Origin of the sequence: Aliagarivorans taiwanensis DSM 22990, from assembly GCF_000429505.1 — a bacterium.
In the GTDB taxonomy this organism is placed as follows: Bacteria; Pseudomonadota; Gammaproteobacteria; order Enterobacterales; family Celerinatantimonadaceae; genus Aliagarivorans; species Aliagarivorans taiwanensis.
In genome coordinates, this window is the sequence record NZ_AUBZ01000039.1 from 1 (window position 1) to 42,429 (window position 42,429).

The window sequence follows — 42,429 nt, forward strand, 5'->3', positions numbered from 1 at the left end:
TACACTGCCTCTTTCGGCGTGCATATGCGGGTTGCCCAAGAAGCGGTTCATACGCTTGATGCTGTGTTTTACTTTGGTGTTGTTACCGATGTGCCTGCCCAGCGAGGTGAGCGTCAGCGTGTCGCTGCTTTGCAGCGCCTTGACAGCGGTTATAAGGGTATCGAGGCGCTTTTTGTGCAGCTCAGGGCAGTTCTGATAAAGCGCTTGATATACAATTCGCAACTCGTGCATCCCGTGAAGTCCTTGTATCTGCTGGTTTGGTTGCACATACCATTAGATCACTTCGCGGGTTGCACTCCAAGCGCAACACTCTGATTTATCGGCTAATTATGTGGGGATTCGTCAGAGCATAATGGCCATGAGCAATGTATTCATCCAAACGAGAGTAAAGATCAATATCACCCATTAGTTCTTCAAGATTGCTCTCTCCACTTTCGAGTTTCTCGTTAGTCTCTGCTAGCAATTTATTGATGCTATCCAGCTTCTTCTCATGCCCGGCAATTGAGTTTTGCAGGGCTTCTTCTGTACCTACGAGCTTCTGAAGTTCATAAGTTTCAATGTTTACCTTTTCAAGCTCTCTTTTTGCTGACTCGAATGATGACTTAACACTGTCGTACTCATCATTGGCTTTGATTAATGCTTCATCCAGTGTCTTATACTTACCTGCCTTCTTGTCTGCAGATTTCTTCGTCAACACATAGGTTAGTAATACTGCTACTGAGGAAATTCCTATAACAACTAAAATATTGGTATCCATTGCTTACCTTAAAACTTGTTGTATAAATTGCTTTCTCAATTCTGCTCGCTCTTCACATCGCTCTAAGTACTCTTCGTTCGCAGCTGCCAAAGCGTTTTTTATAGCCTGCTTCTGCATAGAGTCACGCAAGCGAGCTTGGCGCTTTACCTCACGCTCTCTTTCTCTGAGCGAACGTTCATGCTCCCTTTGCGCTTGGGCGACAGCTCTTTGATGGGCTTTTTCTCGTCTTTGAGCTTCCCGAGCAGCCTGTTTGTTGGCTCTGTCTATAGCCTTAACGATCCTAACAGCGGTACCTAAGCCACTACCTCTCCTAGCCAAATTGCCCTCCATATACCAACCGAATAACTGATGACATTATCATAGTGCTTGGTAGGTGATTGATATGTATGTCTAATAAATTCAAGCGGGCAGAATCATTTTTAAACAACGGCGCCCAAGCAACCTTAAACCTCCACCAAATGACACACAAAAAAAAGCTACCAAGTCGCAAAACTTGATAGCTTTTAATGAATTCACTACCCCACCTAAGAGATGGGGAACACCAGCCTAAGGCTTAGTTACCTTGTGGGCGCATCGCTGGGAACAGGATTACGTCGCGGATGGTGTGGGTGTTGGTGAACAGCATTGCCAAGCGGTCGATACCGATACCTTGACCTGCGGTTGGTGGCAGGCCGTGCTCTAGTGCGGTGATGTAGTCGGCATCGTAGAACATGGCTTCGTCGTCGCCGGCGTCTTTGGCATCAACTTGGGCTTTAAAGCGCGCATCTTGGTCTTCGGCGTCGTTCAGCTCCGAGAAGCCGTTGGCTACTTCGCGGCCACCGATAAAGAACTCGAAGCGGTCGGTGATGAACGGGGTGTCATCATTGCGGCGCGCCAACGGGCTGATATCGGCTGGGTACTCGGTGATAAAGGTTGGCTGAATCAGCTTAGGCTCTGCAGTTTCACCGAAGATCTCTTCAAGTAGCTGGCCACAGTTCCAGAACTTCTCTACTTCAACACCTACCGACTTGGCAATCGCTACCATGTGGTCGCGATCTTGTACCTTGTCGTAGTCCAGCGCTTGGATGTCGGCGTGCTCTGGGTTGTACTGCTTGATGGCGTCCAGCATGCTCAGGCGTGGGTAGCTGCCACCGAACTCAACGGTTTCGTCGCCGTAAGGCATGGCCGAGCTGCCCAGCACCTCGATGGCTACAGTGCGCAGCATCTCTTCGGTCAGGTCCATCAGGTCGTTGTAGTCGGCGTAGGCCATGTAGAATTCCATCATGGTGAATTCTGGGTTATGGCGTGGCGACAGGCCTTCGTTACGGAAGTTACGGTTGATTTCGAATACGCGCTCAAAACCACCTACTACCAAACGCTTTAGGTATAGCTCGGGAGCGATACGCAGGAACATCTCTTGGTCCAGCGCGTTGTGGTGAGTGATAAACGGACGCGCTGACGCACCACCGGGAATCACCTGCATCATTGGGGTTTCCACTTCCATAAAGCCTTTCGACTCCATAAAGCGGCGAATGCCGGCAACCAGCTTAGAGCGGATTTGGAAGGCGGCACGCGACTCTTCGTTCACAATAAGGTCAACGTAGCGCTGGCGGTAGCGCTGCTCTTGGTCGGTCAGGCCGTGGAACTTCTCTGGCAGTGGGCGCAGTGCCTTGGTCAGCAGTTGGTACTGATCCATGTTCACGTACAGGTCGCCCTTGCCCGATTTGTGCAGGGCACCGCTTACACCGATGATGTCACCGATATCCAGACCACCAATGGCCTTCAGCTCTTTTTGCACGTCTTTCGGTGCGTAAGCCTGAATACGGCCGCTTACGTCTTGCAGTACCAGGAAGGGGCCACGCTTCGCCATAATACGGCCAGCGATAGACGCTTGGATGTTCAGCTCTTCCAGCTCAGCTTTTTCTTTTTCGCCGTGGGCGGCTTGCAGATCGGCAGCCAGGTTTTCACGACGGAAGTCATTGGGGTGGCCGTTAGCCTTACAGGTTTCGCGAATTTTATCCAGTTTAGCGCGACGCTCAGCAATCAGCTTGTTCTCTTCTTCTTGCGCTTGGGCTTGATTCTCTACTTGATCTGTCATTGTTTGGTCCTGGTTAAAATTAGCTTACAGCCCTGATTTGAGGCTGGCTTCGATAAACTTGTCTAGGTCGCCATCGAGTACCGCTTGGGTGTTGCGGTTTTCGATGCCGGTGCGCAGGTCTTTAATGCGCGCGTCGTCCAATACGTAGGAGCGGATCTGGCTGCCCCATCCGATGTCCGACTTGTTGTCTTCGGCGGCTTGCTTCTCGGCGTTCTGCTTTTGCAGCTCCAGCTCAAACAGCTTAGCTTTAAGCTGCTTCATCGCCTGATCTTTGTTCTTGTGTTGAGAACGGTCGTTCTGACACTGCACCACGGTGTTGGTCGGCAAGTGGGTAATCCGCACCGCTGACTCGGTGCGGTTTACGTGCTGACCACCGGCACCCGAGGCGCGGTATACGTCGATACGCAGATCGCTGGGGTCGATATCAACCTCGATGCTGTCGTCGATTTCCGGATAGATAAAGGCCGAGGCAAACGAGGTGTGACGACGCCCGCCCGAATCGAACGGCGATTTACGTACCAAGCGGTGTACTCCAGTTTCGGTGCGCAGCCAGCCATAGGCATACTCGCCGCTTACCCGCACGGTGGCACTCTTGATACCGGCCACATCGCCGTCGGAGACTTCAATCACTTCAGCTTTAAACTGGTGGGCTTCACACCAACGCAGGTACATGCGCAGCATCATGCTGGCCCAATCTTGGGCTTCGGTACCGCCCGAGCCCGATTGGATATCGATGTAGCAGTCGCTCTCGTCCATCTCACCAGAGAACATCCGGCGGAACTCCAGCCCTTCTAGCTGGGTGAGTAGCTCGGCGGCTTCCGCTTCGGCTTCCTCGAAGGTCTCTTCGTCTTCGGCTTCAACCGCCAGCTCGACTAGGCCAGCTACGTCTTCGCAGCCTTGTTCGAGTTTATCGACGGTGTCGACCACTGCTTCGAGGTTGGAGCGCTCTTTACCCAGCGCTTGGGCGCGCTCGGGCTCGTTCCAGATTTCGGGCTGCTCAAGCTCGCGACTAACTTCTTCTAAGCGCTCGCGCTTGGCATCGTAGTCAAAGATACCCCCGAAGCACGTCGGTACGCGCTTTAATATCGGCGATGGTGTTGTTGATGGCGTTGACTTCAAACATCTTCGCGTAAACCTATCCGGTAAATACTAAAAACGCGCAATTTTAACCAAAATAGTAACGAATAGACATAGCTATGGTGACGTAAGGGATGCAAAATAGCGGCTTTTTTTGGCAATCTCGAATTCCAGACTGTTCGTATACCAACTAAACTCCCAGATGTCTGGAATGCAAGGTATCTACATGCACAAAGATCCAAAACAACTCGATAAACGCGTGTTCGTGGTGATGGCCCTGTTTATCGGTCTGTTCAGCTATTTTACGCTCTCCCCCGATAGCCATTTCCGCAAGATCCGCAACCTCGACCCACACCACGACAACCCGGCCTTTGTCAGTGGCGAGCTGCAGCTTACCGCCAGCACCCGCAACGGGATGATTGCTCAGTTGCCCGATGTGGGCCAAAGCAAGATCCGGCTTATCAGCGAGCCGGTGGATTTTGAACCCGGCGCCATCTGGCAGGTGGAAGGCATGCTCGATTGGGGCAGCCAGGGCTTGGTGCTGACCGTCTCCGAGATAAACCAAGATTAATACAGCGCTTTTGTAATTAGTCCACTAGTTACAGCAAGCACTTCCTTGTCTTCAACGACTTTCCCTGCGCAATACCTGACCACTTACTTATCCGGATTGGTATAACACTTTCACCACCGGCTTGTGCCTGTGCGATGCGGGCTGTGCTAAGGTAGCGGGCAGTTCATCCAAGGCACTGATCTGAGTACCCTTATGCCTATCAAACACCTTATCCGTTGTGCGCTTGCGGGCGTACTGCTTTCCCCTTTGAGCAGCGCCGCCGCCGAGCTGCCCAACTCACTGCAAAGCTGGGCCAATTGCGCGGGCTACCTCAGCTACCTGTCGCTGCTGCAGCACGAAGAGCCAGAGCACCAAGGGCACGAGCAAACCGCTGCACTACTGGAGCAATATGGCGCGGCCAGCGATAGCTTTCAGCACCAAACCATCTATAGCGAGCAACTCAATCGCGAGCAGGTATTCACCTTGGCGCGTATCCATACCATTGCCTCATTACGCTTTCATCAGGTGGATGGCTTTGGCAACCGGGTAAAGGCGCCGCCGCGCTTTATTCGCGACGCGCAAAACATCGCTGGCACCTACTGTACCCAGTGGCAGCGCAGCCAACCATAAAACTTTCATACCCATATACCGCGTAAGCTGTTAAGTTTTATATTATTTTTAGTAAACGCTAAAGCTAAAAGGACTTACGATGCGCTTGGGCGATTTTATGCTGCGGCCAGTGTTAATGCTGTTGCTGGCCTGTATTCTGTTACTCACACTGATTGCCCAGCCCTTGTTGGGCTTCTCCCCTTGGCAGCTGCCCGCCGCCCTGCGTACCGCCACCGCCCTCTCGGCTAAACTGGCTTGCTCGGGTTACTTTATCTCTGCTCAAAGCCTTGAGCAGCTGGCCGACGATATCGCCAGCTACTCGCCAGCCACCCGCTTGGTCGAGCTAAGCCTGAGCGACGATACAGTCACCGCGACTCTGGGCTCGTCGCTGTACCCGGCACAGGCGCGCTTTAAAGACAATCAGGGCTGCACCTTGGTCAGCCAAAAACCCAATGCCCCGGCTCACCAACAACTTGTGCTTGCCGATATCCCCACCACCAGTTCGCTATGGCCAGCCGGGGAAACCACCCTTATCGACCCCTTCTGGCAAGAGCAGCTTGAGCAGGTTTTTACTGATGACAACCAACAGCAGCTTAATACCCGCGCGCTATTGTGGATCCAAGATGGCGAGCTGCAGGCCGAAGTCTACGCCGACAGCGTAACGCCGCAAACCCCACTGCTCGGCTGGTCGATGGCCAAAAGCTTGAGTGGGATCTGGGAAGGGCGGATAGAGGCCATGGGCTTGGCGAGCGCCCAAAACCATGCGTTGTTTCCTCAATGGCAGGACGACGCGCGGCAAGAGATCACCCTCTCCGATTTACTACAGATGACCAGCGGACTGGATTTTAATGAGGCCTACACGCCGGGCAGCGACGCCACCGAGATGCTGTTCTTTGCCCATCAGGCTGCCAGTGTTCCGCTCGCGCAAACGTCCGATCACCCTCGTGGCGAGCATTTTGCCTATTCGTCCGGCAGCAGCAACCTGCTGAGCTACTACTTGAGCGAGCTGTTGGGAGGCCCCCAGCAAGCCGCAGACTTTTTGCAGCGCGAACTGCTAGGCCCACTGGCCATGGCCAATACCGTGCTGGAGACCGACCCGGCTGGTTATCTGGTAGGTAGCTCCTATGTCTATGCCAGCGGTCGCGACTGGGCGCGCCTCGGCCAGCTGCTGCTCAATCAAGGCGAGCTTAACGGCCAGCGCTTGCTCAGCCAAGAGTGGGTGAAGCGAGCCACCACCGCGAATGACAGTGAAAACGATCCCCGCTATGGCTATCAGCTCTGGCTAAACGGTCCGGGCGAATTACGCTGGCCAGCCCTGCCCGCCGATGCCTTCGCTATGCGCGGCAACCGCAAGCAGCTGGTGATGGTGTTGCCCTCACACAACGCGGTGTTTGTGCGGCTTGGCTGGACCAAGGGCCATTACCCCTTCGAGCAACATATCGCGAACTTGCTCGCAAAAGCTGAACAAGACACTCAGTGATTAATTGTTAAGCAAAGTTTTAATGGCTAGTTGGGGCGCTATCAGTCACAATACTTGCCGATTTTTCAAAGACATATACCCGAGCAGCCTCAAGATGCTGGTTCAGCGAGATTTACCAGTCTCTCAGGCAAGGCGTAGCTCCGCCGATCTAGTGGTCTAAATCAAGGAGCAGTATGAGATTGTTTGGGTATAGAGCCAGCGCAGTATAGGATGGCCAACCACATGCAACACTACCCGATAGGAACCCCAGGCGAAGCCTGGCAACAGCGCGACAAGCAAACTTGGCTAAACCAGGCCAAGCTACAACGCAGTTACCAAAGCTTGGTGCTCGACCCGCTACAAGAACTTGGCTACGACATGAAGGTGCTGCAATACGGCGCACTTAGCTATCAAAGCGAGCGCTACCCGCTGTACCTACTGCAATCATCCAACTGGCACAGCGATAAGCCGGCAGTACTGATCACCGGCGGAGTGCATGGCTACGAAACCAGCGGCGTGCTCGGTGCTTTGCGCTTTGCCAAGCATCACTTGGGCCGTTATCTGGATGATTTCCGTTTTGTTATTGCCCCTTGCGTGAGCCCGTGGGCCTTTGAAACGGTGAACCGCTGGAACCCGCATGCCCAAGATCCAAACCGCAGCTTCTCTGCTCACTCAGACTGTGAAGAGTCGCAACTGCTGATGGGCCAACTGAGCGAGCTCTCTTGTAAGTTCCTGATGCATATTGATCTGCACGAGACCACCGACAGCGACGAAACTGAGTTTCGCCCAGCACTGGCGGCGCGCGATGGCAAAGAGTTTGAGCCTTGTTATATCCCCGATGGCTTTTACTTGGTGGGTAATCAGGCCCAGCCGCAGCCGGAGTTTCATCAGGCGATTATTCGCGAAGTGGCCAAGGTGACCCATATCGCTGAGCCCGACAATCAAGGCCGCCTCTACGACGCCCAGATGAAACAGCCCGGAGTGATCCACTACCCGGTGGAGAACCTGCACCTATGTACCGGGATCACCGGCGCGCCGTTTTCCACCACCACCGAGGTCTATCCTGACAGCGAGCGGGTGGATGCAGAGAACTGTATTCAGGCGCAAGTGACCGCTATCTGCGCGGCGCTGGATTTTTTGATCTAGTCGCTGGCAGCTAAGTCCTGCTCATCGATACAACACTCTTCTTGCAAGAAGCCAATCACGCCTAGCAAACAGGCGTAGTTGGCCACACAAAACAAGGTGCGCCCCTCGCGGCGCTGCTCCAGCAATCCCGCCTTGTTTAGCGCCGCAATATGGTGCGATAAGGTGGAATTAGGCACTTGTAGCTGCGCTTGAATATCCCCCACCGCAATCCCCTGATGCCCAGCACGCACCACTCGGCGAAACACCTGCAGGCGGGTGGGATGGCCCAGCTCTTTTAGGGCCTTAGCCACATCATCTAGTTCCATAAACGCTCTCTCTTATCGCTGTAGCTGTAGCTGTAGCTGTTAGCTGTTAGCTGTTAGCTGTTAGCTGTTAGCTGTTAGCTGTTAGCTGTTAGCTGTTAGCTGTTAGCTGTTAGCTAAAATATATTTCGATATTACTAGAAATATCTTGATCAATCCAATAACCGACCCTATATTTCGAACATTCTAGAAATATAATTTCTATGACAAAAAATATTGGAGACAAGCATGAATATTGATCCATCGCTCACCCACGCTGCGGGCATGTGGCTCTTTCTGGCTGCAGAACTCAGCCTGTTGTTTTTGGCGATTTCCTACTTGGTGGGGATACTGCAACACTACATTCCGCCCGCTAAGATCCGTCAGCTGCTGAGCAGTCAGGGCGGGCGCGGTTACTTGTTTGCGGCGGGGCTAGGGGCGATCACCCCGTTTTGCTCCTGCTCCACCACTCCCTTTCTCAAGGGCTTGCTGCGCGCACAAGCCAGCTTTGGCACCATGCTGGTGTTTCTGTTTGCCAGCCCACTGCTCAACCCGGTGATCATCGGATTGCTGGCGTTTAGCTTTGGCGTGCAAGTGACTGCGCTGTACTTCGCGGTTGCGTTGGGTGTGTCACTGGTCGCAGGCTGGTTGCTAGAGAAGCTTGGGTTTGAGCGCTTTGTGCGCGAACAGGCCTACGCCCCAGAAGAAGCCAGTACATGCGCTTCGGCAAGCGCTACATCGAGCTGTGCAGCTGGCAATCAAAATAGCAACCAAACCAGCTGTGGTGCTAGCAGCGCTGAGCGTCGCAAGCCTGATTGGCGCGGCCTGTGGCAAAGCACCTGGAAGGACTTTCGCCAGGCCCTGCCCTACCTGCTGATTGGTATCAGTGTTGGTTCGTTGATTTACGGCTTTGTGCCAACCGAGCTGATTGCCCGTTATGCGGGCACCGACAACCTGCTGGCGATCCCGTTTGCGGCGGTGGTGGGTATTCCCCTGTATGTGCGTGCAGAAGCGGTGATCCCACTGTCAGCCGCGCTGATCGCCAAAGGCGCCAGCACTGGCGCACTAATGGCGCTGATTATCGGCTCTGCCGGAGCCAGCCTGACCGAGGTCATCTTGCTCAAATCGCTGTTTAAGAACCCGCTGATTGCAGCCTTTGTTGGCGTGGTGCTGAGTATGGCGATAGCAGCTGGGGTGGCCTACACCCTGTTGTTTTAGCGAGGCTTGGAGAAACCTTTGGCGCCGGAGCACTGTTACTTCGGCGCCGCTGAGAAGGTCGGCCAAAAATCGATGAAATCTTGCTTGCTCATCTCCCTGAACATCAAAGCACTTCCTTTAAAGAGGCTACTGAGCGGGCTGTTTGTTCGGGTCGCAATGCAGCTTGCGCAGCCATTTTTGGTGGTAGGCGCTAAAGCGGCGACTCAGTAGCGGCGCGGTAAAGCGGGTTAAACCGCCGCGCTGGGTAATCTCAGTGACAATATCGCAGCCCTCGTCGGTTGGATAGAGCAGCCAGGCGTGGTACAAATCTACCCGGCCACACTTGCCGCGCCAGGCTAGGCGGTCGTCGGGAATAAACTCCACCACCGTGCACTCGTACTCCAACCCTCGGGTCTTCCAACGGAACACGCTGCCCTTGCTTAAGTGCTCACCATCGCCAGTAAGAAACTGCACCGAGGTACGCCGTCTGCCAAACGATGGCCACGAGTGGGCACGGATCAGCTGCATCCAGATATCCGAGACCTTATGTTCCGTCACAATACTGTTCTTGATATGGAAGCTGGCATGCTTGGGGTGATAGTAGGCAGGCCAATTAACAACTTTCGAATAGTTCACACGGCATCCTGGCAAGTGGTATCACGGAAGATAATGTAATTATGAGGGTTTTAGCGATGATTGAAAACTCACTCTTACTTATTCGATGCTACTCACACACCGTTTTATTGCGCCCGGCCTGTTTGGCTTGATAGAGGCACTTGTCCGCTCTGGACAGCAGCTCCGCCAATTGAAGCGCCTCACCTTCAGCGAGTACCACCATGCCCGAGCTTACGGTCATGGGGATCTGCTCGCCCTTGTAATCTAAGGGCGAACTCTCCAGCGCGTCGCGCATCCTCTCGGCCACTTGCCAGCCTTGCTGTTTATCCGCCCCCGGTAGCAGGCAAGCGAACTCCTCGCCGCCGATACGAGCAATCAGGTCGCTGTCGCGAAATACCGACTGCACGATCTCGACAAAGTGGACCAGGGCCGCATCGCCAGCATCATGCCCCCATTGGTCGTTGACCCGCTTAAAGTGGTCGAGATCTGACAGCAGCACACAGCCGCGATGATGGTGACTGGCGAAGGCGGCGTCCGCTAGCTGCTCTAAGCGCCGCCGGTTAAGCACGCCAGTAAGCGGATCTGAATAGGCCATCTCCTCCAGCTTGGAAGACTGCGCCTCCAATAGCTGCTTGGCTTGCTCCAGCTCGCGGTTGGTTTCGGTGACATCGGTAATGTCGTGCATCACCCCCACCAAAAAGTCCATATCCCCCATGCTTAGCCGGCTTTTTCGGGTAATGGTGATACACGGAGTTACGCCATCTTTGAGTACCGTTTCGTAGGCCTCGTCGACCTTGCCACTAGATAGCACCCGCAGGTCGCCGCCATTGCACTGGGCGGCTTGACGGTCGGGGAATATATCCACATCGAGCTGGCCAATGACCTGCTCACGCTGCACCGCAAACAACTCTTCAAAGGCTTTGTTGACCCACACATAGCGAAGGTCGCTGCCCTTGACCAGCACCGGGTTAGGAAGGATATCGAGAATCGCCAGTGGCAGGGAAGACCCCAGCGGATGGTCCATACGAGGCTCCTGCAGTTACTCCGAGTAAAGACTTCTTAGGATAGGGGGCGCTGGCAAGACCTGCCAACTTGCTGCTGAATCTTTGCGACCCTAGATCTAAAGAGGGCTGACAAACGCCAGCCCTTGTAAACACCTTGGCGGAACCGCCTAAGGCAGGTCGGTGGGGATTAAGCCTTCAATCAACGCTGTGCGCCACTGATCGGCTTGCGGATCAAAAGCACCAAAGCCTGAACTGTACTCCCAATAGTGCCAGCTAAAGTTACGCTTTTCGGACTCACGGGCGATAAAGGCGGTCCATGCGCGCTGGTCTTGCGGGGACGAGTGCTGGCTATATACACCAAACTCGCCAATATTCACTTCAAAGCCCCGCCCCGGCTGATCATTCCAGCTTGATACCGCATCCAGATAATCAAACAGCACTTGCTGCTGGCTGGCAGTGCCCAGCCAACGGGTTCCTATCCAGCTATTGGCACCTGGGACCCACTCCGCCCCTTGATGAGTAAACTCAAAGGGCTCGTAGAAATGCACGGTAATAATGGTGTTGTCGGCATTCGCTGCTGCAGGTAGTTCTAAATCAGGTAGCTTGAACGGCCCGCCCCAGTCAGCGGTGCCAATCATCACCTTGCGCTGGCCTAAGTCGTTATTTTGGGTGGCGGCATTGTCCACCCACAGCTGCTCAATCAAATCGGCCACCATGGCGTTCCACTCATTGATGCCCACCGCCGCATGGGGCTCGTTAAGAAACTCAAATACCAGTTGGTCTTCTGGGTAGTTGGCCAAGGTAAAGCGCGCTGCTAACTGATCCCAGATGCCAAGCAAGCGAGCGGTGTGATGGTCTAGCTCATCCGCTTCATCGAACAGGTCGTTATAGTGGTGGGTGTTGATAATCACCCGCAGGCCTTGCTGGATGGCCTCGTCCACAACCTCCTGTACCCGATTCAAAAAGGTGGCATCAATGGTATAGGGGGCGGCATCGTCGGCGTGGGCGTTCCAGCGAACTGGAATGCGCACGCTAGCAAAGCCGGCCTCATAAATGTTCTCGAAGTCGCTGGCTTGGATGGTTAGGCCGCCATTCCACTCGCCCTCTTCGGTGGGCGACTCAAAATAGTTACCCATATTAATACCGCGCCCCAAGAAGCTCTGATCCAAACCGCGGCTAGCGTTCCAGCTATAGACATCGCTGTAGTAGGCCTCGTCCAGCACCACTTCAGCGCCATCTTCACCACCGCTGTCACCACTGGATGAACCACAGGCGACAATAATACCGAGTGTTGCGAAAACCGCCGTCAGCGGAAGTAAGCGTGTTAATTCCATTTAATTCTTCCCTCAAAATATATTATCACTAGTGGAGCACAGCCGCTCCTTGGTGCTCAACGACGCTTGTCACATGCTTGCGACTATTTGCTTAAAATCGGCGGCGGCTCTGGTTTTGATGAAACCAAGACCTGTCACGGGAAGATAAAAAAAGGGCGAAGTCTACTTCGCCCTCTAGATGCGGTAGCTCTATTCGATAGCTGCGAGCTTACTGCTGGGGAATCAGCCCTTCAATCAGGGCGCTACGCCACTTCTTGGCGTAGGGGTCGTAGGCACCAAATCCTGAGCTGTATTCCCAGTAGTGCCAGCTGAAGTCACGCTTCTCTGACTCGCGGGCAATAAAGGCGGTCCAGGCGCGCTGGTCTTCCGGGCGCGACACCTTGCTGTAGACACCGAACTCGCCAATGTTTATCTCAAAGCCGCGGCCCGGCTTTTCGTTCCAACGTGATACAGCATTAAGGTAGTTAAACAGGGTTTGCTGCTCACGCTTGCTGCCAAGCCAACGGGTGCCGACCCAATCCATGGCACCGGGGGTCCACTCAGCGCCTTGATGGGTAAAGGGCATCGGCTCATAGAAATGCACGGTGATAATGGTGTTGTCGGCGTTACAAGCCTCTGGCAGGCGCAGGTCGGGCAGCTTAAAGGGACCGCCCCAATCGGCCGTGCCGATCATTATTTTGCGTTGCCCCAGCTCGTTGTTCTGGGTGGTCGCTTTGTCTTGCCAAATCAGCTCAACCAGATCGTCCACCATGGTGTTCCACTCGCGCACGCCCACCGCCTCGTGGGGCTCGTTGAGAAACTCAAACACCAGTTGGTCTTCCGGGTAGTCCGCTAAGGTAAAGTGATCCGCCAGCTGATCCCAAATGCCGTTCAGACGCGCCATATGGTGTTTCAGCTCGCGGCGATTGTAGAACAGCTCGTTGTAGTGATGGGTGTTGATGATTACCCGTAGGTCGTGGGCGAGCGCTTGGTCCACTACCTCTTGCACCCGCTCAAGAAACTGCGGGTCGATGGTATAGGGCGCATCGTTCAAGGCATGGGCATTCCAGCGCACCGGGATCCGCACACTGGCAAAACCGGCGGCGCGGATATTGGCAAAATCGCTGTCCTTGATGGTTAGATTGCCGTTCCACTCCCCTTCATAGCTGGGCGACTCGAAGAAGTTACCCATATTGATGCCACGCCCTAAAAAGGTTTGCTCCAGGCCACGGCTGTCATTCCAGTTGTAGATATCGCTGTAGTAGCTTGGATCCAGCACCACTTCTGCATCTTGTTTGGCCCCGGTAGAACCACAACCCAGCAGCATGGTAACGCCTGCAAACAAACCGGCCCACGCGGCCACATTACCTAATTTCACTTGTATCACTCCATAAAGCATCTCTGGCCTTAGTGGAGCACAGCGCCTGTTACAGCGCTGCGATACCGGTCACAAGCGATTGATATTATGAGCATAATTGGTTTCAGCGCATGCTTTGATGAAACTATACCCGAACAGTTACGCTAGTTGCTTAGGCTATCCAGAAACTGCTCCAGTGCCTGCCACTGCTGCTGATAGTAGGGGTTGAACATCAACCGCGCCATCGGCTGGTAGCGCTGCAGGTTCTGCTCGGTCTTCTCGGCAAACACGATCGGGGTGGTGCTCTTACAGGCCTGATAGCGTGGCCAATCCCCCAGATAGTGGCCGCAGTTGCGATAGGCGCCCTGCTCGCCATACAGTGGGTTCTCAGGTGACAGCACCAAGGCATGGGAGGCGCCCACTACCCGGTGACAAGCATGGGCCTGATCCTCGCTGGGGCAGCTTGAAAGAACAGTGGTAAGCCCATTCTCGACGGTGCTCACTTGTCCCTCGGGGGCGACTAAGAACAGCTTATCGCGCTGGGCTGTAGTGCGCCCCGGTGTGTTGTGCCAGCTCTCCAGCATGGCGATGCCCTCGCCCACCACAGTGGTCTCATCCACCTCGCTAAGCGCCACAAACATCGGCAGATCTGCGCCATGTTGGCCACGGCTTAAACGCCCACGTAGGCTGCGCATCAGCTTCTCAACCTCGGCGGCTTCTTTTAGGGTGAAGGACTCATACTTGGCCACGTCGGTATCGGCATCTTGCTCCAGCCACTGCTTAAGCCGAGTCGGGGTAAACAGCGGGTTCACCCACGGGGAGATCCAGGCAAAGCGATTGGTGGATTGTACCGCGGGCGACCACAGCATCACGCCTTTGAGCTGCTCGGGGAGCGAGTCGGCATGATCCATCAAGGTTTCCACCAGCAAGGTAGCTCCGGTGGAATAGCCACCGAGCACCACGTGGGAGTAATCGGCTACTGCTTGCTCCAGCGCATAGTCCACCGCTGCGCGCCAGTCACCCACTCTCACCCCAAGCATCGCGGCAGGTGCTTCGCCATGGCCGGGGATCAGCAGGGTGCGCACGGTATAGCCCTGTGACCACAAATCAAAGGCCATATCGTGGTAGCTAAACGGTGAGTCGGTCAGGCCATGTACCAGTAACGCCAGCTTATTATCGTCTGCGGATTTAAGCTCATAGGGGGCAACAAAATCGAGCACCTTGGGCGGATGCTGCCAGCCATATTGCTCGGCTAAAGCCTCACGCAGGGGTGAGTTGAGTGGGCACGCCCAATCGGCGCGCGGGTTCACCTCGGCAAGGTAGCGACGGGTGTGGGCCAGATAGTCTTGATAGCTGGCTGCGCTTTGCTTGGCGAAATCAAAGCGTTTGAGCTCGCTCTCAAGCGGGTGGCGGTAGTAGCCTTCAGACTGGGCACGCTGCATCCAATCGGTATCGGCATTGATGGTGACACAATCAAACTGCGCCGCCGCGGCCTGCCCACTCCCTACAAGCCCACTCCATATCAAGCAAATCGCTGAGAAAATCCGTCTGCTGCACAACAAAGGCCACTCCCTAAGGTATTGAAAGAAAACCGTCATACTTTACTCTGATACTGTAAGGCCGAGCAAATGGAAGCCCCTTATCATGTCGAGACCAGCACACACACTCGCAGTATTTGATCTAGATGAAACCCTGCTCAGCGGGGACAGTTCGATGCTGTGGCATCGCTTCATCGTTGACCAAGGCTTGGTTGAGCAAGCCGATTTTATCGAGCGCGACCAAGCGCTGATGGCGTTATATGCCGATGGCCAGTTGGATATGCGCGAATATATCCGCTTCAGTATGCAGGCGGTGCAGCACCACTCCATCGCAGCGCTCACTCCCTTGGTTGAGGCCTTCTGCCAACAGCGGATCCGGCCACGCCTCTACCCCGATGGGCGGCTATTGCTCAAGCAACTGCGTGAGGCGGGCAGCGAGCTATTGATCATCTCCGCCAGCGCCAGCTTCTTGGTCGAACCGATTGCCCGTTTATTAGATGTAGAGCATGCCTTGGGTATCGACCTGCATGAAGACAATGGTTATTACAGCACCAAGGTCAAAGGCACCATGAGCTTTCGCGAAGGCAAGGTGACCCGCTTGCAAGCGTGGCTGGCAGAGCGCCAGCAACACTATCAGCAGCTACGGTTTTACACCGACTCCATCAACGACCTGCCAATGTGTGAGCAGGCCGATTATGTGGAGGTGATTAACCCCTGCCCACGCCTGCACGCCTTGGCTAAGCAGCGTGACTGGCCGATTCACGACTGGTTAGTGGCATCGGCAAATTGAGATGATTGCAATCTTTAGGGGGCAAGCTTATGCTGGCGGCGCTGATGTGAGAGGCACCGCTCCAGGGCGGGCAACTCGCCCTTAAAGCAAGTGCTCACTCGCGCTTCATCTCACTAATGTTGTACCCAAAGGCTTAACTATGGCTTCCAAGCAAATTGCATTTATCGCCGCCGATATGGACGGCACCCTGCTCAATCCAGATGGTCAACTCGACCCTGAGTTTTTTGATGTCTACCAGCAGCTTAGCGACAAAGGGATCCACTTTGCTGCCGCCTCTGGTCGCCAGTATTACAGCCTCAAGCAAACCTTCGCCCCCATCGCCGAGCAGATGCTGTTTATTGCCGAGAACGGCACCTTAGTGATGCATCAAGATCAGGAGCTGTATAGCTGCACCATTGCCAAAGCAGAGATTGAGCAGGTAATCACTGAGGCGCGCGCCATCGACGGCGCGCATATTGTGCTGTGCGGCAAACGCTCAGCCTATATCGAGACCCAAGACCCCAAAGCGATTGCCGAGATCAGCAAGTACTACCACCGTCGCGAGAGCGTGGCAGATCTGCTGGCGGTGGACGATGAGTTTATCAAGGTGGCGATTTGTCACTTCGATGGCACCGAGGCATTGGTCTATCCGAGCATCAATCAGCACTTTGGCCAATCTCACCAAGTGGTAGTGAGTGCCGCCATCTGGCTGGATGTGATGAATGCCGAGGCCTCTAAGGGCAGCGCAATTAAGCATCTGCAGCAAACCCTAGGCTTTAGCTTCGAGCAAACCATGAGCTTTGGCGACTACTTTAACGATGTGGAGATGCTGGCCGCCAGCTACCACTCTTACGCTATGGCCAATGCCCATCCCGAGGTGAAAAAGCTGGCCCGCTTCGAAGCGCCTAGCAATGCCGAATCTGGGGTGCTGCAGGTGTTAAAACGCCTGATCTAAGGCTGCCCGCTCCTCCATGTTCAGGCCAGCCTTGCTGGCCTGTTTTGCATTATGCGCTCTGATACTTTGCCGGTAACTCCGCGCGACGCAACACCTGCACCAACAACGCCAAACTCAGCATGGCGGTGAGCGCTTCAGCAAATAAGATACTGCTCCAGATACCGTTGACCGGGAACCAGCGGGGCAGCAGCAACACCCCAATCACCACCAACACAAAGCCCCGACACAGCGACAGCATGCTCGCCGCCTTTGGCTGTGCAGTGGCCTGAAACAGCGTCGCAGTCACCAGGTTCAGCCCCATCAGCGGCGCGGCCAAAAAGTAAAAACGCATCGCCGTCGCCGCCAGCTCGGCTTGATCGCGTTGAGCGCCCAAGTAGATACCCGCAAGGCTATCGGCAAAGACCCATACCAGCGCAGCAAAGCCCACACCCGCGCCCATCGCCGAGAGCAGCCCCAAGCGATAGGTGGCCCAGACTCGTGCAGACTGCTTTGCCCCATGGTTAAAGCTGATAATCGGCTGACAGGCCTGTCCCACGCCCAGCATACTGAACAAGGCAAAGGTGCCCACCTTGCCGGTGAGTCCATAGGCCACCAAGTGTGCGTTGCCGTAGTGATGCAGCAGCACAAAGTTAAACAGCACAATGGTCATGGCAGCGGTCACTTCGATAAAGAAGGTCGGCATGCCGATACTGATGATCTCTTTGCTGCGCCCCAGCCCTCGCGCTTGTTGGAAGATTTTTTTAACATCCAAGCGAAGCTGCCCTTTGGCGCGCACAAAGTGGCTCAGCAGCATGCCAGCCATCAGCACCTGAGCCAGCCCGGTAGCCAAGGCCGCCCCGCTAACTCCCCAGCCCCAGCGGATCACAAACAGGTAATCCAAGGCCAGGTTGAAGATGGCGCCGGCAGACATCGCCAGCATCGCCAAGCGCGGATTGCCGTCGTTGCGCACAAAGCACGACAGCACCCACGTTAGGGCATACACCACGTTGAACTTAAGCAGCACCCGTAGGTAATCGGCTGCCAGCACGGCGATATTGCCGCTGGCACCTTGCCACGCCAGCAGGTCTTCCAGCCAGATCAGTCCAGCTACCACCACCACACTGACCACAGCGGCAGTCAGCAAGAGTGATTGGCTAAACAGCGCCTGCCCCTGGGCAACCCGCCCACGGCCAAACTCCATCGACATTAGTGCAGCGCCGCCAATCCCCACCATCATGGCCAGCGCGGTAAACAACGAAAACCCCGGCATCGCCAGCGCAATGGCGCCAAGGCCATCGGCGCCCACGCCAATACCGATAAAGAAGGCATCGCCAAGGATAAATACCGACTTAATCAACATGCCCGACAGTGCGGGAAGCAAGTAGTGTAGAAAGGCGCGCGGAATGGGGCTTGCACGCAGGTCGATAGACGCAGTAGACATGGGCTCTCCAGAAGACAAACAACACTACTAAGGCAATTGCCCTAATCAGCGAACGGAATTATCCGGAACAGCAAGCAGGATGGAAAGGGATTAAATGGCCATTTGTCGGCACTATTTGAACATTTGGTGGATTCACCAAGCAAACGAACAGTTGCATGGCTGTTTGAGATGGAGACCAGCCGGGAGGTCTATCCCGGCTGTAATGCAATTTAAGCAAAGACTATTATCAGGCCGCTGCACCATTACGCGACGACCAGGTCTCGAGAAACGACTGCAATTTGGGCGAGCTAGGTGCGTTAAACAGTTTCGACGGTGGCCCCTGCTCCTCAATCTTCCCTTCGGCGAGAAACACCACCTGATCGCTAACCTGAGCGGCAAAGCCCATCTCGTGGGTTACCACCACCATGGTCATCCCTTCTTGGGCCAGCTCCTGCATCACCTTGAGCACCTCGCCGACCAGCTCAGGGTCGAGCGCAGAGGTGGGCTCATCGAACAGCATGATCTTCGGGTCCTTGGCCAAGGAGCGGGCTATCGCCACCCGCTGCTGCTGACCGCCGGAGAGCGACAGCGGATAGACCTCAGCCTTGTGCTCCATGCCCACCTTGGTCAGTAGCTCCAGCGCCCGTTGCTTGGCCTGGGCCAAGGGCACGCCTTTGACCCAACGCAGTGGTGCCATCACATTCTCAAGCACGCTTAGGTGGGGCCACAGGTTAAATTGCTGGAACACCATGCATACCTCGGAGAGCTCCTGCTGCACCAAGGACTTTGGCAGCAGCTCGCGGTTCCCCTGCTCGTCCATGCCATAGCCAATGGTTTTGCCGAACACGTTAACCTCGCCTTCCTGATACACCTCGAGGAAGTTAATACAGCGCAGCAGGGTGCTTTTGCCGGAGCCGGAGCCACCGATAATGCAGGTTACCTGCCCTTCTAATATGTTCAGGTCGATGCCCTTGAGCACTTCGTTGTCGTCGTAGCGCTTGCGTAGCTTAACCAACTCTACGGCGGTGCGCGGAGTGTTGTCGGCGTGGGTTTGCTGGGTCATCATCAGCTCCTCAAGTAATGGGTTGCGCGCAGCTCGCAGTAGTTGGCGACCTTGGCAATGGCGAAGTTCAGGCACCAGTAGGCCAGCGCTAAAAACAGATAGGGTTCAACCACGGTAAAAGTTTGGGTGGCCATGCGCACCGCGGCAGTGGTCATCTCTGGCACCGTGATCACCGACAAGATGGCCGACTCCTTCACCATGATGATGGTTTGGTTCAAACAAGGCGGAATAATCAGCGCCAGCATCTGCGGTAGCTGGATCTTCACCAAGGTGGTGATCCGGCTCATCCCCAGATCCTGCGCCGCCTCTAACTGCCCCTTAGCCAGACTCTCGAAGCCGCTGCGGTAGATCTCGGCAAAATAGGCCGCCACATACAGCGCCAAACACAGTACCCCAACAAACTCGGCACTCAGCGACAGGCCGATAAACGGGCCGCCATAAAACAGCAGATAGACCTGCACCAGTAGTGGCGTGCCGCGAAACGTAGCCAGATAGCCGCGATAAAACCAGCGCCATAGTGCGCCCGGGCGCAGTGAAATCAAATACAGCACCAAGCCCCAAGCCAGCCCTAGCAACAGCCCTAAACTGCACACGTAAACGGTGTAGGTGAAGCCCTTGAGCAGCGCCGGACCAAATTCCAGATAAAGTGAAAAATCCATGCCTGCTCCTAGTAACTCATGCGCCGTTCAACCCAGCGACCCACCACTGCGACCGCCGAGGTCATCAGCAGATACATCAGCCCTGCGGTGATAAAGAACTCCAGCGGACGATAGGTGGTCGACGAATAGGTTTGGGCAATTCGCATCAAGTCAGTCACTGCAATGGTAGAGATCAGTGCCGAGTTCTTGATGATGTCGATGGTTTCATTGACCAGCGATGGCAAGGTTTTGCGCACCACTTGCGGCATTTGGATGTAACGCAGAGTCTTCCACCAACCAAGGCCGATGGTCCAAGCGGCCTCATTTTGGCCGCGCGCTAGGGTCTGAAAACCGCCGCGTAAGATCTCCGCCTGAAACGCGGAGGTATTCATGGCCAAGGTGATAATTGCTGCACTCACAGGCTCCAAACTCAGCCCCAATAAGGGCAGAAAGTAAAACACTATCGCCAGCTGAACCAGCAAAGGCGTGCCACGCAGCGCACTGATGTATACTCGGGCGATCCCCACCAGCCAAGGCTTAGCGGAAATACGTGCTAGACACAGTAAGCCGCCACCAATAAAACCCAGCGCGATGGAGAACAGCGAGATGCCCAAAGTCATCATCGCCCCCTCCAATAGCGCAGGGGCATTCTTTAAAACGACGGAAAAATCCAACATTGCCGATCCTTGGCCCGGCGCGCACGCCGGGCAGTATTACTTGTGTAACGCGGCCTTAGTTAACCGGTGCAGGCGCTTTAGTTTACCGGTGCAGGCGCTTTAGTTTACGGGTGCAGGCACCATGCCTTGCGGTACTTCCATGGTGAAGCCGAACCACTTCATTTGCAGCTCATCGAGCTTGCCGCTTTGCTGTAGCTTCTCGATGCCCTCACTGAAAAACGCAACCAGCGACTCAGATTCAGCATCGTCACGCCCCGCCCAGGCGTAGTAGGTCGCCGGGCCAAAGGCAGGCTGCACAATCTCAAACAGGTCACCACGTTCTTTCACGATGGGGGCCAGATTCGACAGTGCCTGTGGCACCGCATCCACTCGACGTGACGCCAACGCTGAATAGGCCTCGTTGTAATCGGTAAACAGCTTGATGTCTTTGTAGCCTTCGCCTTTCTCAGGGATCACCACCGACTGCTCGTATTCTTTGGCCACCTCAACCTGTGGAGCACCGGCCTGAATACCGAGAACCTTGCCAGCCATATCCTGTGGCTGGACGATACGCTCATCGCCCTTGCGTTTGAGCACCGCTACCGATGCAGTCGAGGTGGGGTAGGTGAAGTTGTACTTGGCGGCGCGCGCCTTGGTGATGGTGAGCGAGGTCACCACAAAGTCGTAGCGCTTCGCGGTAAGCCCGGCCATGATGCCTTGAAAAGGCAGGTCCAGCTGCTTGAGCTTCACGCCCGGCAAATCGGCCAGGATCTCCACCAGCATGTCTTGGTGGTAGCCGGTGATCTTGCCATCTTCTAATAGCTCGAAGGGGGCATAGCGGGCTTCGGTGGCGATCACAATCTCGCCGCGCTGTTTAATCTCTTCCAGCAAGTCGGCGTTAGCCGCGCTGCTCAATCCCAAGCTGGCCACTAGCGTACTGGCCGCTAGGCAGAGTTGTTTGATGGATAAACCTTTCATAAATCTTCTCCCGTGAAGCATTGCTTTCCGTTGCGTTAATTGCTTTCTATGTTGCGAGGGAGAGCCAAGTGCAACAAACGGTATCTGCTAATCGAGTGCATTAGCATGGGTTATGAACCAGCTTGGCGCAGAGGGCTTTAGTTGCACCAAATTGGCTCAAAATTCGAGCAGCACAGCCGCTCAGACAACACCGCTAAGTCCCGCGAACTGTTGGTAAATCACGCTATAAATCAATTCCTTACTCTTGGCATGGGCTTTGCGTTTCCGCTGAAGAGCTATCAATGCGAACTATCAATACGAAATATCCCTACACCGGAATGTGGAGAGCACACGATGTTAAAGCTGCCCCCCTTAGAGGCCCTGCGCTACTTTGAAGCCGCAGCCCGCCATTTAAGCTTTACTGCCGCCGCCGATGAGCTTTGTATTTCACAAAGTGCGGTGAGCCAAAAGGTGATTCAGTTGGAGGAACGACTGGGCTATAAGCTGTTTGAACGAAAGCCCCGTCAGCTGCTGCTTACCCAGCGTGGCGCCACCCTCTACCCGGCGGTGAACGCCGCCTTATTGCAGATCCACGACACCCTGAACGACCTCAACCAGAGCCATCAACTCAGTCCGGTGGAGCTGTTCTGCATGCCTTCGTTCGCCTCGCGCTGGCTACTTCCGCGCCTGAGTGACTTTAACCAGCGCTATCCCGAGGTGGTGCTGCACCTCAACGCCCAAGTCAGTGAGCCGAACTTCTACCAGCAACAGGTGGATATTGGGATCTGCCATGGCGTGGGCGATCACCCTGCGCTGGAGCAAGTAAGGCTATTTCGTGACTACATTTACCCAGTCGCCAGTCCGGAGTATTTGGAAAGCCATCCGGTGAACACCCCCGGCGATCTGCAGCGCTGCACCTTGCTGCACGACGCCCTGCCGCAAGCGCGCCTCGCCACCTCCTGGCAAAGCTGGCTTAACGCTATCGGTATGAGTGAGATAGATTGCTCACGCGGTTATCGCTTTAATCAGGCCGACCATATCGTGCGCGCAGCCCTCTCAGGCCAAGGCGTGGCGCTGGCCCGGCATGCGCTGGTGGCCCGTGAAGTGGCCAAGGGCCGCTTAGTGCCCTTGCTCGATCATGTGATTGAAGATGGCGCGGTATATCTGGTGTGCCTACGCAAGCTGCTGGCACGCCCGCAGATCCAAGCGTTTATCAGCTGGATCCGCTCACAAGCAGAAGAGTTCGAGAACCACCATAGCCTACAGCCTTCGTCTAGGGCGTGTTGATCTTTGGGGTTCGGTTTTTGCTGTGAGTTATAGGCTAGTCAGTCCATAAGAGAGGGGGAAATGCGGCTGCAGGAGTGAACGCATCCTAGCTAGTATAAGCATCGATTATGCGAACATAAGCAATCACCGTTTGTCCTGATTCACCGCTTTGCTCAGTATTTTCTCAACAAACGCCTCCGACTGAGGCCTGCCTAAAAGGAGTACTGAGCATGAAAGACTTATTGGAGATCCGTAACGGCGAACGGGTCAAAGGCACCTTTTCCGACCGCGAAATGCAACAGCGACTGGCCACCCTGCGCACCCTGATGGCCGAGCAAAACCTCGATGCCGTGGTGTTCACCTCCATCCAAAACGTGAACTACTACAGCGACTTTTTCTACTGTTCCTTCGGTCGCCCCTTCGGCCTGCTGGTTACCCAGCAGCGCTCGGTCACCATCAGTGCTAACATCGATGGCGGGCTGGCCTCACGGCGCGCCTTTGGCGAACACCTGATCTACACCGACTGGCAGCGCGACAACTTCTACCGTGCCATCAGCTCAGTACTGGGCAAGGTAAAACGGGTGGGGGTTGAAGACGACCACCTCACCTTACAAGGGCAAAGCAAGCTGGCTTTAGCGCTGCCAGAGGCGACCCTGAGCGATGTCAGCGAAGCGGTGATGCGCCTGCGTATGGTGAAATCGAGCGAGGAGATCGCCCTGATTAAACACGGCGCGCGTATTGCCGATATCGGCGGTGCAGCCTGTGTTGAGGCGATTGCCGAGAATGTGCCTGAATACGAAGTCGCGCTGGCGGCCAACACGGCGATGACCCGAGAGATCGCCAAGACCTATCCGCATATGGAGCTGCGCGATACCTGGACCTGGTTCCAGTCGGGGATTAACACCGACGGCGCGCATAATGCGGTCACCAGCCGCCGCCTGCAAAAAGGCGATGTGCTTAGCCTTAACTGCTTCCCGATGATGGCCGGCTACTACACCGCACTAGAGCGTACCTTGTTCCTCGATCACTGTAGCGATGAGCAGCTACGGATCTGGGAGATCAACTGTGAGGTCTATCGCCGCGGTCTGGAGCTGCTGGTACCGGGTAACCGCTGCTGTGATATAGCCGCAGAGTTGAACGAGATCTACGCCAAGCACGGCTTGCTCGAATATCGCACCTTCGGGTATGGTCACTCCTTTGGCGTACTCAGCTATTACTACGGACGGGAAGCTGGCCTGGAACTGCGTGAAGACATCGACACCGTGCTCAAGCCGGGCATGGTGGTATCGATGGAGCCGATGCTAATGCTACCTGAGCACTTAGCAGGCGCCGGCGGTTACCGCGAGCACGACATTGTGGTGATCACCGAAGACGGTGGTGACAACATTACCGGCTTCCCGGTGGGTCCAGAACATAACATCATCAAGGCCAGCTAATGAACAAAGCCAACCTCATCTACGTGCTTACCATCGCCATGTGGTCGTCACTGGCGGTACTGAGCATCAGTGTCAGCCATCTCGACCCGCTGCTGAGCGTTGGCTTGGTGTTACTGATTGCCTCCCTGCCCAGCTGGCCCAAGTGGCGCTGCTGGCGACTCAGTCCCGGCCATTGGCTGGCCGGGCTGATTGGTATGTTTGGCTACCACGTGTTGCTGTTCGATGCCTTTGGCCGCTCACCCGCAGTCAATGTGAATCTGGTGCAGTATCTGTGGCCGCTATTTATCGTGGTAGCCAGCCCGCTGTTCTCTGGCAAACGCCTTAACTGGGGGCATAGCACCGGTGCCTTGCTGGGCTTCTCTGCCGTGGTGTTATGCCTGGGCGGCCAGCAAGTCGATTGGCACCCTTCTCATCTGTTTGGCTATGTCGAGGCGGTGATCGCGGCCAGTTTCTGGGCTTACTACAGCCTGTACAACAGCAGCAAGGCGGATATGCCGGTAGCGGCCGTGGGCGGATTTTGCTTGGTGGCAGGCCTGATGGCATTAGGTAGCTATGGCCTCACCCAGCCACAGCTGGCACTTCCTCAGCTAAGCGGCAGTGAGTGGTTATCGATTCTTGGTTTGGGTTTAGGTCCGATGGGACTGGCCTTCTACACTTGGGATTACTGCATGCGCCATGGCGACCCACGGGTACTGGGCGCGGCCAGCTATCTCACCCCAGTGCTGTCGATGCTATTGATCGTTGCGGTGTTCCCGGAACACGAGCTGAGTCTCGGTCAGATGGTGGCATTAGCGCTGGTGATTCTCGGTGCTAGCCTTGGCCCTTGGGTGGCCAAGCGACAGAGCGCAAAACCGCAATCAACTACCTTGGAAGTTAGTCCCAGCAGTGGTGGACGCTAGGCCTCACAATATTAATAAAAATGTTGATTAACTGAATAAAAACGTGAGTGATCGGCAGCTTACTCACCAGCCCAATGACGCCGCGTTTATTGGCAGTCAGCGGTTGTTCTAAAGGTTTGCAAAATGCAGTCGATAACTAAATTAGTTCAGCAATATCGAGCTAAGACCTTGTAAAAAAGCTTGTTTTTTGCGATTCTCCTCAGGCCATTATTAAATTAGCATAAAATAAAATAGCGGAAAGGCGGCATCTAAAATGGCGATGCTGATCTCAAGCAACGGTAAATTAGGAAATATCCATGTCTAACAAACTAAGCACGCTCTCTGCGTTGCTTTGCCTAGGGCTCGCCAGTGGCGTAGCACAAGCAAGCGACCAGGTTTACATGTGTAAACATGGGAGTGCCGAGCGTATCATCAGCGTGGTTTACCACGGCGAAAACCAAGGACTTCCCTGCGAAGTAACTTACCAAAAGGACGGCTCATTCGAGACCCTGTGGCGTGCACAAAACACCGAAGGCTACTGTGAAGAAAAAGCCATCGATTTCGTGCAAAAGCAGATTGGTTGGGGCTGGGACTGTGAAGCGCAGCAACCAGCGGTTCCGACTCAGTTGCCTGAGCTAAGCGACGAAAGCGCCAGCTAACGTCCACTCTTTCCTTGCTAAGTGTAAGAAAAGCCACTTGATCCTAAGTGGCTTTAATGACGTTAGTCACTCAGTGATTTATCCCATCTAGCCCACATTCCACCGCCTGCTTCCTGTCTTATCGGCTCGCAAACTGTTGATGTTATAGCGACGACAAATCAATTAATTGATAGAAATATCATGATTAATTAAATATTCACTCACTAAGCGCCTGAGCCTATTCTATAAATCAAAGAGTACTCTCGTTTGATAACAAGGAGCTCAGTATGGCAACAGCGAAAAAACCTAAGGTCTGTTTAGTGCTGCAAGGCGGCGGTGCACTCGGGGCCTATCACATTGGTGCCTATCAGGCATTGGAGGAAGCAGGCTACACCCCAGATTGGCTTGCGGGGATTTCCATCGGGGCGCTTAACGCGACCATTCTAGCGGGCAACCCACCCGAGCAACGCTTGGCCAAACTGGAAGCGTTTTGGGATGCTATCTCACGCCCTGGCACCGATGTGCAACTCCCGGCTGAGATGGAGCCCAATGCGGCGACCCTGTTTAATACCGCCAGTGCCACTAGCGCTCTGATGTTCGGTCAGCCCAACTTCTTTTTCCCCCGGCCGATCAACCCCTACTTTGCGTTTCCCGGTCAGGCGGCCACCAGCTTCTATGACACCGGCCCGATCTTTAAAACCCTGCAAAAGTTGGCCGACTTCGATCTGATTAATAGCAGCAAAACTCGACTCACGGTGGGCGCAACCCGCGTTACCGACGGCGAACTGGTGTTCTTCGATAGCGAAAGCGACACCATGCAACCGGCCCATTCGGTTGCCAGTGGTTCGCTGCCACCGGGCTTCCCGGCCACCCAAGTGGGGGAAGACTTCTATTGGGATGGCGGTGTGGTATCGAACACCCCGCTAAACGGTATTCTCGATCTGGCCAAGGACGAAGAGCTGCTGATCTTTATGGTGGATCTGTGGAATGCCCGCGGCGAGATGCCCCGCACCATGAACGAGGTGCTATGGCGGCAAAAAGAGATCCAGTACGCCAGCCGCACCAGCCACCATATCGAGCAAGTAGTTGCCAAGCACAACCTTAAGGCCTTGGTGGATGATTCCGGAGAGCTGATCGCCAGTGAGGCGGTCTCCGATGCCGACCGCCTCAAGGCCGGTAACAAGATCAACATCGTGCACATCACCTATGATGCCATCGCCGGGCATATCCCACTCAGCGACACCGAGTTCTCGCGCCGCTCGATTCGACTGCGCCGTGAGTGTGGCTATCAGGATATGCAACGCGCCTTGGCAGACTCGCCATGGCAGCAGGACAACCAAGTGCTGCCAGTGCGCTGCCATATGCTGCGCAGCTCCGATCCGGTTACCAAGGCGATCACCAAGGCCGCAGCAGCCAGTAAACCTGCAGCGAAGGCCCCGGCCAAGAAAGCCCCTGCGGCCAAAACAGCCACAGCTAAGCCGGCAACAGCTCAAGCAGCAAACGATGAAGTGAAAGTAGAAGCGGTCACAAAAGAGGAGAAAACAGCAGTTAAAGCACCAGCTACTATAGCTGCGGCCACTAAACCTGCAACAAAAGCGGCTGCCAAAAAGACCACAGCCAGAGCCCCAAGAAAAACTGCAAAGGCACCGGCGAAATCGAAGTAAATCGTTAAGCTAGAGTCAGCCCGGAGTAAGGCCTTGCGCTTTACTCCGCGCTTTCCAGCACGGCATCTTCGCCTTGTTCTACCGATTCGCAGTACTCTTCCCAAATCAGTGACATTTCTTGACGGCTATCCATGTTGATACTCCTTAGCTCTAATCCTTGATGATCGGCAATCATGCGCAAACGTTCATGCTAAGCACCTGATGCACAACAATATTAAACAGCCGACAAGGCCATGAGCAAGATTTTCTTATGCAAAATCGAGGGTAAAATTAGTTTTTCTAATGGGAGTAAAAGGCGGTTGGAAGCAAGTACGCAGGGCGTCGGGGAATTAGCCATAATATGTATCATGTAACGGCGAGCAATGAAATGAAGATTTTGCCTAATAAGCACACTAACGGCTCGAACCACTGAACATGAGCCAATATTGCGATATAAAATATGGCAAAACGCCGCTATCTCTAGCGGCGTTTTGCTCTTCTCTATTCGAGCTAGCAAGCAATGCGAGAGTTACTTAAGGAACTCAAACCAGTGAACGTTACCTGGCGAACCGCCACTGCCACCGGTTAGGAACTCAACCTTCATGGTGTACTCGCCTGCTGGCAGCTCAACCGAGCCTGCATCCACAGTGGTGTACACACTCCAGTCGTAAGTCGGCTCCATCTCAACGTTATCCAGAATCACTTCTTGGTCTAGCCATACTCGTAGGGTACCAGCAGTACCACCACCGTGGCCTACATGGAACTTGGCTTGATAGGTGCCCGCTTCCTGAATGTTTACGCTGTAGTTCAGCCACTCGCCAGGCTCAGTCCAGCCCACCACAAAACCGCCGGGAGCAGTACCAATGCCTACCGCTTCGTCGGTACGGTATTCAATCTTCCACTCTTTCCAACCTTGGTTTTCGCTACTGTTGTCGCTATAGCCCACACCTTGACCACCCAAGTCGTAGTCTTCAGCAGCGATGCGACCGGGGATAGCAAAGGCTTCACCACGGTAAGGAGTCGACTTGCCAGTTTCAGCAGGGAACACTGCAGCCGGGCCGGCTTCGACGGCGGCTTCAGCGGTTTCTTGCTTGTCATATTGCGCACATGCGCCCAGTAAAGTGGCACACAGCCCTGCCAAGAGGCTGTATTGATATACGTTGGCGTGTTTTTCCATTTGGCTACATTCCTTTTTGCCTGAATTTCGAGTTTTATTTTATGTTTAAAAATTATTCAAACAGTGAGGTTGCGCCCAAAAACTGAAACCGGTTTCAGAAAATCTCTTTTTGTCTACTCAATAAGAGATAGCCATTCACTCTCAGTCAGTGACTAGTCTCTTCTATACTCACCATTAGCTTGCTGCGCGGAGATGCCCATGGAACGTCAGCTCACCCTTGCCCAGATAGAGTCTCGGCTACTCAGCCAAGACTTCACCCAACTGCCCTTTTCTGATTTGCTGCAAAACATTAGCGACGATCCTCAGCTGCAGCAATTTGCCCCAGACGGGGTCTGCCAGATAGACCCACGCAATGGCACCTTAGTCATCTACAACTCGGCCCGAGCCAAGCGAATACATACCACCGCCAGCCCTAACCCCAACAATCTGGTGGATTGCGCCTGTCCAATCTGCGACGGTCACGTTGGCGATATTCTCGACTATGCCGAGCACAGCGAAGGCTTCACCTTCGTGAACAAAAACCTTTATCCGATCTTCTTACCCATCGATGAGCTACCCTGCGAGTCGGCCGACTACTTTGAACATCAAGACCCCGAACACCGAGGCCGCAGCTCCTATGGCTTTCACCTGTTGCAGTGGACCTCTTCTATCCATACCCGCGACTGGCACAATATGCCGTTTGACGATGCGTTGATTAGCTTCCAACGCCTGGCTGCGATTGAGCACAGCCTGCTACATCAGCCCAGTGAGTTTATGTCGCGCTCGATGATTCAGATGGCCCAGCAGAGCGTCAGTGGCTATGTGTCAGTGATCAAAAACTATGGCGCTGCGGCGGGGGCATCGCTTACCCACGGCCATCAGCAGATCGGCTATAGCAACATCCTGCCCCAGCAGTTCTTTAACAACCTGCGCTTTCGCAAGCGCAACGACAAACCATTCAGCCAGTTTATCTTGGAAGAGAACCCCAAGGAGTTGCAGGTCTGGGACTTTGGCGAGGTACTGTTGGTGGTGCCCTACTTTATGAAGCGCCCCTTCGATATGTTACTGTTGGTTAAAGATACTGAGGTGCGCTATCTGCACCAGCTTAGCGACAAGCAACAGCAGCAAGTCGTTAAGGCGATTCAGGCGGTATGCGCCAGCCTGATCGCTCTGATGCAGCAAATGGGCAAGGTCCCGGCTTTTAATTTCATGGTCAACAACGGCCCCGGCTGTGGCTTGTACATCGAGTTTCTGGCCAAAACCCAGCTGATGGGTGGCTTCGAGCAGATCGGTCTGTACGTCTGCCAAGCCAACCCAAAAGCCTGCGCCGAGGAACTGCGCACACAGATAGCGCAACAGCTCAAATCAGGCTAGGGCCTGTTAGCACAAGGAACTGCAATGCCACTCTCACAACGTCTGCCACTGGGGCAACTGCCCACGCCGGTGCAGCCACTGCCCCGCCTATCCCAAGCCTTAGGTGGCCCACAGCTATTGATTAAGCGTGACGACTTAACTGGTTTGGCGTTAGGTGGCAACAAAGTGCGTAAACTCGCTTACTTGCTCTCGGATGCCCTCGCCAAGGGCCATGATTGCATCGTCACCGCCGGCGCAGCTCAGTCGAACCACTGTCGTCAAACGGCAGCCGCCTGCGCTCAGCTTGGACTGCCGTGTCACCTGCTGTTAGGCGGCGAGCCACCAAAAGAGGTGAGCGGAAACCTGCTGCTCGATCACCTGTTTGGCGCGACGGTCCACTGGTGTGGCGAGCAGCGCAAGGGCGAGGATGCCGCCGCCTTGCTGGCACAACTTAAATCCCAAGGGCTGAACCCTTACCTGGTCCCCTATGGCGGCTCCAGCCCGATTGGCGCACTCGGCTTTGTGGATGCCATCCATGAGCTGGATAAGCAGATGGCAGAAGCGTTGCCCAGCCATATCGTGTTCGCCTCCAGCTCGGCGGGCACCCATGCCGGTATGTTGGTTGGCCGCGCTCAGCTCGGGCATGACTATCAGCTGCTAGGCATCAATATCGACAAGCAGCCCGGTGAGCAGCCCTTCGTTGAGCGTATCTATCAACTCGCCCAGCAGACCTCAAAGTTATTCGCTACAACAACTGCCGTACAACGCGCCGATCTGCATCTGTTGGATGACTACTTAGGCGAAGGCTACGGCGTGGTGGGCGATGCTGAACGAGAGGCGATTTCGCTGTGCGCGCGCTATGAAGGAATACTGCTAGATCCGGTCTATACCGGGCGCGCCATGGCAGGGCTTATCGATCTGATACGTCAAGGCAGGCTGAACCAGCAACACCGGGTACTGTTTTGGCACACCGGCGGCGCCCCTGCGCTGTTTGCCTACGCAGACCAACTGCAACTGACGTAGCGGCCATTACCACGCTAAAAACCGCACCCCGTTCAAATTTTCGCCACAATCTTATTGATTAAACATTAAGTTGCGAAGGCCCTCACCTTAACTAGTTCTGTTTATCTACATAATTAGAGGTGAATAACCAATGTATACCCGAACTACCTCAAGATGCAGGATTCAGAGGAACTCAATGTCTGTAGGGCGAGGCGGAAGCATGAAGGAATGATGAATCATTTCAAGTACTTCCAACGAAGAACTATAGACATTGAGCTCCTCCCAAAGGGCGAGTTTTCCAAACCCTCATTCTGCGTTACTGCTCCTTGATTTAGACCACTAGATCGGCGGAACAGTGCCTTGCTTGAGGGCTTGAAAAATCTCGCTGAACAAGCATCTTGAGGTGGTTCGGGTATAAGTAATAACGTTGGAAAGGAGGGGCATATGACACATCCCGCTATCAGTGTGTTCACCGCTACCTTACTCAGCTCAGGCGTAGCATGGGCTGAGCCTCAGCAGCAGCTTGGCCTGCAAACCTTGTGGCTGCACGCCGCAACATGGGCCATCTTAATCGGCCTACTGTGCTCAAAGGTGTCTGCTTGCTGGCTCATTGGGGTGCTGGTTACCGGAACGCTGTTTCATGTGGCATCAGATAACTTCAGCAAAGGCCTGGGAGAGTCTCACGGTTCGCTATACATACTCTCCACCTACATGTCTGCGCTGCTACCCTTGGCTGGTGCTATCGCAGGACTGTGTTACCACCACTACCATCAACGCGTTGTCTCTTGAGCCCATAGCTACAAGCTTGAACCATAGCTACAAGCGTGAGCCTTAGCTAGCAGACAGAGCGCGTATCTAGCCCCGCTTTCCACTCGGCGGGGATAAGCCCTGTGTATTGCCTAAAAACTTCATTGATTCCCTGCTGCGGCTTGCGCTGTAACAACTAAGCTGTGATTAGCACTTGCCAACTCTCGCTTACTGCGCAAGGATCGGCGCGAATTTATCAGGAGCTAACTATGAGCCAAACTACCCTTGAAGCCTTTGCCGCTGAAGTCATTGAGACTGGCGTGCTTTGGTTGCTGAGCAGCGACGAAGACTATCTGGTGATCGACTCTATCGACTTTGAAGACACCGACGTACTGCCGGTATTCTCAAGCGAAAGTGCCGCCAAAGCCTTGTGCACCGAAGACTGGGCTGAGTACTCAGCGCAAAAGGTCGATCTCAATGACTTCTTTGAAGAGTGGCTGCCGAGCCTGGATGAAGATGGGGTGATGGTCGGTGTAGATTTCGACGAGATGCTCAAAGGCGATGAGGTGGAAGCCTTTACCTTGGGCAAGGCCTTGGCTGACCAAGAAGCCAGCTAAAAACCTCTTTATAGGAGCTACATAAGAGCTACTTAAGAGCTATCTATAAGAGAGTGCTATCAGAAGGCACGATCAGCCAGCGTAATCGGGGCGAACAGGCACAGGCTTGTTCGCCCTAACTTAACTATTTCTTCTCAAAGCGGATATCGGTAAAGCCCATCCGTTTAAACTCCGCATCGCGAAACTGCCTTAGTGCAGCTCCACCACGGGTGGTTTGTTCAACCTGCCGTTCCATCGCCAGATACTGGGTCAAATCGACGCCTTCAGCCGCTGCTACTGCCTGATGCAGGTCATGGAAGCGATCGTTGGCAAAGCTGATGGTTTTTTCCTGACCTTTGAAGCGGTAATGAATGAGTCTGGCCATGTTGGTCTCCCGGTAAATTGCGGCGCAAGCATAGCATGAACGGCAACTTAGGGAAGGCGTTTTGCCACGCGCTGACTGTGGTCCAGTTCGACCGAAACCTTCTGAGCCGACCAACCGTGTTGCTTATCGTGGGCTTCGATATACACCACCCGCAGATGACGTGGGATGATGACGCCGCGCAGACTACGGGTAAAGGGCTGCTCGTCTACATGGGGGTGGTGCAAAATCCGCTCACCGAGCACGGTGCCTTGGGCATCCACCACGCGCCAGCGATCGGCATAGTGCTGCCAACCACTGTCTTAGTGACTCAAGGTTACCGCCACATTCCAGCTGCGGCTAGCCCCCGGGGTGACCACTACGTCTTCAATGGTGACCTGTCCGGCCAGCAGCGGAAAGCTAGTTAAGCACAGCAACATCCAGTTTCGCATCGACCTTCCTTCGATAAGTGGTGATAGCAGAATCAATAGTATACCCGAACAACCTCAAGATGCTTGTTCAGCGAGATTTACCAGTCCCTCAGGCAAGGCACTGCTCCGCCGATCTAGTGGTCTAAATCAAGGAGCGGTAACGCAGTATGAGGGACTGGTAAACTCGCCCTTCGGGAGGCGCTCAATGTCCATAGCTCTTTGTTGAAAACACTCGAAATGAGTCGTCATTCCTTCGTATTTTCTCCTCGCCCTATGGACATTGAGCACCTCTGAATCCTGCATCTTGAGGTTGTTCGGGTATAACTGATGGATGCGACAGGCTTCAAACCGATACGCACAAACGCGTTGGCTCAGGGCGGTATACCACCACGCTACTTTGACCTGCCGATTTGGCCTGCTTCTTCGCTGCCGATAGCTGCAGGGCGTAGTCGTCGACCCGCTTCAATGCTGGATGGGCAGGCACCAGGCCAATCGACAGTGAGACCAGCGGAAACTCGCGTTTCTCACCGCTGCGGTCCAGTGCCGAGACCGTACCGTGGTTGTAGTCTTTGTCGTTATACAACTCGCGTTGGGAGTGAACGAAGTCTTTGCAGATTTGCTGACAGATCTCCTCGCCACTCTCGCTGTTAAACACCGTGACAAAGTCATCGCCGCCGACATGGCCGACAAAGTGCCCGCGCGATTCACAGTGGCGACGCAGCAGCTTGCCCACCAGCTGGATCACCTCGTCACCGCGTTGATAGCCGTACAGATCGTTGTAAGGCTTAAAGTGGTTAATGTCGACGTAGGCGACGGTGAAGTCAGCCTCTGCGTCAATCTGCTGCTGGATATGTTGGTTGATCGGCACATTGCCCGGTAACAGGGTCAGCGGGTTGGCATGGCGGGCGTGCATCAGGCGCACCTCGGTGATCCGCCGCAGCAAATCACGGGTGTTGCCCATGCCCACATAGCGGCCTTGGTCGACAATCACAAAGTGCTGGCGCACGTACATATCGTCTTCGTCGGTGACCATCTGCGAGACCTCTCCAAGGCTGGCCATCTTCTCCACCACAATCGCATTGTCGGTGACCAGCTCAGAGGCGCGCTTCTTGGCATACAGCGCACGGCCATAGGGGCCAGATAGCATCTCCAGCACCAAGGCGCGATGAATCAGGCCGATCAATCGCCCGTTGTGCACCACCGGTAAGGAGGAGTACTGCTCACGGTTTTTAAAGCGGTCCCACACCTTGGCCAGCGTCACGTTGATCGGCAGCGGCTCCACATAGCTACACAGCACCTGCACCGTTTCGCTGTACTTGATCGGCAATGCGTTGACCGCGCTTAGCTTGTCGTCGTCCAGCTCGCAGCTAAGCTTGGGCATGGTGCTGGGACGCCCCAGATAGAAGCCCTGACATAGGTTAATCCCCAACTGATTGACCGTTTGCAGCTCGGCGCGGGTTTCCACCCCCTCGGCGATAATGCCGCAGCCTAAACGCTGGGAGAGCTCGACGATGCCGCGCATAAACTCGTGCTTAACTGGATCTTTGTCGATGTCTTTGATGAAGTGACGATCGATTTTGACGTACTCGGGGTGTAGCTCTGACCACAGTCGCAAGCCCGAATAGCCCGCGCCCAAATCATCGATGGCAAACACGAAGCCATGTTCGCGGCAACGCTCTAGCTGCTTGGCCAGGGCCTGAATATCGCCAATCACGTAACTTTCGGAGAGCTCCATCACCAAGTCGCCACTGCGCAGCTGGTAGCGCTCAACCATGTTCTCCAGCCATTCAAGGGTTGAGTGATCCCCTAGCACCACCGGCGAGAAGTTGAGAAACAGCCGCCCCGGTTTCCCTAGCAGCACATAACAAGCAATCGCCTGTTCACTGACCGCGCGCTCAACCGCAAATAGCAGGTCATACTGTTGGGCGGTGGCGAAGATGCGTTCTGGAGAGAATAAACTGCTGCCTTCGGGGCCACGCACCAAGGCCTCCAAACCCAGTAATTGACCACTTTTACAGTCAATAATTGGCTGGAATAAGGTGGTGAACAGCCGCTCAGTTAAAATCCGTTTTAACTCGTGTAGATCGTGTTCCATTTCCGTGGTTCCCTAGAAAACGGCTAAAGTAACTGATTTATATGATGAATTAGATGTATGACATTATCTTTACAGGCTTACCAGATGAGTAAGTATGTACTACGCCTTACTGTTACGTTGGATTGACAGGCTGTTGGGGGCTAGAAGAAGCAGTGGTTTGTGCTGGGTTTGGCGACATAAACTGCCGATAGTACGTGGCATGTGGGTACAGATAGGACAAAGCATCTAATACTGAGTAGGCTGCAATTTACTGCTTATTTGGATGTGCGCTACTGGCTAGTTGTGCAGTTTTTGCCACGGTAGCCACGATAAGCCTAGCTCCAATGACTGACGCATCGCCGCAGCCCGCTGCTGATGAAAGCCATACACCCGCAAGCCAAAGATATGCATCATCAAACTACTGGCATAGGCCGCGGCCTGCTCAGCAGAGAAGGCCTGAGTCAAGTATGTCACATAGCGCTGTTCGATCTCGCTCAGTAACTGTCCCGCTAACTGATGTAGCTCAGAATCTGCCTCCAACTCCAACCAGCTGCGCACCAAAAAACAGCTGAAGTAGTCGCTGCAACGCGACTCATCCACCAGCTTTAGCAGCAACTGACAGAGCGCCAATGGCACATCGGCGGCACCCGATAACTGGCTATCGATCATCTGCTTGCTGTGCTCGGCATAGCGTTTTAAGCAAGCGCCGTATAGCCCCTCTTTGCTGTCAAAGGCTAAGTAGATACTGCCGGGCTTGAGCCCAGTTGCCTGAACAATTTGCTGCATTGAGCCCCCAGCAAAGCCGCGCTGCCAAAACAACTGCATGGCATTGTCGATCACTTGGTCTCGGTCAAACTGCGCTCTGGCCATTGGCTCTCCTGCATCTGCACTAAGGACGTTTCTGCGACGTTTCTGCGTGGGGTGGTTAAGCTAAGTTTAATGAATTTTGAATGAATGTTCAAAATCAACTTGAATGATTGCTCAAGCTCTGCTTGAATAAATTTGAACGAGCATTCAAGTTAACTAACTGCGTTAAGCGCTCAAAGACCTTTTCCATTACTGACATCACTGAAAGGACGCTACCATGACATTGCAACAAGCTATCGCTGACTACCGCGCCGGATTCAAAACCAAGGTGCCCGAAGATATCCAGCAAACCATGGCCAACGCCACCCAAGCACTGCTTGATTCAGGCATTAGCGATGCCGCCCCCAAGCAAGGCGAGGCCCTAGCCAGCTTTACCCTGAGCAACCAGCTAGGCGAAACCCGCAGCCTTGAGCAACTGCTCGAGCAAGGGCCACTGGTGATCACCTTCTATCGCGGCGGTTGGTGCCCCTACTGCAATCTGGAGCTCAAGGCCTATCAAGATGTTCTGCCCGAGCTGAAACAAGCTGGCGCGAACTTGGTGGCAATCACCCCTGAGCTACCCGACCAGTCGCTGTCGACCGCCGAGAAGAACGCCTTGCAGTTTGAGGTGCTGAGCGATCCACAATCGCGTTATGCCAAGGAGTTAGGCTTGGTGTTCTCACTACCCGAAGAGCTGCGCCCCATCTACCTGAGCTTTGGTATCGATGTGGAAGCGCATAACGGTGAAGGCCAGTTTGACCTGCCACTGGCGGCCACCTTTGTGGTAGCGCAAGATAAAACCATCATCAGCGCCTTTGTGGATGCCGACTACACCAAGCGCCAAGAGCCGAGCGAGATTGTGGCCCTGCTAAGCAAGTAAGATGCGAGTCACAACGAGGGCCTTACCAGGCCCTCGTTGTGACTAAGACTGCTGAGCCAGCCACTGCTTCGGCGAGCAGGCAAAACGGCCACGAAAAGCCCGATTCAAGCCCGACAAACTGGCGTAGCCCACCTCTTCGGCAACAATCGCCAGCGGCCTGCCCGCTAACAACAGCTGCTGAGCCTCGGCCAAACGCAACTCACTCAGATACTCCCCCGGCGAACATTGCATCACCTCAGAGAAGGTCTGGGCAAAGCTGCTGCGCGACATGCCCGCCTGCTCGCTAAGGCTCTGTAGGCTGTGCACTTGGCTGAGATCCTCATGGATAGCGTTTAGAGCCTTCACCAACTTGGGATGACACAACCCCGCCAACACCCCTTGTTGAAACTTGCCGCGACTTAAAAGTTCGCGAAGCAGCAGAGTAATCAACACCTCACTTAGCCGGTCGCTGATTAGCTGCCGGCCCGGCTCGCTGGCAAAGGCCTCGGCGAACAACATCTCCAAGCAGCGCTGCAGCTGTGGGAACTCGAATAGCGGCAGCAATAAGTACTCCGGCAGGGCTTGCTCAATCAAGCGGCCACTGCCGCTGCCAAAACTCAAATCAGCGCACACCAGGCTGGCCGACTCATCGGGGCTAAACAGCCGATGGCTTTTAGCGCGCGGGAAAAACAGTAGGTGTGGCTGGTCAATCTTCTGCACTGCGTGTCCGCTGATTTGCAGCTCCAAGCGGCCGCTCTGTAGCAGATGCAAATGCCCACCTTGGGCCTTATCGAATTGACTCAAGCCGCAGAGCGGGCCGGAGTGAAACACGCCCGCTTTAATCGCGAGGCGCTGTAATAGGCTAGAAAGTTCGTCCATGAATCCCGTTTGTACGATTGGCACACTTTTGCGGATGATAGTCCTCTTTTCCCCTTGCGAGCCAGCGTAAATTTACTTGTGTAACGAGGTTGACCTCAACGCATCACAAGGAGAAGTTTATGAACGCACTAACCAAAACCCTTCGTCGCTCATTCGTTTTCGGCGCGCTCGCCCTGTCCTCATCGGTGTTTGCTGCCGACCCGGGTATGAGTGTCGATGGCAACGATCTGGCCATTCAAGGCTATGACCCGGTTGCCTATTTCACCGACAGCCAGGCTACCCAAGGCAGCAGCGAGTATAGCGCGACCTACAACAACGCCATCTACCACTTCAGCAGCGCCGAGAATCGCGATGCCTTTCGCGCCGATCCGGTGAAATACGCCCCGCAATATGGTGGCTATTGCGCCTTTGGCGTGGCCATGGAGAAGAAGTTCGACACCGACCCACAAGCATGGCGGATCGTCGATGGTAAGCTCTACCTGAATCTGGATGAGAAGGTTCAGAAGCGTTGGCTGGAGAATACTGCCGAGTTTATCGATGATGCCGATAGCAACTGGCTGGAGATTAAAACGGTATCGCCTGCCAAGCTGTAAACACTTGCTGTTCCCTCCCTGTATAAAAAACGCCAAGCATCGTGCTTGGCGTTTTGCATTTGGACAGCTTGGGTAAGGCTGTTAGGCGACGCGATCAACCTCAAAGCGGCCGACAACTTTACTCAAGCGCACGATGGCGTTTTTCACCAAGGTGGTTCGGCGAGTTAGCTGACCTGAAGAGACCTCCAGCGACGAGGTTGTATGCTTGGCTTCGGTAGCCGTGGAGTTGTGCTGCTCACTCTGGCCCGCCAGTTGAGCGATGGCGCCATGCATATCGCTCACCGCTTGTTGTAGCTGCTGGTTGCCCGCACCGCTTTCCACCAAGTTGGCATTGCGGTCCACGTTGGTCACGCCCTGCTCCATCTGGCGCACCGCTTCTTGCGATTTCGCGCGCAGCTTGCTCATGGTCTCACCGATATGGTTGGCCGCCTGCGCAGTCTTGCTGGCCAGGCTGCGTACCTCGTCGGCCACCACCGAGAAGCCACGGCCATGCTCACCAGCACGGGCCGCTTCAATGGCGGCGTTCAGTGCCAGCAGGTTGGTTTGGTCGGTGATCTCGCTAATCAGGCTGACGATATCGCCAATCTGTTTCATATCGGCGTTAACATCATTCACGCTGGCCGCCGATGCCTCAACAATATTGCGGATCGCTTCATTGCTCTCCACCGCGACCTGATACTCTTGGGCGGCCTTGCTTACCACATCATTCATCGCCTGTTGCAACTCTTCCACGGTATGCGAGGCTTGGTTGATCTCCTGCAGCTGATGTTGGGTCAGCCCCAGCAAAGACTCAATCGAGTCGGCGGTTTGCCGGCTGCAATCGTCCACCATGTTACAGCGACGCAGCATCGAACTACTCACCTGCTCCAGCTCGCCGGTGGCATAAATAATGTCACGCACCACCGTCTCCAGATTGTCGATAAAGCTGTTGATCCAACGCCCCAGATCGCCCACTTCGTCGGCGCGGAACTGGCTGCTATCGAGGCGGCGATTCAAGTTACCGCCCCCCTCGGAGACATCTTGCAGCATCTGGCTCATCTGGGCGATGGACGCCGCTAGTGGCTTGGCCTTCACGAAATAGAAGCCAGCAAAACACAGCAGCGCAATCACCGCCGCCATACCAAGTTGGCTGATGTGCGACAGGTCGAACACCACCCCAAGCACTTGTGGCAACATCGCCGCTGCCATTAGTCCCCAGAAATAACCACCTGCTAAGCGCTGCCCCAAGGAGCGATAGCGATGCACTTCTTCCAGATCGGCCTCGCACATCATCCCCCAGCGGTCTTCAGAGCCTTGTAGCTGGAAGGTGACCCCTTTACCGATCACTGGAATATGTCGGTAATCCGAGTAACCGGGGTAGTCCACATACAGGTTGCTGCCGTTTTTAATGGTCTCGCGCACCCCGGGATGCAACTCACCGGTGGCGGGATCGGTAAAGCGGATCTCAAACTCGGTGTGCTTTTGCACCTTCACGGTGCCCCAGCGGGTGTGCACGCCAGATTTAAGGTTCTCGCCGTGGGAGAAGGTGGAGTCTTCAAAGCGTGAGCGCGATAAGGCGGTGCCCGGGCGAGTGGTTGGGTCAACTTGCGAATCGACCATAAACAGGTAGTTATCGCCGGATTCATTAAAGATATGACCGGCTTCGCGCTGGATCAGATCGCCCAGCACATCGTTGGGCACCCGCCCACACAGGCAGCCCACCACTTCGCCTTGCTGCACAAAGGGCTGGAAGAACATCAGGGTCACTTCGTCATGGAAGCTAGAGCTGGATGCCCCCACGGCCAAGGAGCGTTTATCGATATAGGGGCCGTGCAGAAACGGTTTATCCAGACCGCGCGCGACCTTATCCGGGTCGACAATCTGCTCGTTTAAGTGGCCGCTAAAGCTGGATGCCAGTACCCGGCCACGCGGGTCAACTACCGCAAGCTCTGAGAAATCGGCATTGCGCGCCAATAGTTGGGTAAGCACCGTAGTGCGCTCATCGGCCGACTTGGTTGATAGGTACATCTCAGCGTCTTGCAAGAACTCCCACTGGGTATTGGCCCAGCTCTGCATCAGCTTCACCCGAGTCTGGGCAATGCCCTCAAAGGTCTGTTTGATTTGCCCAATTCGATGACGATTCGCCCGGCAGGCAAAGCGCATCGCCAGTTTTCCTGTCTTGCCCCACAGGGGTAACCAACGACGCTCGCGCTCGCTAAGATTCATAGCCTTTCCTTAGTTCATGATTCCCAATCTGTCCAAGATAAATAATTTACTTATAAATTAACTACTTATCCAGCATGGTGTTCATGTTTTTGTCATCCGCTCAAAAGAGAGACCTAAACTAAGTCACTATGCTCGCGGGGCTGCCAGCAAGGTTGGCTGCTCGGCGCAGGGGCGCTGTGGTACCAGCAAAGAGCACAGCAGTGAGAGTGCTGCAAGCATACTGCCAATGGCAAATACCCACGCAGGCGAGTAAAGCCACAGTACGCCTAGCACCACGGGCAGCACTACCGCCGCAATATGGTTGATGGTAAAGCTCACCCCAGCGGTGCTGGCCATATCCTGGGGATCGGCAATCTTCTGTAGGTAGCTCTTAATCGCTATCGCCAGCGCGAAAAAGAAGTGATCGACCACATACAGGCCCGCCGCTGCCCACGGGTGTTCCACCACCGCATAACCGGCAAACACCAAAATCAGGCCGCTGTACTCGAGGATCAATGCTTTGCGCTCACCGACCCGGCCGATCCAGGCGCCGATCTTAGCGGCAAACAACAGGTTAAAGCTTTGGTTAATCAGGTACAACGCGGCAATGTCGGCCACATCGTAGCCGAACTTCTCCACCATCAGAAAGCCGGCAAATTATAATGAACCTCTATTTTGTAAAGTAATATATTCACTATAAGATCATAATCCAATTGGGTAATTGACACCCTTTATTTACAAACATGTCATTTAAAGAGAAAATGAGAGGCACATCTATGAGGTAAGCTATTGTGTGAAGGATCATGGGCGAGTTTGATCAAGTCAAAGTAAAGGAATACAAATATCAAGGGCGATCTTTTGTAACGTTGATCAATCAACATTGCTGCCCTCCATGTCCTTACGTGGCCAACTATATCAATATTGGGCTTAGTGGTAAGGCCCATAACACCAAAGCGCGCTACGTTCGAGAGTTGCTCTTTGTCTTAACGCATTTCAGTTGCCTCAACCCCAAAATCAACCTCGTAAAACGGGTTAATGAGGGAAAATTCCTAACCCTAGGTGAAATCAACAAATTTACTGCCAACGCTAAGTTTATGAGCGACAGCGAGCTTAGTAATGTTGTGACCATTAATCGTTACTCTCAAAAATCCCTTGAAAATGCGATTCATGCTTCGCGAGTCTCTGGAGCTCGTGTCAAAGCAGATACAGCAAGAGGACGAATAAAGCGATTAGCAGACTATCTGAGATTTCTTTACCAGGAAGCCCATTCTGACTGCGATGTCCCAGAGATTGTTGCAGAGCGACACCGGCAAGTTCAGTTTATGCTTGGGGACGAAGCAAAGACGTTAAGAGACTTTGAGGACATTTGCATTGGGTTCAGTGAGTCAGTAATCCCTGCCGATGTTTTCTTTCGGCTATTAGAAATTATTCAACCAACATCGGAAGACAATCCTTTTAAGCACTCCCGCATACGAAATATGCTGATTGTGTTGCTTTTTTTAGAAACAGGCTTAAGGCGCGGAGCAGTCGCCAAACTGAAAATTGAACATTTCAAGTTCTGGGGGAGCTTTGATGAAATCACCATCACTCGTAACCCCGATGACCCCACAGACTCTCGTTCCAAGCGCCCTAGGCAAAAAACCAAGGCTCACCGAGTTTTTTGCCCACCGGAACTAATGCGGCAAATAAAGAACTACATCGATTCGACAAGGCTCTGCTCTGAGGGATCCCCTCATAATTCTGTGAAAACATAGCTGTTTTTTCTCAGCTGCCGGATAAATGCCAGTATCGCCCATTTTATGTCTCGAACTTTTAGCCGATAGCATCCTCCGCGCCTGAGCACCTCTTTGCCCAGCCGCAGCAGTGACAACACATTTCGGTCTCGCACTGTGTTTGCCTGAAAGTGTTTATGCCAACCGGATTTACACGCAAACAGACCAACCCAGTGCAGGACCAATTCCAGCAGTAATGCGATCAGCAACATGATGTCAAAGCGCTTAGGGCAGCGGCTGCGACTATGCCGCAACCCAAAACCGAAGGCCGGGCTTTTTAAATCTCTGAAGGTTTCCT

41 protein-coding genes and 3 pseudogenes are annotated in these 42,429 nt (G+C 54.3%); 19 read left to right on the forward strand and 25 right to left on the reverse strand.

The genetic code is table 11. From position 1 onward, the window contains the following. From G462_RS0116885 to prfB, 4 genes and pseudogenes are all read right to left on the reverse strand, one after another. Positions 1-231, reverse strand: a pseudogene (locus G462_RS0116885) (IS4 family transposase); the annotation flags it as partial. Between the two features lie 85 nt (positions 232-316). Then, on the reverse strand, positions 317-757 hold the full coding sequence (locus G462_RS0116890) for a hypothetical protein (protein WP_026960040.1): 441 nt from the start codon (positions 755-757) through the stop codon (positions 317-319). Between the two features lie 553 nt (positions 758-1,310). Beyond that, positions 1,311-2,834 carry a lysine--tRNA ligase gene (gene lysS / locus G462_RS0116900; RefSeq protein WP_026960042.1) on the reverse strand — a complete coding sequence of 508 codons (1,524 nt, stop codon included), beginning with the start codon at positions 2,832-2,834 and terminating at the stop codon, positions 1,311-1,313. Positions 2,835-2,858: 24 nt separating this feature from the next. Next, positions 2,859-3,957 (reverse strand): peptide chain release factor 2 gene (prfB, locus tag G462_RS24550; protein WP_157360379.1). Its coding sequence is split into 2 segments (ribosomal slippage): positions 2,859-3,881 and positions 3,883-3,957, totalling 1,098 coding nucleotides; the frame shifts between segments, so codons are not numbered across the junction. Between the two features lie 180 nt (positions 3,958-4,137). On the opposite strand from prfB, the gene G462_RS0116910 reads away from it, so the two are divergent. The 4 genes from G462_RS0116910 (at position 4,138) to G462_RS0116925 (ending at position 7,675) form a co-directional block, all read left to right on the forward strand. After that, on the forward strand, positions 4,138-4,482 hold the full coding sequence (locus tag G462_RS0116910) for a hypothetical protein (RefSeq protein ID WP_026960043.1): 345 nt from the start codon (positions 4,138-4,140) through the stop codon (positions 4,480-4,482). Positions 4,483-4,674: 192 nt separating this feature from the next. Further along, the gene (locus G462_RS0116915; protein WP_026960044.1) at positions 4,675-5,091 is read left to right on the forward strand and encodes a hypothetical protein; all 417 of its coding nucleotides are present in this window, start codon (positions 4,675-4,677) and stop codon (positions 5,089-5,091) included. Between the two features lie 79 nt (positions 5,092-5,170). Next, positions 5,171-6,550, forward strand: coding sequence for a serine hydrolase domain-containing protein (locus G462_RS23170; RefSeq protein WP_051326816.1), 1,380 nt, complete (start codon positions 5,171-5,173; stop codon positions 6,548-6,550). A gap of 222 nt (positions 6,551-6,772) precedes the next feature. Then, on the forward strand, positions 6,773-7,675 hold the full coding sequence (locus G462_RS0116925; protein ID WP_026960045.1) for a M14 family metallopeptidase: 903 nt from the start codon (positions 6,773-6,775) through the stop codon (positions 7,673-7,675). Here G462_RS0116925 and G462_RS0116930 read toward each other — a convergent pair. After that, a complete protein-coding gene (locus G462_RS0116930; protein WP_026960046.1) occupies positions 7,672-7,980 on the reverse strand; it encodes an ArsR/SmtB family transcription factor in 309 nt (102 codons plus the stop codon). The two genes, G462_RS0116925 and G462_RS0116930, sit on opposite strands and share 4 nt — an antisense overlap. Before the next feature lie 225 nt (positions 7,981-8,205). Here G462_RS0116930 and G462_RS0116935 point away from each other — a divergent pair, with 225 nt between their 5' ends. Continuing rightward, a complete protein-coding gene (locus G462_RS0116935) occupies positions 8,206-9,174 on the forward strand; it encodes a permease (protein WP_026960047.1) in 969 nt (322 codons plus the stop codon). Positions 9,175-9,300: 126 nt separating this feature from the next. Here the strand turns inward: G462_RS0116935 and G462_RS0116940 are convergent, their stop codons facing one another. From G462_RS0116940 to G462_RS0116960, 5 genes are all read right to left on the reverse strand, one after another. Continuing rightward, complete coding sequence (locus tag G462_RS0116940) at positions 9,301-9,789, reverse strand: SRPBCC family protein (protein ID WP_026960048.1); 489 nt, start codon at positions 9,787-9,789, stop codon at positions 9,301-9,303. Positions 9,790-9,877: 88 nt separating this feature from the next. Further along, positions 9,878-10,792, reverse strand: coding sequence for a GGDEF domain-containing protein (locus G462_RS24050; RefSeq protein ID WP_051326817.1), 915 nt, complete (start codon positions 10,790-10,792; stop codon positions 9,878-9,880). A 147-nt stretch (positions 10,793-10,939) separates the two neighbouring features. Further along, positions 10,940-12,106, reverse strand: coding sequence for a glycoside hydrolase family 5 protein (locus tag G462_RS0116950; protein ID WP_051326818.1), 1,167 nt, complete (start codon positions 12,104-12,106; stop codon positions 10,940-10,942). Between the two features lie 208 nt (positions 12,107-12,314). Continuing rightward, positions 12,315-13,463: a glycoside hydrolase family 5 protein gene (locus G462_RS0116955; protein WP_051326819.1), complete on the reverse strand. Its 1,149-nt coding sequence runs from the start codon at positions 13,461-13,463 to the stop codon at positions 12,315-12,317. Positions 13,464-13,606: 143 nt separating this feature from the next. Beyond that, complete coding sequence (locus G462_RS0116960) at positions 13,607-15,004, reverse strand: alpha/beta hydrolase (RefSeq protein ID WP_169720183.1); 1,398 nt, start codon at positions 15,002-15,004, stop codon at positions 13,607-13,609. Positions 15,005-15,086: 82 nt separating this feature from the next. On the opposite strand from G462_RS0116960, the gene G462_RS0116965 reads away from it, so the two are divergent. After that, positions 15,087-15,770 carry an HAD family hydrolase gene (locus tag G462_RS0116965; protein ID WP_026960052.1) on the forward strand — a complete coding sequence of 228 codons (684 nt, stop codon included), beginning with the start codon at positions 15,087-15,089 and terminating at the stop codon, positions 15,768-15,770. 139 nt (positions 15,771-15,909) lie between these two features. Then, the gene (locus tag G462_RS0116970; RefSeq protein ID WP_026960053.1) at positions 15,910-16,704 is read left to right on the forward strand and encodes a Cof-type HAD-IIB family hydrolase; all 795 of its coding nucleotides are present in this window, start codon (positions 15,910-15,912) and stop codon (positions 16,702-16,704) included. Between the two features lie 49 nt (positions 16,705-16,753). Here G462_RS0116970 and G462_RS0116975 read toward each other — a convergent pair whose 3' ends face one another. The 5 genes from G462_RS0116975 to G462_RS0116995 all read right to left on the reverse strand — a co-directional run bounded on the left by G462_RS0116975 (position 16,754) and on the right by G462_RS0116995 (position 21,438). Beyond that, on the reverse strand, positions 16,754-18,124 hold the full coding sequence (locus tag G462_RS0116975) for an MATE family efflux transporter (RefSeq protein ID WP_035478144.1): 1,371 nt from the start codon (positions 18,122-18,124) through the stop codon (positions 16,754-16,756). 226 nt (positions 18,125-18,350) lie between these two features. Beyond that, complete coding sequence (locus tag G462_RS0116980; protein ID WP_051326821.1) at positions 18,351-19,166, reverse strand: amino acid ABC transporter ATP-binding protein; 816 nt, start codon at positions 19,164-19,166, stop codon at positions 18,351-18,353. A 2-nt stretch (positions 19,167-19,168) separates the two neighbouring features. Further along, positions 19,169-19,825 carry an amino acid ABC transporter permease gene (locus G462_RS0116985; RefSeq protein WP_026960056.1) on the reverse strand — a complete coding sequence of 219 codons (657 nt, stop codon included), beginning with the start codon at positions 19,823-19,825 and terminating at the stop codon, positions 19,169-19,171. 8 nt (positions 19,826-19,833) lie between these two features. Continuing rightward, positions 19,834-20,481, reverse strand: coding sequence for an amino acid ABC transporter permease (locus G462_RS0116990; protein WP_026960057.1), 648 nt, complete (start codon positions 20,479-20,481; stop codon positions 19,834-19,836). A 99-nt stretch (positions 20,482-20,580) separates the two neighbouring features. Continuing rightward, positions 20,581-21,438: a transporter substrate-binding domain-containing protein gene (locus tag G462_RS0116995; RefSeq protein WP_035478146.1), complete on the reverse strand. Its 858-nt coding sequence runs from the start codon at positions 21,436-21,438 to the stop codon at positions 20,581-20,583. 333 nt (positions 21,439-21,771) lie between these two features. On the opposite strand from G462_RS0116995, the gene gcvA reads away from it, so the two are divergent. From gcvA to G462_RS23195, 5 genes are all read left to right on the forward strand, one after another. Beyond that, the gene (gcvA, locus tag G462_RS23180; protein WP_051326822.1) at positions 21,772-22,704 is read left to right on the forward strand and encodes a transcriptional regulator GcvA; all 933 of its coding nucleotides are present in this window, start codon (positions 21,772-21,774) and stop codon (positions 22,702-22,704) included. 209 nt (positions 22,705-22,913) lie between these two features. Further along, positions 22,914-24,119 carry a M24 family metallopeptidase gene (locus G462_RS0117005; RefSeq protein ID WP_035478148.1) on the forward strand — a complete coding sequence of 402 codons (1,206 nt, stop codon included), beginning with the start codon at positions 22,914-22,916 and terminating at the stop codon, positions 24,117-24,119. After that, positions 24,119-25,018 (forward strand): DMT family transporter, encoded by a 900-nt coding sequence (locus G462_RS23185; RefSeq protein WP_051326823.1) that lies wholly within the window; start codon positions 24,119-24,121, stop codon positions 25,016-25,018. The genes G462_RS0117005 and G462_RS23185 overlap by 1 nt, the downstream gene beginning before the upstream one ends. Before the next feature lie 296 nt (positions 25,019-25,314). Next, entirely contained in the window at positions 25,315-25,656 is a 342-nt protein-coding gene (locus tag G462_RS23190; RefSeq protein ID WP_051326824.1) for a hypothetical protein, read from the forward strand. A 266-nt stretch (positions 25,657-25,922) separates the two neighbouring features. Continuing rightward, positions 25,923-27,299, forward strand: coding sequence for a patatin-like phospholipase family protein (locus tag G462_RS23195; protein WP_084405106.1), 1,377 nt, complete (start codon positions 25,923-25,925; stop codon positions 27,297-27,299). A gap of 508 nt (positions 27,300-27,807) precedes the next feature. On the opposite strand, the gene G462_RS0117030 is transcribed toward G462_RS23195, so the two are convergent. Next, a complete protein-coding gene (locus tag G462_RS0117030) occupies positions 27,808-28,455 on the reverse strand; it encodes a carbohydrate-binding protein (RefSeq protein WP_026960060.1) in 648 nt (215 codons plus the stop codon). 198 nt (positions 28,456-28,653) lie between these two features. Between G462_RS0117030 and G462_RS0117035 the strand changes: the two genes are divergently transcribed. From G462_RS0117035 to G462_RS0117050, 4 genes are all read left to right on the forward strand, one after another. Beyond that, positions 28,654-29,808, forward strand: coding sequence for an HIT family protein (locus G462_RS0117035; protein WP_026960061.1), 1,155 nt, complete (start codon positions 28,654-28,656; stop codon positions 29,806-29,808). A gap of 24 nt (positions 29,809-29,832) precedes the next feature. After that, positions 29,833-30,810: a D-cysteine desulfhydrase family protein gene (locus G462_RS0117040; protein WP_026960062.1), complete on the forward strand. Its 978-nt coding sequence runs from the start codon at positions 29,833-29,835 to the stop codon at positions 30,808-30,810. A 423-nt stretch (positions 30,811-31,233) separates the two neighbouring features. Beyond that, positions 31,234-31,578 carry a hypothetical protein gene (locus G462_RS0117045; RefSeq protein WP_026960063.1) on the forward strand — a complete coding sequence of 115 codons (345 nt, stop codon included), beginning with the start codon at positions 31,234-31,236 and terminating at the stop codon, positions 31,576-31,578. Positions 31,579-31,805: 227 nt separating this feature from the next. Then, positions 31,806-32,153, forward strand: coding sequence for a DUF2750 domain-containing protein (locus tag G462_RS0117050; RefSeq protein WP_026960064.1), 348 nt, complete (start codon positions 31,806-31,808; stop codon positions 32,151-32,153). 124 nt (positions 32,154-32,277) lie between these two features. Here the strand turns inward: G462_RS0117050 and G462_RS0117055 are convergent, their stop codons facing one another. The 5 genes from G462_RS0117055 to G462_RS0117070 form a co-directional block, all read right to left on the reverse strand. Beyond that, the gene (locus G462_RS0117055) at positions 32,278-32,517 is read right to left on the reverse strand and encodes a DUF2960 family protein (RefSeq protein WP_026960065.1); all 240 of its coding nucleotides are present in this window, start codon (positions 32,515-32,517) and stop codon (positions 32,278-32,280) included. Positions 32,518-32,564: 47 nt separating this feature from the next. After that, complete coding sequence (locus G462_RS24810) at positions 32,565-32,777, reverse strand: hypothetical protein (RefSeq protein WP_211234236.1); 213 nt, start codon at positions 32,775-32,777, stop codon at positions 32,565-32,567. 39 nt (positions 32,778-32,816) lie between these two features. Next, on the reverse strand, positions 32,817-32,945 hold the full coding sequence (locus tag G462_RS25085) for a hypothetical protein (RefSeq protein WP_281171865.1): 129 nt from the start codon (positions 32,943-32,945) through the stop codon (positions 32,817-32,819). Positions 32,946-33,267: 322 nt separating this feature from the next. Continuing rightward, positions 33,268-35,019: a bifunctional diguanylate cyclase/phosphodiesterase gene (locus G462_RS0117065; protein WP_026960067.1), complete on the reverse strand. Its 1,752-nt coding sequence runs from the start codon at positions 35,017-35,019 to the stop codon at positions 33,268-33,270. 276 nt (positions 35,020-35,295) lie between these two features. Beyond that, positions 35,296-35,868, reverse strand: a complete 573-nt coding sequence (locus G462_RS0117070; protein WP_026960068.1) for a TetR/AcrR family transcriptional regulator — start codon at positions 35,866-35,868, stop codon at positions 35,296-35,298. Positions 35,869-36,082: 214 nt separating this feature from the next. On the opposite strand from G462_RS0117070, the gene G462_RS0117075 reads away from it, so the two are divergent. Further along, the gene (locus G462_RS0117075) at positions 36,083-36,724 is read left to right on the forward strand and encodes a peroxiredoxin-like family protein (protein ID WP_026960069.1); all 642 of its coding nucleotides are present in this window, start codon (positions 36,083-36,085) and stop codon (positions 36,722-36,724) included. Between the two features lie 42 nt (positions 36,725-36,766). Here G462_RS0117075 and G462_RS0117080 read toward each other — a convergent pair whose 3' ends face one another. Next, positions 36,767-37,582 carry an AraC family transcriptional regulator gene (locus G462_RS0117080; protein ID WP_026960070.1) on the reverse strand — a complete coding sequence of 272 codons (816 nt, stop codon included), beginning with the start codon at positions 37,580-37,582 and terminating at the stop codon, positions 36,767-36,769. Between the two features lie 119 nt (positions 37,583-37,701). Here G462_RS0117080 and G462_RS0117085 point away from each other — a divergent pair, with 119 nt between their 5' ends. Further along, a complete protein-coding gene (locus G462_RS0117085; protein WP_026960071.1) occupies positions 37,702-38,175 on the forward strand; it encodes a YHS domain-containing (seleno)protein in 474 nt (157 codons plus the stop codon). A gap of 81 nt (positions 38,176-38,256) precedes the next feature. On the opposite strand, the gene G462_RS0117090 is transcribed toward G462_RS0117085, so the two are convergent. Both G462_RS0117090 and G462_RS23200 read right to left on the reverse strand, forming a co-directional pair. Further along, positions 38,257-40,380: a methyl-accepting chemotaxis protein gene (locus G462_RS0117090; protein ID WP_026960072.1), complete on the reverse strand. Its 2,124-nt coding sequence runs from the start codon at positions 40,378-40,380 to the stop codon at positions 38,257-38,259. 126 nt (positions 40,381-40,506) lie between these two features. Then, positions 40,507-41,016 (reverse strand): annotated as a pseudogene (locus G462_RS23200) (MFS transporter); the annotation flags it as partial. Positions 41,017-41,162: 146 nt separating this feature from the next. On the opposite strand from G462_RS23200, the gene G462_RS24055 reads away from it, so the two are divergent. Beyond that, a complete protein-coding gene (locus tag G462_RS24055) occupies positions 41,163-42,113 on the forward strand; it encodes a site-specific integrase (RefSeq protein WP_026960073.1) in 951 nt (316 codons plus the stop codon). Here the strand turns inward: G462_RS24055 and G462_RS24815 are convergent. After that, positions 42,092-42,429 (reverse strand): annotated as a pseudogene (locus G462_RS24815) (IS4 family transposase); the annotation flags it as partial. The gene G462_RS24055 and the pseudogene G462_RS24815 sit on opposite strands and share 22 nt — an antisense overlap.

Bases quoted from the DNA above. Each gene is read 5' to 3' on its own strand.
- G462_RS0117040 (WP_026960062.1), top strand. From the start codon at position 29,833: ATGCCACTCTCACAACGTCTGCCACTGGGGCAACTGCCCACGCCGGTG.
- G462_RS0116930 (WP_026960046.1), bottom strand. From the start codon at position 7,980: ATGGAACTAGATGATGTGGCTAAGGCCCTAAAAGAGCTGGGCCATCCC.
- gcvA (WP_051326822.1), top strand. From the start codon at position 21,772: ATGTTAAAGCTGCCCCCCTTAGAGGCCCTGCGCTACTTTGAAGCCGCA.
- lysS (WP_026960042.1), bottom strand. From the start codon at position 2,834: ATGACAGATCAAGTAGAGAATCAAGCCCAAGCGCAAGAAGAAGAGAAC.
- G462_RS0116975 (WP_035478144.1), bottom strand. From the start codon at position 18,124: ATGTCTACTGCGTCTATCGACCTGCGTGCAAGCCCCATTCCGCGCGCC.
- G462_RS0117035 (WP_026960061.1), top strand. From the start codon at position 28,654: ATGGAACGTCAGCTCACCCTTGCCCAGATAGAGTCTCGGCTACTCAGC.
- G462_RS0116980 (WP_051326821.1), bottom strand. From the start codon at position 19,166: ATGACCCAGCAAACCCACGCCGACAACACTCCGCGCACCGCCGTAGAG.
- G462_RS23185 (WP_051326823.1), top strand. From the start codon at position 24,119: ATGAACAAAGCCAACCTCATCTACGTGCTTACCATCGCCATGTGGTCG.
- G462_RS0117050 (WP_026960064.1), top strand. From the start codon at position 31,806: ATGAGCCAAACTACCCTTGAAGCCTTTGCCGCTGAAGTCATTGAGACT.
- G462_RS0116995 (WP_035478146.1), bottom strand. From the start codon at position 21,438: ATGAAAGGTTTATCCATCAAACAACTCTGCCTAGCGGCCAGTACGCTA.
- G462_RS0117065 (WP_026960067.1), bottom strand. From the start codon at position 35,019: ATGGAACACGATCTACACGAGTTAAAACGGATTTTAACTGAGCGGCTG.
- G462_RS25085 (WP_281171865.1), bottom strand. From the start codon at position 32,945: ATGCGAAACTGGATGTTGCTGTGCTTAACTAGCTTTCCGCTGCTGGCC.
- G462_RS0117085 (WP_026960071.1), top strand. From the start codon at position 37,702: ATGAACGCACTAACCAAAACCCTTCGTCGCTCATTCGTTTTCGGCGCG.
- G462_RS0116965 (WP_026960052.1), top strand. From the start codon at position 15,087: ATGTCGAGACCAGCACACACACTCGCAGTATTTGATCTAGATGAAACC.
- G462_RS0116985 (WP_026960056.1), bottom strand. From the start codon at position 19,825: ATGGATTTTTCACTTTATCTGGAATTTGGTCCGGCGCTGCTCAAGGGC.
- G462_RS0116915 (WP_026960044.1), top strand. From the start codon at position 4,675: ATGCCTATCAAACACCTTATCCGTTGTGCGCTTGCGGGCGTACTGCTT.
- G462_RS0116990 (WP_026960057.1), bottom strand. From the start codon at position 20,481: ATGTTGGATTTTTCCGTCGTTTTAAAGAATGCCCCTGCGCTATTGGAG.
- G462_RS0116925 (WP_026960045.1), top strand. From the start codon at position 6,773: ATGCAACACTACCCGATAGGAACCCCAGGCGAAGCCTGGCAACAGCGC.
- G462_RS0117080 (WP_026960070.1), bottom strand. From the start codon at position 37,582: ATGGACGAACTTTCTAGCCTATTACAGCGCCTCGCGATTAAAGCGGGC.
- G462_RS0117055 (WP_026960065.1), bottom strand. From the start codon at position 32,517: ATGGCCAGACTCATTCATTACCGCTTCAAAGGTCAGGAAAAAACCATC.
- G462_RS0116910 (WP_026960043.1), top strand. From the start codon at position 4,138: ATGCACAAAGATCCAAAACAACTCGATAAACGCGTGTTCGTGGTGATG.
- G462_RS23195 (WP_084405106.1), top strand. From the start codon at position 25,923: ATGGCAACAGCGAAAAAACCTAAGGTCTGTTTAGTGCTGCAAGGCGGC.
- G462_RS23190 (WP_051326824.1), top strand. From the start codon at position 25,315: ATGTCTAACAAACTAAGCACGCTCTCTGCGTTGCTTTGCCTAGGGCTC.
- G462_RS0116950 (WP_051326818.1), bottom strand. From the start codon at position 12,106: ATGGAATTAACACGCTTACTTCCGCTGACGGCGGTTTTCGCAACACTC.
- G462_RS0117075 (WP_026960069.1), top strand. From the start codon at position 36,083: ATGACATTGCAACAAGCTATCGCTGACTACCGCGCCGGATTCAAAACC.
- G462_RS0117030 (WP_026960060.1), bottom strand. From the start codon at position 28,455: ATGGAAAAACACGCCAACGTATATCAATACAGCCTCTTGGCAGGGCTG.
- G462_RS0117090 (WP_026960072.1), bottom strand. From the start codon at position 40,380: ATGAATCTTAGCGAGCGCGAGCGTCGTTGGTTACCCCTGTGGGGCAAG.
- G462_RS0116935 (WP_026960047.1), top strand. From the start codon at position 8,206: ATGAATATTGATCCATCGCTCACCCACGCTGCGGGCATGTGGCTCTTT.
- G462_RS0116970 (WP_026960053.1), top strand. From the start codon at position 15,910: ATGGCTTCCAAGCAAATTGCATTTATCGCCGCCGATATGGACGGCACC.
- G462_RS24055 (WP_026960073.1), top strand. From the start codon at position 41,163: ATGGGCGAGTTTGATCAAGTCAAAGTAAAGGAATACAAATATCAAGGG.
- G462_RS0116890 (WP_026960040.1), bottom strand. From the start codon at position 757: ATGGATACCAATATTTTAGTTGTTATAGGAATTTCCTCAGTAGCAGTA.
- G462_RS0117045 (WP_026960063.1), top strand. From the start codon at position 31,234: ATGACACATCCCGCTATCAGTGTGTTCACCGCTACCTTACTCAGCTCA.
- G462_RS24050 (WP_051326817.1), bottom strand. From the start codon at position 10,792: ATGGACCATCCGCTGGGGTCTTCCCTGCCACTGGCGATTCTCGATATC.
- G462_RS0117005 (WP_035478148.1), top strand. From the start codon at position 22,914: ATGAAAGACTTATTGGAGATCCGTAACGGCGAACGGGTCAAAGGCACC.
- G462_RS23170 (WP_051326816.1), top strand. From the start codon at position 5,171: ATGCGCTTGGGCGATTTTATGCTGCGGCCAGTGTTAATGCTGTTGCTG.
- G462_RS0117070 (WP_026960068.1), bottom strand. From the start codon at position 35,868: ATGGCCAGAGCGCAGTTTGACCGAGACCAAGTGATCGACAATGCCATG.